Raw genomic sequence first — 55,793 nt, 5'->3', positions numbered from 1 at the left:
AGGCCGTAGCCCTGCTCCACCGTCTCGCCATGGACGAAGAGCCTACAGCGTCCCTGCTCTCGTCCGTTCTCACGATAACGATTACATCCGGCGAGAGGGATTGTGACTACCGGATCCTCGACCCCGCAAAACTCCGGCGCACCGCCGGGGAGTACGGGATCGAACCCGCCGGCAGGAACGACGGTGAGATTGCCCACGCGGTGACCCTGGCAATCATCGGCGAGTACGGGGCGAGCATACAGGAGGTGCGCCGATGAAGAACCCCTACGAATGGCTCGCCGCCGCCATCAACAACCACACCTGGACCGTCGCCGGGGTCGCCGCCGCCATCTTCATCCTGGCATGCTTCGGGCTCTCGATGGTCTCGATGCAGACCGGCGACGACACCTACGTCGACAAAGCCACCCCCCGCGGCGCACTCCTGAGCCACTACACCGAGACCTACGGCTCCGACGCGATCATGCTCATCTATGAGGCGGACAGCGTCCGGAGCCCCGAGATCCTCAGGTATATCGACCATCTCCAGGAGGATCTCAGGAACGAACGCTACGTCGATACCGTCTCCGGCGTCGTCGACCTCTTGAAACAGGCGAACGGCGGCACCCTGCCGTCATCTAAAGCAGAGATCGACGGGATCATCGGGCAGGCCCCGCCTGAGATGGTCGAGAGGATGCTGCCTTCGGATCTCATGACGATCAGCGTCATCGCGCTTGAGCCGGGCGTCACCCTGGAGGCCCAGATGCAGGTCCTCGGGAACATAGAGTCCGCCATCGCCATATCGGAGCCCCCGCCGGGCCTCGCGGTCACGGTCTCAGGAAACCCGGCATTCTCAAAGGAGATGGAAGAGGAGATGGGGGGGCAGATGGGCGTGCTGATCCTTGCGGCCATGCTTCTCATGGTCCTCGCGGTGATGCTCCTCTTCTCCCACGTCCGCTACAGCCTCCTCCCCGTCGGGATCGTGGCCGTCGGGCTCATCATGACCTTCGGGTTCATGGGCCTCTTCGGTATTCCCGTCAGCATGGTGGTGATCGGGGCGTTCCCGGTGCTCATCGGGATCGGGATCGATTACGCGATCCAGTTTCACGCACGATTCGACGAGGAGATCCGGCGCGGCACGATCCCGGAGGCCATATGGGCCACCGTCACGCAGATGGGCCCCTCGGTCCTGGTCGCGATGTCGGCGACGGCGCTCGGGTTCGTCGCGATGCTCTTTGGGCCGGTGCCGATGGTCGGCGACTTCGGCATCGTCTGCACCATAGGGGTCGTCTCCTGCTACGTCGCGGCGCTCGTCATCGTCCCGGTCTTTGCAATCGCCACCCGCTACCGGCCGAAGAAGGAGGGCGAAACCACCAACCCCACCCCGAAGTCCGGGAACTCCTTCATCGAGCGGTATGACCGCTTCCTCGGCCGGCTGGCCTATACCGTCGCAAAGTACCCGCTCCCGGTTATCCTGCTCTTTGCAGTGGTCGCGGCGGGAGGCTTCCACCTCGACCAGAGCGTTCCTATCAGCGCGGACGAAAAGACGTTTGTTCCCGACGATATGCCGGCCCTCCAGGATCTGGAGAAGATCACCCGGACGATGGGGTCGACGAGCACCATCCCCGTCGTCGTGATCGCGGACGACGTCCTCTCCCCGGATACGCTTGCCTGGATAGATCGATTCGGGGTCTACGAGCAGGAGCATAACGACAAGATCACCGGTGTGACGAGTATCGCAACTCTGGTCCGGCAGTACAACAACGGAGTGCTGCCCTCGACCGAGAGAGAGGTCGACAGCGTCATTGCCCGGATCCCGGAGTCGACCCTGAAACGCCACCTCAACGGGAATATGGAGACGGTGCTCGAGTTCTCGACGGTTAATATGGAGATGAGCGTCGCCCGGGATCTCATCGGGAGGATGCAGAGCGATGCTGTGTGGAACAACCCGCCGGCCGGGGTGACGGTGAAGATAACCGGCCAGCTGGAGATGTTCGCCGCCCTCATGGATGATATCAGCGAGTCGAAAACCTTCATGACCCTGCTCGGGTTCGCCTTCATCCTCGGGTTCATGATCCTCGTCTACCGGAAATTCAGGGCCATCTCACCGGTCATCCCGATCGTCTTCATCGTGGGCTGGAACGGCGCGATCATGTATCTTCTCGGCCTCGAGTACACGCCGCTGACGGCCGTCCTCGGGTCGATGACAATCGGCGTCGCGTCCGAGTATACCATCCTCATCATGGAACGGTGCGAGGAGGAACTCGCCCGGGGCATGGAGTTCCTCGACGCCATCCAGACCGCGGTGCAGAAGATCGGGACGGCCATCACGGTATCCGGGCTGACGACGGTCTTCGGGTTCTCGGCGCTCACCCTCTCGACATTCAACATCATCAGCAACTTCGGGATCGTGACGGTCATCACCGTCGGGTTCTCGCTCGTGGGCGCAATCGTCGTCATGCCGGCGGTCCTCGCGCTGATGTACCGCTACACCGGGCGCTCCCGGGTTCCGGCGGGGGCCGGGGTCCCGGAGTAACCTCTCCGTCGCCCCCCCTTCTGATAAGTCGTCTCTTCCCCTGCGGGGCTCAAGCTCCGGCCCCGAAAACGCTTCGTGTTTTCTCATGCTCCTGCCGTTCCGGCAGTCGCACCCTACGGCCCGTCGCACCCTGCGGGGAAGTCGTTTCTAACGAACCGTCGCAACTCGCACCTGACGGGTGCTCACGTTCGCTCGTGCTCGCACTCCCCCTGCAACGGTCTCCCCGCGCTCCCCGGATGGCGGGTACATCAAGATTTATATAGTACCTCCCATATCCTTCCCCCGGTGATATACCATGACAAATGGAGACCTCTCGGCTCAGGTGTTTGAGCCGGTTGAAGAACTGGCCCGTAATGTCATTCTGTTTCTGCCAAACCTCATTGCAGCGATCGTCATCCTGATCATCGGCTGGATCCTCGGGCGTATCCTCGGAAGGGTCGTTGCCGAAGTTCTCGACCGGATCGGCGTCGACGACGCGCTCCGGAAGACATCGATCGGCCAGCAGATCGAACGTTCCACGATGAGTATAAGCCGCCTCTTCGACCTCATCGTCCGCTGGTTCATCTACCTCATCGCAATCCTCACGGCAGTCAGCGTCCTGCAGATCCCGGCCCTGACGGCGGCGGTCGCGGCCATCGTAGCGTACATCCCGAACATCGTTGCGTTTATCCTGATCCTCGTTATCGGGTTCATCCTGATCGACTGGCTGATGGATCTCCTCCAGAATGTGGGGGAGGTGCAGAGCATCCAGGGCTTCGGATTTATCGCGATGCTACTGCGGGCGTTCCTCTACTTCGTCGTCGCCATCCTCGCGCTCCAGCAGCTCATGCTCGACCTCTCGATCATCTACGTCTTCGTCGTCCCGATCGCCTGGGGAGTCGGGATCGGCGTCGGTGCGGCGATCGCCATCATCGTCGGGTTCGGCATGCGTGACCGGGCGCCGGAGTTAATGGACCGGTTGATGGGCAGAGTGGGAAGAGAATAACCCTTTTTTGGCGGGCTTACAGCCCGCCGTACTTCTGCACGTGCTCCCTGGCACGCCGGTGGCGCGGATCACCGTCGGCTGCAAGGGTGCTTCGGCCGTAGTGCCGCCGGTCCTCCCCGACCGGGCAGACTTTTATGCAGATGCCGCAGGGCGAGATGTGGCGCCGGGCGAGTTCGGCGCTGTTCTCCGCGCAGGCAGCCTTGTCGGTGAGGCCCTCGGGGTAATCCCGCTCATCGAGCGCGCCCACCGGGCAGGCCTCGACGCAGAGCATGCACCGGGTGCAGAGGTTCTCCGCGAGCAGCGGATCGGGCGGCAGGTCCGCCGCGGTGATGACCGAGCCGAACCTGACCCGGGGGCCGTACTCCGGCGTGAGGAGGGTGTTGTTCACGCCGAAGGTCCCGAGCCCCGCGAGGAGGGCGGCGTGGCGGTGCGAGAAGAAGGCGACGGGATTTTTCCGGAGCACCTCGATGCTCCCGTAGCCGTCCCGGGGGACGAAGACCGAGGGGTAGCCGCAGTCATTGAGGAAGGAGGCGAGCCGGTAGGTGTACTGGTCGAGCAGGGTGTTGACGGTCTTATAGAGTTCGTGGTAGTAGATCGACGGGGAGGTCTCGAGCACCGGGAGATGGATGGGAAGGCCGATGACGATCACCGACCGGGCCCCGGGAAAGATCGACTGCGGGTAGAACTCCTCCGGCATCCAGGGCCGGAACGGGGGGTTCTCCCACCGGTCCGTCCCCGCGATCCCGACGAGCGGGATCTCCATCTTCCGGCACCGCTCGAGGACGGCTGCCTTCAGGTCGCTGTTCATGGGTATCGATCTCTTGTGTCCGGCGGGAAAAAACCTTCCTGCCGGCCCGGGGATCAGAACGCCAGGCGGACGAGCCCCATCGTCGCCGCCATGACCACGACGATCGCGATCGCCCACCCGGCAAGCATGCAGAGGAGAGAGACCGCCCGCGGGTACTGGAAGACCCACGCGACAACGGGGGTTCCGTAGAGGGCGATCCCGGGGATCCAGATGACCGGGATCAGCATCAGGGCGCCGTAGCGTTTCAGGTAATCGATACTCCCCGTCTTTGCATCGATCTTCGATAAAAGACCCTGAATCATCCGGGAACGCCCGGCGAAGAGGTCGCAGACCTCGAGGATGCCGATCAGGACGGCAGCGGCCACCGACGTCAGGAAGAGAAGAACGACCGCCGGGTGCAGCCCGAGCGAGAGGCCGACGACGGCCGCGGCCGCCTGGAGGAGGAGGGTCGATCCGATGAGGGCCAGGACCGCCGCGGGGGAGACACCGAAGGCGGAGCCGAGGAGGAACGGAACGGCCAGGAGGAAGAGAAGCACGAACGCAACGGCTCGTGCAACCCGAAACCGGCAGGTGTCCGGGGAGAGAGCCCGCCCGCATGCCTCGATGGCGGCAGCCCTGATCATATCGTATCCTCTGTAGTCTTCCGGGTAGATGAACCTGCGCATCCACCCGCCGGGAGGGGTGGCGGTGTAAAAAGCCAGGTTTTTATTCCGGAGAGTTCTACACCCACGCATATGAGCGAGACTGAAGGTCGCTTTGTACAGGGGCGGTGGGTCGTCGACCCCGCCCCCGCACCGGAGGAGGAACCGGCAACGGAGGCCGAGCCGGCACCGGACGCTCCTACCGTCGAGAAGCGGGTGCAGGAGGCATCGGAGTCGGTCAGGAAGGCAGTCAACGACGTGGTGAACGCAGGCCAGCACCTCTTCGGGACGTCCGAGGGGCACGAGCATATCCAGCAGAGGGCACGGAAGGCAGGCGAGGAGCTGGAACGGGCGATCAGCGCCTGGGCGGAGTCCGCACGGCGGGCCCTGCAGAGAGAGAAAGGTAGTCCCTGACGCGGGCGACGACCTCGGGGTTTCTCGGCAGCATGGTGTGGCAGTAGAGCTCCGGGTGCCGGGCCAGGTTACCGGGGTCCGCGGGGAGGACGTCCATCCGCGCACCCGGGAGGTACGAGTCGGAGTGGGGAACGATCCCGTCGCCGGCATACGTCGTCCGCCACCCGCGGTCCGGGCCGAACTCCCAGGTTTTGCCGGCGAAGGCCGGGAAGAACGCCGGGGTCGCGGTGAGGTTCGCGCCGAGGACAATCCGGTAAGTGATCTCGTCGCGGGTTCCGGCGTCGCGGAGCGCCGCAACAGTCCTGCTCCGGGGGCGGAACTCCTGGACGATGGTATCCTCCCGGGGATCGTAGTCTTCCGGCACAAATACCCCGACAAGCCGCCGGATCACTTCGGGACCCCGCTCGGGGTCGTTGAAGAGTTCGGCCATGGCCGAACCGTTGTTCGGGGGGCCGATCCCGACGAGCTGCCGGACATCCTCCTCCCGTGCAACTCCGTCGAGGACTTCGAGGAGGTACCGGGCGATGCACGTCCCCATCGAGTGGCAGACGATGTCGACCGGGCCGCCGTACCCGGTCTCCTCCCGCTTTGTGTGGATGTAGTCCTGGAGAGCGAGAGCGATCGTCTCCGTCCCGGCGCCCTGCAGCCCCGTATGGTCGAACCTCCAGAAGGGCACCGCGGCCTCCGTGAGCGCCGGGGCAAGGCGGTTCCAGATACCGGGATGGCTCCGCCACCCGTGGACGAGAACGGCCGGACACCGGTGGTTCATCGGGATGGCACCACGTCTCCTCCGGGCAGGCAGGGGTTCATTCATTCATGATCTGACGCCGGCCGCGATGTATGTTTCGGCGGGCTGTTATCCAACCACCATCTTGTTCGCTCTCAGGAAGAAGCCCGGCGGCATCGGGTGATCGAGTTCCCAGGTGATGCTCATCGGCCGGCTCCCCTCGTGGGAGATGTACCGGGCGGTGCCGAGGAAGAGATACGGTTGCGTGACGCCGTCGACCCTGTTGTACTCGCGGACGAAGAGGAGGACCTTGCTCCCCCGGCGTTCATGCTCGATGTAGCGCCGGCCGGTCGGCGAAGATGCCGAAGTGGTGCTCTGGGACTGCCAGTGGAAGAGGGTCTCGTTGACCGCGTAGTCTTTGTACATCGTTGTGGGCGAGTAGTGTTCTTCGGTCTTATTCAGGGTGACTAGGAACACATCGGCCTTTTTATCCTCCAGGTACACAACTCCCTCCCGACTGCCCCCTGCCGGTTTTCGGGTAAGGGTATAATGACCGAGTGCTGCAAAAGCCTGAGCCCGGGTGTACGTAGAGTGGAGTTCGAGGGCGTTCTCGAAACCAAGGTCGACAGATTTTGGTAGGAACTCGATATGTGCTCCGTTGTACTCCAAAAGGTCGCAGATCTCGCGCCGGATTTCATCATATGCGAAGATATCGGAGAAAATCTCTTCAACACCCATATTCTCGTCACGAAGAGACACATCATTGAGCGAGTAGTAGAAGAGTGCCAGCATGCTCTTCTCGCGGTCCGAGAGGGCCGCCGGTGAGTAATGGCAGGGGTCGGAGAGCGCGGCCCTGATGAGGCGGATAACTTCCGGGGAATTCAGTGTCGCCAGCCTGATTGCGGCGCTCCTGGGGAAGAGGTGTTCATCCGTGTAGGTCTCCGGGTATATGCCCGCCTCTGCGGCCAACGAACAGAACGTGCCCTTCCGGTAAATATCGAGAGGCTGCAGGCTGTAACGCTGGAGGAATCTCTTGAATGTAAGGTGTTCGCCGGTCTCATCTTCAAACGAACGGATCTTGCGGATGAGCGTGGCCCTATTCGTGATGTTTGCCCTGATATTTGCAAGAACCCTCTCCTTGGCCTTCTCCTCGAAGTGGATATAACAGCCCTTCGGAAGCGAATAGGAGTCACGAGAGACCTGTTCTACCAGGGTTTTCCCGCCAGGAGAGAGAAGTGCTGAAATCCTCTCACCGAACGGGAAGTTTTTGTTATGATGGCCAACAAAGTCAAGGACCGTCAGGCACTCCTTCCCGTCCGAGAGACGGAGCCCCCGCCCAAACTGCTGGATAAAGACCGTGAGGCTCTCGGTGGGACGCAGGAAGAGGATGGTGTTCACCTCGGGAATATCAACGCCTTCGTTGTAGAGATCGACGACGAAGATGAAGTGGATCTCCTTATCGATCAGCCGCTTCTGGATGGTGGAACGCTCTTCCCGTGAACTCCCACTATGAAGGCAGGCCGCAGGGATACCCGCCTCTTGGAACGCTGCAGCCATATATTCAGCGTGCTCAACGGAGACGCAGAACCCGAGCCCGGTGATGTCGTGGGGATCGGTCGTGTAGTCCTGTACAGCCCTGATGATCAGGTCCGCCCGCTGCTGGTTCCCTGTGTAGACCCTGGAGAGCTCGGCAGGGTCGTAAGTTCCCCGTTTCCAGGGCACGGTATCGAGGTCGACAACATCGGTGACGCCGAAGTAATGGAATGGGGCGAGCAGTTTCCGGTTGATTGCCTCAGGAAGCCGGATCTCAGCAGAGATCTTTTCATTGAAATACTCGAGGATGTCAAGATTATCCATGCGTTCCGGTGTCGCGGTGAGTCCGAGAAGGACCTTCGGGGTGTAGTATGTGAGCAGCTTCTGGTATGAGGGCGCAGCGGCATGATGGAACTCGTCGACGATGATCATGTCGTAATAGTTCGGAGGTGTGATCTTCGGGAGATTTCTACTGTTCAGACTCTGGATTGAGGTGAACAGATGCGCGATCTGCGCAGGCTCGTTCCCTCCGACCAGGAGATCCCCGAAGTTCTGGTCTTTGAGAATCCCTCGGAAAACCTGGAGGCTCTGTTTCAGAATTTCCTCACGGTGAGCAACGAAGAGCAGACGGGGATATTCCCCCGGCCTCTGGACGAGACTCTTGTAATCAAACGCAGATATGACCGTCTTCCCCGTCCCGGTGGCGGCGACTATGAGATTCCTGTAGTTGTTATGCAGTTCCCGTTCCGCCTTCAGCCGCTCGAGGATCTCTTTCTGGTAATAGTAGGGCCTGATATCGAAGACCGGGCGGAAGTCTATCTCGCTCCGTCTCTCCTTCGAGAGAGCACGCTGCAACCGCTCCCGACTCTCCGAAGTATATTCGATGAACTCCGGGTCTTTCCAGTAGGTCTCAAACGTCTTCTCGATCCTCTGTATGATATCATATGAGTCCTGCTCGGTAACCTTGACATTCCACTCAAGACCGCTCGTTATCGCGGGGTTCGAGAGGTTAGATGACCCGATATAGGACGTGGAAAAGCCGTTGTTCCTGTGGAACGTGTAGGTCTTCGCGTGAAGCCGGGTTCTGTCGGTATCGTAAGATATCCGGACGGTGGTGTTCCGGAGGTCTGCAAGGGTCTCGACCGCCTTGATATCGGTTGCCCCGGTGTACGAGGTCGTGATCACTCGAAGCTGACCATGCCTGACGAATTCTTTTAAATCGTCGAGAATCAGGCGGAGCCCGCTCCACTTGATGAACGATACCAGGAGGTCGACACGATCGGCGGTCCGGATCTCCTTCCGGAGTTCATCCACGAGCCCGGGCTCCCCGGGAGACCCGGTGAATAGACTGCTCTGCGCGATAGAGGTCTCGGGACGGGTGGGGGCAGCAACCTTAAGTGCAGAGAGGTGATTGCACTCTACAAGGGCGAGCAAGACCTTTGCTTCGGGCGTGATCTTACACTGTTCAAGCGTCTTATCCCGTAGTTCAGCACCGAGGCGTTCGATGAGGCGGTTGCAGATCAGGACCTGCTCTTCAAGCGAGGCTCCTGCCTCATCGGCAGTCAAAAGAGCAGTTCTGATAATCTTTCCGAGGTATCGGGAGAGAACGGTCTGGGGATCGAAGCGCGCAAGAGGGTCTTTAAAGACTCTCCCTTCCTTTTCCGGACCGGAGAGTTTCGATGCAAGGTATTCACTAATGACCTGCTCGTAGATCCCTGGGGACAGTTCCATACATCCCATTTGGGGGAGGGGTTAAAAAAATGACACTGGTATGTGTCGACCATGTCGTATCGGGTCGAAGAAGGGGTCTAAACCCCCTTAATCAGGGCTGGAAACCCGATCCAGAAGAAACGCCCTCCGCCTAACTCACCTCAACACTGTGCCGGTACGTCCTGCCGACGTCTCCGTCCAGCGTGAGGCTGACCTTCTTTGTCTCCCCCGAGGGGATGGAGATCACCGTCGAGACCTCGTCCCGGACGAAACCCTTCTCCTCATCGATCAGTTTCATCGTCACGGTGACGTCGCCGTCGGCCCCGTCGTTCTGTATCACCGCGTTCACGTTGTACACGAGGCCTTTGGAGAGGCTGACGTCCTTGGTCAGGGAGTCCTCCACGACTTTGGGGCTGGGACCGCCAAGCCCCATGCAACCGGCTGTCAGGACGAGCACCGCAGCCAGACCGAGAATAAGGATCTGCTTGCTCATCAATATGCATTGACCGGAAGGGCCATATAAATATATACAATTCCTCGGGTTACATCAATCGGCCTGACGTGGAATCTCCGGCCGGATCTGGAAGATACCGGAAGTCGCCCCTTTCATAGGCCGTGCGGGGGTTCACCACCCCCGGTACCTCGACCGGATTCTCTCGGGAAGGATGCTCCGCTGGAAGACCCATTCGAAGTAGCGATCGGTCATCCCGGCGATGAAATCCCTCGCGAGTTCCTCCGGCGCCGCGGCACCAAGATATGCACGGGATGCCCAGGCCGCGTCGATCAGGTCTTCGTAGACCGGCGAGTCTCTCCGGCCGTTCTCGATATCTTCAAGGATGCGGTCGAAGAGATACCGGAACATGAACCGGATCTTCTTCTGGTTCTCTATGAGTCTCTCGTTTCCGTAGATGTGCTGCATGTTGAACTCTTTGAAGGCCGCGACGCACGCCGACGCCTCGGCGGAGAAGGCGATGCAGTCGGCATCGTAGCTCCCGGCGATGATGTCGCGGATCAGGACGTCGAGCACTCTCCGATTAACTTCCGAGAAATCTTCCTTCTTTCGCCCGGCAATACCGAAGAGGGCCATGCAGTTCTCGGGGAAGTCATCGAGATCCCGTTCATCGATGACCTCGACCTCGAGAGCGTCCGCCAGGTCGCGGCCGAGGTAGGAGACGCTGTCGGCGCACCGGACGACGCATCCCTCGGGGGTGAGCGGGAGGGCGTCGGCTCCGTCCTCGATCCGCTCCAGTTTCTCCGCAAACGAGTCCCAGTCGGCCTCGCCCTCCACCGTGAGGGTCTGGTCGTGGACCTCGCCGTTGTGGCAGAGAATCCCGTCCAGCACCTGCAGCGTGAGGTCGCAGTCCTCGACGACGTCGAGGAACCGGACGCTCTGGACGTTGTGCCGGAAACCCCCGATACCGTGTTCGGTGCAGAGTTCGTCGAGGAACTTCTCCCCGAGATGGCCGTAGGGCACGTGCCCGATATCGTGGCCGAGGGCGATCGCCTCGATCAGATCCTCATTCAAGCCGAGGGCTCGTCCGATCGTCCGTGCGATCTTCGAGACGAGCTGGACGTGGAGGACGCGGTGGGTGATATGGTCGTTCTCGACCAGGTAGAAGACCTGGGTCTTGTCGATGTAGCGCGAGTAGGCCTTCGAGTGGACGATCCGGTCGGCGTCCCGGAAGAACGGCGGCCGGATGACCGGGTCCTCGGGTTTGCGGCCGGACCGCCTGAGGTAATCGGCGTTCCGGGTCGCCCGGGGCGAGAGGAGCGACTCGCGGTCGGTCATGCTGCCTGCCATACGGTCAAAGATATCCTGCGGGATCTCCATCGGGCATCCTCCGGCAGGAAGTTCTCGGCAGGGAGAGGGATAGGGTTTTCTCTTCCGGTTAGGCCGGGGCCGACGGAGAACCGGTCAGGCCGGGGCCGTCCGGGGAGGGATTCGCGCATGTTATATCCCGAACAGACGTATCTCCCCGCATGGATCCGGAAGTCATCATCCACAACAGCGTGAGTCTCGACCACGCGGTGACGGGCTTCGAGGTCGATCTCGGGCTGCACTACGGCGCGCTCCTGGCCTTCGAGCCGGGGGCGGTGCTCGCGGGTTCGGCCACGGCGAAGACCGGGATCGAGATGTTCATGGACATCGGCGAGCCCGAAGCGGAGGCTGACCGGCACCGGCCCGGGGTCCGGCCGGACGACCCCCGCCCTGTCTGCGTCATCGTCGACAGCAGGGGCGTGCTCAAAAACCTGCTCCACTTCTACCGGAATATGGAGCACACGAAAGACGTCGTCGTCCTCGTCTCGGAGACAACGCCGGAGGATTACCTCGACTACCTCCGCGAGCGGGAGTACCCGTTCATCCGGCGCGGCGGGAGCCGGGTGGACCTCAAGGGCGCCATACGGGAACTCGGGGAGCGGTTCGGGATCTCGCGGGTGGTCTCCGATACCGGCCCGGACTTGAACGACGTCCTGATCCGGGAGGGGATCGCGGATACGATCAGCCTGATCGTCCATCCGGTCATCGTCGGCGAGGGGGAGAAGAAACTCTTCGGCCGGGCCGGGGGGCGGACGGCGCTCGAACTCCGGAAGGCCGTGCCGATGGAGCAGGGGACGGTGCACCTGGTATACTCGGTGAAGAGGTGAGAGGGGCGCTCATACAGCAGGCCGGCTCAAAGGGGTCCGCCGTCATCGACCCCGGCATCCGGCGGGTTCGAGCCCTCCGGCACGCGCCATACGGATCGTTTTCTCACGAAAGAAGAACCCGGCCCGCGGGCCGATCCGTGCCACGCAATACCTGAAGAGGGTCTGCGCGGGCACGGGAAAAGAGTACCGTGGCCTCCACTGATGCACCACCGGGACAGTGGGTTAATCGTAGGACAACCGGGTTTTTTCATCGGCGAGGGTGGGGGCAATCAGGTCTTTCCAGAGTGCCGAGTCCCAGGAGCCGAGATTCGTGTGCGTGGTGAAGTACTTCTCCGGGATAGGGTGGGTCCCCACGACCACGTCCATGTCGTATTTTTCCCTGATGAACCGGGAAAAGTACGCGATCCGTGGACAGGGGGGATACCCGACAACCATGCCGGTGGCGAGGTGCACGACCTCGGCACCGTTGTTCTTCATCTCCTGCGGGACGTACTCGATGTTCCCGCCGGGACAGCCGTTGCAGGTTGCAAACCCGACAAGCTCGACGTCTTTCCCTTTGTAGCGCTCAAAAGCGCCTTCGCGGTCGCGCAGTGCCCGCAGGCACTTGCCCCCGGCACAGGTCCGGTAGCGGTCGCAGATGATGATTCCCAGTCTGATCGGATCTCCCATGGGTATCTCTCCGAGATTCAGGATATTCAGCAACTCTGTCGTTCATGAGGGAAATATGCTGTGAAGAGCATCTGCATGGTGCCGGCAGTGCAATTGCCGTATCAATGGGCAAACGTATACCGGTAACGTTCGGGATACAGCAACGGACGTGCCTATCTGCACCGCGTACATGCATCTTCATACGGTGCACTGTCCGTCAATCACCGCAAGGACGATGGCGTTCAGGATTTGAAGTTCCGTTTTCGGCTCCGTGCTTCGTTCTGCCTGCTTTTGGTTTGAACTTCATGCAGGTATCGGGCCGTCCGGAGGAGGGAGCGGCGTTTTTGTTCACGCTCCGGGAGGCCGCAGGCGGGTGAGAGGCAGGCCGGGGTCTCCCGGCATGAAGCGTATACGCTTATATACTGCCCGGGGATACGGCGTATGGTGCTCTTATGACCAACGGTATTGAATCCGGCGCCGGCTTCCCGGAGACGGGCGGCGCGGCGGGCTCGGCACGCTGGTTCGTGCTGCTCCTCGGGATCGTCGCGATCCTCTTCGGCGTTCTCTTCTTCGTCTACCCCATCCCGACACTGACGTTCCTCGCCACCGTCCTCGGCATCTACTGGCTGGCGAACGGCGTCGTCGTGCTCCTCAGCCTCTCCAGGGATAAAACCGGATGGGGCTGGAAGATGCTGGTCGGCATCCTCGGCATCCTCGCGGGAGTGATCGTGCTCATCTATCCGCTCTACAGCGCCGTCCTCATCCCGACGATCTACGCCATCGTCATCGGGGTGGAAGGGCTCGTCATCGGGGCAATCTACCTGGTGCAGGGATTCTCCGGCGAGGGCTGGGGGACGGCGATCCTCGGCATCATAAGCATCATCTTCGGGCTGATCCTGGTCGTACACCCGTTCATCGCGGCGCTGGCCTTTGTGCTGCTCATTGCAGTGCTTGCCATCATCGGCGGAATCGCGGCGATCGTCTTTGCTCTCCGGATGCCGGGATGACCGGGGGGCAGGTATGGAGGCAGTGCCTCCCCTTCTCTTATCTCAAGCAGAAGCGCATTTTGCACGCTCATTTCGCGGGTAAAGGGCGCTTGTGCTCAACATCCCGGAACGCCGGCCCTGCTGCCCTGTGTTAAGCATCACGATAGTTTAATATGACCTTCCTCAGCACCCGGTCCCGAGCAGTCGTTCTGCCCGGAGGTAGGTATGAGTACGGGGTGGCTTGATGCGCAGGCCTGATGGCGAGGCAGCCCTCGCCTTCCACGTCATGGCGAAACCGACCGGCGCACGGTGCAATCTCGACTGTGCCTACTGCTTCTTCAGAAAGAAGGAAGCGCTATACCAGGAGAGCAACTTCCGGATGACCGACGAGGTGATGGAGGAGTACATCCGCCAGACCATCGCAGGGCATCGCGTGCCCCATGTGACGATCGCCTGGCAGGGGGGAGAGCCGACCCTGATGGGGCTGGACTTCTTCAGGCGAGCAGTGGAAGTGCAGAAGAAGTATGCAAAGCCTAAAACCCGTATCGAGAACACCTTCCAGACAAACGGCATCCTCCTCGACGACGACTGGTGCCGGTTCTTCCGCGACAGCAATTTTCTGGTCGGTCTCTCCATGGACGGCCCCGGGAGACTCCACGACGTCTACCGGAGAGACCGGCGGGGCCGCGGCACGTTCGACCGGGTCCTCAAAGCCGCCCGCCTGCTCCAGAAGCACCGGGTTGACTTCAACATCCTCTGTGCGGTCAACGGCACAAACGCCGATCATCCCCTGCAGGTCTACCGGTTCTTCCGCGACGAGCTCGGTGCGCCGTATATCCAGTTCATTCCCATCGTCGAGCGGGAGAGCGAGACCGGATTTCAGGAGGGGAATAGGGTCACCGATCGATCCGTCCGGCCGGAGCAGTGGGGACGGTTCCTGATCGAGGTCTTCGATGAGTGGATCGGAGGAGACGTCGGCCGGATGTTTGTCCTGAACTTCGACTGGGCGCTTGCGGGATGGCTGGGTAGAGCGGGGACGGCCTGCGTCTTCGGGCCCACATGCGGCCTCGGCGTGGCGCTCGAGCATAACGGGGACCTCTACTCCTGCGACCACTTCGTCGAACCGGACCACCTCCTCGGCAACATCCTCACGACGCCGCTGGTCGAACTCGTCGGCTCGGAGAAGCAGCGGAGGTTCGGGACGGCCAAGCGCGATACGCTCCCCAGGTACTGCCGGGAATGCGGGTTCCTCGCCGTCTGCAACGGGGAGTGCCCGAAGAACCGGTTCATCGAGGCGCCGGACGGCGAAGCTGGACTGAACTACCTCTGCGAGGGGTATAAAGCGTTCTTCTCCCATGCCGACCGCCCGATGCGGATGATGGCCGACCTGCTTCGGCAGGGGCGACCCGCGGACGAGGTGATGCCGATACTCGCGGCAGAGAGGAAGGAGACCGGCAGGACGGCGGCAAAGGTGGGGCGAAACGAACCCTGCCCCTGCGGGAGCGGGCTGAAGTACAAGAAGTGCTGCGGAAGGCGAACAGCGCCCTGAAATGGTGATGGGTTCTGGATCAGAGGCTAATCTCTCATGATCCAGGCAGCCACTTCCTTCTCGTGGTCGACGTAATGCTCGCCGCTGACATCGATCACCACCCGGTCGATGGTCCCGCCCGTAAAGGCGAAGGGTGCGGAGTAGTCCGGCGATACCGGCGACCCGCTGTCCCGGCCGACGCAGAGACCGTCGCCGGTGAGGGCGAAAAATCCGGGCTGGGTCCGGATTCGTCCCTCGCCCACCTTCTTCATGTCTATGTAGAGGGCGAGGGTGCCGACGGCGCTCCCGGTATCGGGATCGGCGCCATCCATTGCGAACTCCGCTGTGAAGACGTGCCGGCCGGCGGGCACGGTGCTGCTTGAGGAGATCTTCTGGATCGCGTCCCCGAGCCAGTTGTAGACGTAGTGAAGCCGCCCATCGGCGATGTAGAGGCTATGCCCGCCGCCGACGCCCCCGTGGGCGAAGAGCACCCCCTGCGCCTCCGGCCCGTCGATGACGGCGCCGGCCGCGATTGCATACGACCGCCCCCTGACACTGACCGCCACCGACTCGGGGACCTCGGCGGTACCCGGATAGTAGACGTAACGGTTCCTGGGCCTGGATGGCTGGGGGCGCGGCGTCGAAATGAGTTCCAGTGCGCTGCGGTCATCAAGCGGCATACCGTTGTAGACCCCTGCATAGTAGAACCAGAGCCCCTTGAGGAGCTCAAGCATGTCTTTCTTCTCGTCTGCAAGGTTCCGCACCTGGGCCCGATCCTCCTCCAGGTTGTAGAGCTCCCAGACGTCGTGTGCGTAGTTGCCCCAGCCGGAGAGGGGCGGATGGACGGTGTTTGCCAGCCACCCCTGGTGGTAGATCGCCCTCTGGCCGAGCATGGCGTAGAACTGGGTCTCCCGGCCGGGCGCATCGGGATTATCAAGACTGGCCCTGAAGCTCTCCCCCTCGATCGGGTTCTGGGTATAGCCCTTCAATACCTTCGGCGGTTCGATCCCCAGCAGGTCGTAGAGCGTCGGGACAATGTCCACGGCGTGGACGTACTGGTGGCGTATCCCTCCGCGGGCGCTGATGCCGCGGGGCCACGCAACCAGGCACATGTCCGCAATGCCGCCCTCGTATCCGGCAAACCGCTTCCAGTACGGGAACGGGGTGTCGAACGCCCACGCCCAGCCGGTGCAGTAATGGTTGTATGCCCCGGGGCCGCCGAGCTCGTCGATATGCGGCAGGTTCGCCTCGACCGTGTCGGGGACGTTGTTGAAGAACTTGTTCTCGTTGAAGGAGCCGCTGGGCCCGCCTTCGGCGCTCGCGCCGTTGTCGGATACAACGACGATGATGGTGTTCTCGAGCTGCCCCGACTCCTCGAGATAGTCGAGGATCCGCCCTACCTGGGCATCGGTGTAGGTGACGAAACCGGCAAACACCTCTGCCATGCGGATAAAGAGCCTCTTTTCGTCCTCGGAGAGCGAGTCCCAGGGAGGGACGAAGTCGAGAGCCGGCCACGGCTGACCGTCCGGCCCGGCCGTTGCCGGCTCACCGTGAGGGTTGATGGGCGATAGAACGGTATTCGCCGGCAGCAGCCCCATCTTCTTCTGGTTCTCGAGGATCTGCTCCCGTATCTTCTCGTAGCCCTCATCGAACCGGCCCCGGTACCTATCGGCCCACTCCTTGAAGACGTGGTGCGGGGCATGGGCGCACCCGGGACAGAAGTACATGAACCAGGGCTTTTCGGGGGCGATCATCTTCGAGTCGCGGACGAACTCGATCGCCCGATCGGCGATATCCCTGGAGAAATGGTAGCCCTCGTCCGGGCGGTAGGGCTGGTCCATGGGGTGGTTGTCGTAGACGATATCGGGGTACCACTGGTTGGTCTCTCCGCCCAGAAATCCGTAGTAGCGCTCGAACCCCCGCCCGAGCGGCCAGCGGCCCTTCCACGAGGACATGTCGGTCTCCTCTCCCGGGGTCAGGTGCCACTTGCCGATGGCGTAGGTGTTCCAGCCCCGCTCGTTGAGCACCTCCGAGATGAACCCGTTCTCAAACGGAATGCGGGCGGACAGCCCCGGAAAACCGGCGGACGCCTCGGTGATGCAGGCCATGTTGTTGCTGGTTGCGTTGCGCCCGGTGAGCAGACTCGACCGGGTGGGCGAACAGAGCGCCGTGGTATGGAAGTTGCTGTAGCGTATGCCCATGTCGGCGATACGCTGCATTGTGGGTGTCTCGATAGGGCCGCCGAATACGTCCATGGCCCCGTAGCCGACGTCGTCCCAGACGATCATCAGGATGTTGGGGGCATCCGCCGGTGCCTGCGGCTGCAGGTAGGGATCCCAATCAGGCACCGAATCCCGGATATCGAGATTGACCGTGCCCTTCCATCTCTCGGACATCTTGCACTCTCCATGTTGTGAGCGCCGTGTCAGGTGCCGTCATGGATTAATCACTTTCGATGTCCGGGTCCTGCCGGAGGATCGCACCCGGGCGGCGGGGCGCCGATGCCGTTTGCTGTTTCGAAAGAGGGGATGTCATCCGCTTTTCCGGATTGCCTGTTATTTGAGGATGAATCCTTTCTGCCTTAATACAACAGATAATCGTTTTCTGGACGATCTGGAAAAAAAGAAGTTTCGAAACGAATATATCCAATCAATTAATTTCTTTAGATGGTTCAACAATGTCAACACGGTGCCTGCTTCTCTTCAGCGGAGGTATTGATTCCGCCGCTTGTTTTTACCATTTTTTGTCGGCAGGCTTTACCGTTACGCCCCTTTACGTTGATCCGGGACAGAGTGCACTCAAAAACAAGCTGGAACACATTTCATGAATTACTAATTGTGAGGGACTCCAATGGGTGAGAAAACAGTAGAGGACTGCGTTAACGAGATTAACAAGTTAGCGGACAAGGCCGGGTTGATCAGGGAAATCTGTGCATATCAGCACAGAAAATATAAATGGATCTCCAGCGGACTATCACTTTCCATTCTCTTCTTCTCGGCGTCTATTGCCTTTTTAAGTATTGCGGATCCTACAATTCTGATTTCGTTATCGCTGCCCTTCCACGCTCAGCAGGACACGAGAAACGTGATTGCATTTCTGGGTTTCCTGATATTTGTCATCTCATTCTCCGACAGGATACTGAACCTGACCGAGACGATGAACAAGAATGAGCAGGGAGTGAAGATCCTTACGGACTTCATAAGGGATTGCCATACGTTCACGGATTCGGGAGCAAAAGATTGCGACGAGACTATGGCCGCCTTGAAACTGGAATCGATAAAGGAGCAGTACGGTTACCTCAACCAGGTAATGTCTCCCAACACGTTATTCAGCAAGACATTCCTGAAGATCAAAAAAGGCTACAAGATGAAGGTGAGGGTGAGCAAGATGCTCGACGGGGATCCCAATATCAGCATAAATAGGCACTATAAGATGAGAATCTGGAACTGGCTGTTCTAAAAAAGCCCGGTATGATGTGTAGGAAGGCGAAGTTCTCATTTTTGGCAGATTTCAGGTGTCACTCTCTTTCGCCCTGTCCGGCCGGATGCGGCAGAGCACTGGAACACCTCAACATTTATCGTTAAGTTCTCCCAGGATACCCGTACAGGCGAGAGAGCGGCAGGAGGTGGTGAGCGGTGATCAATATCAAGCGGCAATACATCGTAACCGACAACGACAGAAAGATCAGGGTCGTTCTTGATATCGAGACCTTCGAGAAGATCGAGGAACTCCTCGAAGACTGCGGGCTCGCGCTCTCGATGGAAGAGGTCGAGGAGGAAGAAACCCTCTCGCAGAGCGAGGCGCTCTCCGCGAGGTGAGGGTGAAATACACTCCCCCAATTGTTCTCGCACCTTTTCGAGGAATAAATCCGCCTTATTGAGCGCACCTTTTCACAACACCGATAAGAAATCCTCACAGACCCGTCGAATGGATCTCTCATCCATCCGCTCGTATTTCTCCCGGGCATCGCTCGAATCCGGCAGCCTCTCGATGCATTCCCTCAGGAATGGATGGCTGTTCAGCATCTCGCCGAGGAGTTCGAGATCGAGATCATGCCCGCCGTGCTCAGGGTCAAGCAGAGCCAGAACGTCTGCATTGTCTTTGACGAGTTTCGAATACTCCCACTCGGGATCGGGCGATCGTCCCAGTTCGTAGCGGAATGAGCGGTCCCATACGGCTTTCAACTTCATGATCAGGAGTGCCCCGCGTGTCGGCACGGCCACCCGGATGTTGCCTCTGACGGGCATGACGGTCGTATGATCATCGAGAAAGTCAAATGCAAGTTCTCCCCGCCCGCCCTCGAATGGGTTCGCCCGCTCTCTTGAGTAAAAGTCGAGTGTGACGGTTTCCGCACCGGATCCCTTCTCAACGGTCGTATGGTGAGTGTATCGCCTGTAACGAAACCCTCCGTGATGAACCAGATGATGCATCAGGCTTCGGCGGGTTCTGCTGTTGGTGACAAGGTCGATGTCGACGGAACCGACGTACGGGTTGTATGCATCGACAGCCCATCCTCCGATAAGGATCGTCGTTGGAGTGGGTGAATCCTCTTCGCGTTCGTTGACCCAGGCGACGATCTCCCGGAGCTCGGCGAGGGAGAGCTCGATGACTTCCTGGCCCGGGTTATAGAGCGTCATATATGTTCACCAGCGCTTTCGTGAGATCCATTGCGCTGTACCCGAATCCTGCAAGGTCGAGCAGAGTCTGTGCAGGAGATACGACAGTGATGCCCTCTTTCTGCTGCGTGTCGGTAAAGATGTCCCTGTCCGGCGCGTAGATCCACGCCCGTATGCAGTTCCGGTTTGACTTGTTAAAGGGTGCTTTGAAGAGCTCGCTGAAGAGATTGAGGTTTTTCCTGTCGAGGTAGAGGTAGATCGCATCCTGGCGAACTGCGTATCCCGTATAGAGCCCGCCGGCCGTGTAGCCCGTAAAGGCGAACGGCACATTCTGGTCGGAGAGCATGGAGGTGATGTCCCTCGCCGCCGGTATCGAATCGCTGAAGGAGGTCGGGATCTCCGCGATGCTCATGTTCTTCATCGGCCGCTCCCAGGCGATGCCGTTCAGGAGTTTCTTCACATCGCTAATCTGGACGTAGCTGTCGTTCTTCTTCGCGATGTTCTGGCTTATGAGCATCTCGACGGTTTTGTGCGCCCAGCCGTAGGAGACACCTTCCTTCAGTGCCAGTTGCCGGATGGATGTGCTCTTCTCTTTGAGCAGGCGGGAGACGATCTTCCAGGATTTTTCGGAAGTGATCCTGCTCTTCGACGGCTTGAACTCGGATTGAAGGGGCGGACCGAGTGTCCGGGGGAGTTTTATCACCCTGATGCCGAGTTCCCGTGCGAGTTGCTCTTCCCGTGGGCGGATGGTTCTGGCGGCGAGAACCAGCTCGACTGGTGGTCGGCCGGGTTCCCTCCGGTGCCAGAGCTCCCGTAAGAGTTGCATTCTGGCAATCGTGTCGATCGACGTGACGTTCAATTTTACCTCGACGAAGTAGAGCCGCTCATCTTCTTTGAATACGATATCCGGCTGCAACGGCAGCTCCGTCTCCATTGATTGATATAGAGCTGCAACATCGTCGGCTCTTGCGTCGGGCGAGAGGCCGAGCGCTTCCCGGATGAACGCGACGACTTCCGGGGATTGATCAATCGGAGTCACGGTTATCACTATATTATGACACCCATTTATAATTATCAGTGATACGTATCGTTGAATTATGATAGGCATATAAATGTATCAGTGATATATGTCTGATTTCCATTCTAGTTCTAGGCAACACGATGCTTTTCACGGCAATAGGAATAGCGTCGCTTTTCGGGCAATCTAATTTATGGACACCAAAAACCCTAACTTCATCATCCTATGGATCCACGAAAACTCTTCATGGACGACCGCCTTACTGTCATATGCGCCTACTGTGGAGAGGCACCTGACACCCGCGATCATGTCCCCTCGAAAGTATTGCTGGACGAGCCTTTTCCGCCAGGATTGCCGGTCGTAGGTGCATGCTCGAAGTGCAACCACGACTTCTCGTTGGATGAGCAATATCTTGCTTGCTTCGTTGAGTGCGTCACATGCGGCACCTGCGAAATAGAAGATCTTCGACGACCGAAAATCAAGCGCATTCTCAGCAAAAACCCCTCTCTGCGAGCCAGGATTGTTGCTTCCCAGAGTAGGGACGAAGAAGGTTATTCGACGTGGAAACCGGAGATGGATCGCGTCCTGAACGTGTTGATCAAACTTGCACATGGTCACATAGCCTACGAGTTCGTTCCCATGTTCGACGAACCCGATCATGTAATCGCCGCTCCGCTGACATGCATGCCGGATGATGAGCGGAAAGAATTCGAAAATGGAGTGCCGCGGGGGAGGATGGTCTTTTCGGAGATCGGCACGAGAGGGTTTCTCCGCGAAGTCGGATCGAAGCTCGGCCATTTCGAACAAGAAGGGGATTGGATTGTCGTTCAATCCGATCGCTACCGTTATACAGCGAAACAATGTGAGGGCGGATTTTTGGTTCGGATGGTATTGAGCGAATATCTTGCGGGTATTGTTGCCTGGGAATCCTGATTCGATCGCAAATAAATATTGAAAGACTCAAATTTGCAACCAGTTTTCAATTTTTCATTGAGATAATGAGCCGTTCCTCTCGGGGGATAGGATAACTCAGCCGTGAGAGGACTCGTGTAGGCATTTGCCAAAGCAAAATCAACGTTTTTCCCAAATAGCATGTTCCATAAACACGGAGGTGTGTCCACGCCTTGCCATTCGCCTATCCCCCCGCCATCACCGTTACGACCTTGCTTGGGATCCAGAATAGACTTACGGATACAGAAACGTTTTCGAAAAGAGACTTGAACCTTCAACAAAAAGCAAAGCCGCTGGGGGGACTTGAACCCCCGACCTGCTGATTACGAATCAGCCGCTATACCGCTAAGCCACAGCGGCAACTGCCCTAGAATATTACACGTCCGGAATTAAAAAGGTATCACCTGCCGGGAGCCTGCCGGTCCGGTCCCGTTCAGGAGTACCCCCGGATGGTGACGTTGCTCTCCTGCTGTGCGGCGGCCTCCGGGGCGGTTATCTTGCCGAACTTCTGCTCGTAGTCGGCGACGCTCTTCGCGAGCACCTCCACCAGGTTCTTCGCGTGCCGGGGGCTGATCGAGACGATTGCCTTCCCCCGCGCCTGGTTCATGCCGGGGATCTCGTGCAGGAAGAGGAACGTGAACTCGTCCTCCTTGTAGGCGATCTGGATGCGGTTGGAGTAGACCGGGTCGAGGTTGCCGGGGATGTTAACCGATATCTCGCGGTTTGCCATACCCTTCTTCTGTGACCCCCTCCGGCATAAGAGTTGGTCTTGGTCGGCCGGGGGGCCGGTGCGGAGCATACCCCGCTAAATAGCGGGAGGGCGTAGTTCCTCTCAAACGGAACCCTGCCAATGACCGACTACATCCCGGTATCCGGCGTCGTCGCCTGCCACATCTGCCCCCGTCGCTACTACTTCGAGCGCTCGGAGGAGCACCCGGAGTTGCCGCGCTACACCGTCTGCAAACAGGTCTCGACGCACCTCGGCGAACTCCTCGAGGCGGAGCAGATCTGGCGGGAGGTCCTCTGCGTCCTCCCCGAAGCGACGGAGGACGTCCGGGAACTCCTCGACGAATGCGTCGCCGCCTGCAGTGAGACCGCGTGGCAGCGGCCCGTCCAGGTCGACCTCGCCGTCGAGTCCGACACCCTCGGCATCCGGGGAAGAGTCGATAAAATCTTCGAGGACGGCACCTTCGCCGTCGCCCGGTCGAGCACCGCCCCGAAGGCCGGGGTCTACGGCACCGACCGGCTCCGGGTCGCCTGCTACGTCGCATGCCTCAAAGAGACGCTCGGCCGCCCCGTCGCCGGCGGCTACGTCGAGTACGTCGCAAGCGGCGTCTGCCGCTACGTCGAGCCCCAGCCCCGGGACCGGCGGGAGATGATCAAGGCGATCCGGGCGGCAAAGAGGGTGGTCGCGGGCGAACTCCCGCCCCGGCCCCTCCGGGCGCCCTGCGAGGGCTGCCCGCACCTCGAGCGGTGCACCGCCGGGCCGCGGCGGCTCTCCGACCTCTTCTGACGAGTCCAGACATAGAATTACGGAAATGACGGCACGGCCTCACGCGAAGAGCGCGAAGCCGCGAAGTGCGACTGCCAGAATGGCAGGAGCATGAGCACCGTTAGGTGTGAAGGAGCGTTACCCTACCTGTCAACCGGTCTTCGCGTGAGTGGATTGTGGAGATAACGATACGGCCTCGCGCGAAAGACGCGAAGGGGACTGGAACACTCATCAACTATTCTTCGCGTCTCCGCGTGAGCCGATAATAGGATGCGCAAAAAACGTCAGCGTCCCGAACTCTCGAGCAGCGTCTTCGAGACGATGTACTCGCCCTTCGCCTCGCGGGTCGTCCCGACGATCAGCCACCGCTCGTCGCCGTGCTCCTCCACGACGCCCTTCGCCTCGACGACCTCCCCCGCGAGCGCCTGGCCCGAGTAGGTGTGGGTGAAGGAGAGGACCCGCGAGATCTCGTCGTGGTCCGTCGCGTAGACCGCCGGGCTGTCGAAGGAGAGCGACGCGTCCGTGACCGTCGCCTCGATCGTCGCCCGGCCGAGAACCTTCCCCGCGCCGGCCGGAACCGCGTCAAGGTTTTCGTAGGCGCGGGTGTAGAGGAGGTCGAAGTAGGTTCCCTCGAACTCGCCCCGGTTCCACTTCCGCTGCTCGTGCAGGACGAAGGCGTCGAACGATATCTCGGGCACCCGCTTGTCGTAGACCTTCCGCCACATCGCGGTGCTCATCGCGGGGATCACCCCCCTCTCCACGAGGTCGCGGAGCCGGCGCTGGGCGACGAACCAGGCGTCGCCGTAGACTACCAGGTCGATGTCGGAAGCGTCGTTCTCGAGGCCGCAGAGGAGCGAACCCGTGCACCCGAACGAGCCCGCCGGGAGGGTCAGGTGAGCGAGGAGCCGCGCCACCCGTTTGTTCCGCGCCGCCACGCCGTCGATCTCCTCCTCGGGCTTGTAGACCCGGGCCACGTCGCAGTAGGGCACCCGGTGAACGCCGTCCAGGTACTCCGGCCTGTGCGCCCGAACCCAGTCGAAAGACTCGGCAAAATCGTATTTATGGTATCGGCGGCCGGCGAGGTTCGTCCGCTCCCCGGCCGCGTCGGGGACGTAGCGGAGGATGCACCCGATCCGGTCGGCGTTGTCGTAGTTCGAGACCGCATAGAGGCAACCCTCGCGGTCCTCGATGAAGTCACGGAGTCGTACCGGTTGCATGAATCACCCCAGGGTCTCCAGGAACGCTTCCACCGTTTCCCACTCCGCGCCCTTGCGCAGGATGCGCCGGGCGGGGAGGTCCACCACCGTGCTCGGCGTCCCGCGGAGTTCCCCGCCGTCGACCAGGTAGTCGTGGGGGACGGAGACCTCTTCGGGACGGGTCGGCGCTATATCGTCGGAGATGTTCGCGCTGGTGGACGTGATCGGCGCATCGAGCCGCGAGATGATGGCAAGGGCGATCTCGTGGTCGGGCCACCGGACCCCGATGAGGCCGGTCCCGCCCGTCAGCACCGCCGGCAGGCAGGACTTCACCGGGAGGAGCACCGTCACCGGGCCGGGCAGGAACCGCTCGATGAACGCCCTCGCTGCATCGTCCACCACCGCGACGGCGTCGAGCATCTCCATATCCGAGACCGCGACCGATATCGGTTTGCCCACCGGCCGGTTCTTGGCCTCGTACACCCGCATCACCGCGTCCTCCGAGAGAGCGTCCGCCCCGAGGCCGTAGACCGTCTCGGTGGGGTAGACGACGAGCCCGTCGCGCGAGAGCACCCGGACGGCCATATCGATCGGGTCCATCAGAACTCACGCCCCCGCACGCGGTTGATATCGAAGACGGCCTTGCCGCTGACGTGCATCACGGCAAAGACCCCGGCCTGGATCGGGTCGGTCACGACCAGATCGGCGTGCGAAGGAACGCTCCCGGCCATCTTGAGCGCGATCACCGGGATGCCCGCCGCCCTGACCCGTTCCACCGCCCGCGAAACCTCGCCGCCCATCAGCGACCCGGCGAGCACCAGGATCGACGCCCGGGGGAGCCGCGCCACCGCATCGACGGCGAGCGCCAGGTTCTGCTCACCGACGAGCGGGATCGTGTCCACCGATATCCGCTCGCCGCGGATGTTGTGGCGGTCCGCCTCGTTCACGGCACCCATCGCCACCTGCGCCACCTGCGCGCCGCCGCCGATGATGATCACCCGTGATCCGAATATCCGGGAGAACGGCGGGTAGATGGTGACGTCGACGACGGACGGAACCCGCGCGAGATCGGCGATGAGTTTGCCATGATTGCCGCACTCCTCGAACTCAAAGTAGAGGTAGGCCTTCCCGGTGTTCGGGCCGGAGGTCAGGATCGACTGCTGGATCATCTGGATGTTCGCCCGGTAATCCGCCATCACCGTGGCCACGTCGCGCAACACGCCGGCCCGATTCTCGGTGATGATCGAGAGGGCATACATTTCGGTATCGGTGGTCATGACCCTCCCGGGCAGAAGATCGAAACGTCCTCCGATCGTTTCACGAACAGGGTATTTCTCGTCATATCCGCGTTAAAAGATAGATTTTGGTCTTATAAGGGTTATAGGTTTTCGGTGCCCCGGCGATCCGCCTCCCCACCGCCGCTCCTCTCCCTCGCCGCAAGAGCCGCCGCGAGGAGGCCGAGCGGGATGTTGAGGAAGTAGAGTATCAGCCGCCAGAGAACGACGAAGAGGCCGAGGAGGTAGGTGGGCACGATCCGGCTGTACAGCGTTGCGGCGCCGAGTTCCGCGATCCCCGCCGCGCCGGGGATGAGCGGGACGGCCGCAATCATCTGGAGGACGCCCTGGAAGAGAAACGACTCGGGAACGGACGGCGGCAGGCCGAGAGCGACGAGCAGCGCCGACGCCGTGGAGAAGAGGAAGACCCAGTCGAGGATGCTGATCAGGATCGCGCCGCCGAGCGCCCGGGGGTCGGCCCTCACAAACCGGGAAGAACTCGCGGCAAAGATCTCGGTCTCGTGGGCAATCCGCTCCACGAGCCTCTCCGCACCATCCGAGCCCGGACAGAACCGAAGCCAGCGTCGGCTCCGGCCGCACCGGTCGAGCACCCGGACGGCAGCGCCGCCGATAACCCGGTTCGCGAGAGAAGGGCGGCGGACCAGGAGGGCGAGCGCGAGGAGAAGGGCGAGGACGAGAAGGAGGAAGGCCGCCACCGGGTAGAGGACGGTTGCGGCGAGGTAATCCCAGAGATGCCGGACGGCGAGAAGGGCCGCAAAGGTGAGCGAGGCAAAGACCGCGAGGTCGAGCACCCGCTCCGCGACGACGACGGTGACGGCGTCCCCGACGGCGAGCCCGGCCCGGGAGAGCCGGTGGATCCGTACGGGTTCGCCGCCCACCTGGCCGGGGGTGACCGAGCCGGCGAAGAGCGAGAGGCTCTGGGTGATCGCGAGGCTGGATAACGGCACGGTGTAGTCGAGGCCGCGGCAGATGACCGCGATCCGCACCACCCGGCAGAGGATCGATCCGGCCCGGAGCGCGAAGGCGAGGAGGAGGGCGGCGACGCCGACCTCCCCGAGGTAGGCCCGTGTTGCCGGCGTGAAGGTCGCCGCGAGCAGCCCCGCGAGGGCCGCGCCGCTGACGAGGAGCGAGAGCGCGATCCAGCGGCGGCGCCTCATGCCCCTACCTCTCCCCGGGGAATACTCGTTTCGTGCCGCACCACGTGGTGTAGGCAACGGCAACCGTGATTATGGTTCCCACGGAGCGGGCTTCAGGGGGTCCGATCGGAACGTCCGGGCGGGCGTCACCGGACGCGGATCTCCCTCGCCACCTTCCGCCCGAGGTCGTAAGCCCGCGTAAGTTCGTCGCCGTCCGGCCGGTAGTTCACCTGGAACCCGCCGTCGATCACCTCGATCCCGGCCGCCTTCAGGGCCGCCTCCGCCTGAGCAACCGCGCCCCCCATACCGCCGTGGGACCCGAACGCGCACCCGATCTTCTTCGTCCCTAACCGGCCGGGCCGTAACCCGCGGAGGTAACTGAGGAAACCGGCCACCGTGGGGAGAACCTCGTCCTGGAGCGTCGGCGACCCGACGAGAACCGCCTTCGAGTCGAGGATCTCCGTGACGACGTCGCTCCGGTGCGTTCCTTCATAACGGCCGTCGGCGAGAAGGCAGAACCGGACGTCGGCGCCCTCGGCCATGACGCCTTCGGCGATCGCCTTCGCCATCATCGTGGTCGAGCCGTGCATGGTGTCGTAGACGATCGTGACCTTGTCTTTCGCGACGCCCCGGCTCCAGTCTGTGTAGGCCTTGAGGATATCGCCGGCATGCGATCGCCAGATGACGCCGTGGCTCGGCGCGATCATCCTGATATCGATCCCGAGGCCCCCGACCTCGTCGAGTTTCTTCAGGACCTTCGGCGCGAGCGGTATGATCAGGTTCGCGAAGAACTTCTGCGCGTGGGCCATCGCCGCGTCGCGCCCGAGCTCGTCGTCGAACCGGGCGGCGCTCGCGACGTGCTGCCCGAAGGCGTCGTTCGGGAAGAGGATGGCGTCCTCGGCGAGATAGGTGAACATCGAGTCGGGCCAGTGGAGCATCGGCGCCTCGAGGAACGTAAGGGTTTTCCCGCCGAGATCGAGGGTATCGCCGGACTTGACGACCCGGATATTCCAGCCTGTGGTGTCGTAATGGCGGGCAAGCCCGGCGCGGGCCCGCTCCGTGCAGTAGATCGGGACGTCGGGCATCCGCCGCACGAACGCCGGCAGGGTGCCGGAATGGTCCATCTCGATGTGGTTCACGACGAGGTAATCGATCTCTCCCGGGTCGCAGACGGATTCGACGCGGCCGAGGATTTCGCCCTCGAACCCGGGGTAGGCGCCGTCGATCAGCACCGTCTTCTCGCCGCGGACGAGGTAGGCGTTGTAGGTCGTTCCCGGGAGGGTGTAGCCGTGGTATTCCCGGAGATTCCAGTCGATCGCCCCGACCCAGTGGACGCCGGGGGCAAGTTCGGTAGCCATCATTGTCATCACCATTTTGTTCGATATAATACGAACATTCCAGTATATCCGAACAATTGATATATCACCCTTTCGATTTTACTCTATGGAGCAGGGGACGAACAGCCGGGGGAGACCCGGACGGCCGAAGGCAAACCTGGAGATAGACCTTTACTCGACTCCTGCGGGTGCGCGGGCGGTCGAGAACCCGGTGCGGCGCACGATCCTCGCAGCCCTCCGGGAACGCGAGCGCACGTTCGAGGAGATCGTCTCTCTCGCGGGCCGGGCGAAGTCGACGGTCTCGGTACACCTCCAGGAGATGGCGGCGGCGGGCGTGATCGGATCCCGGGCAGACCCTGATGACTCCCGGAAGAAGATATTCTTCGTCGCCGGCGACCTCGTCGCGAGCGTCTCGCCGGACGAGCGGGTGGCCGATGCGCTCGCCGCCTATGCGGGGGCGTACCAGGCGGGATCGGGCGACCCGAACGCGTTCTACCGGCTCGCGTTCCGGACGATCCGGGTCTCGCTCATGCAGGAGGGTGTCCTCCTCGACCCCCTCCTCTCCCGGGCCGGGGAGCGGATCGGCGACGAACTCTACCCGGCGGTGGCCGCCCCGGAGACCGGGGCGTTCTGCGCGAATATCGCCCGGCTCTGGGAGGAGCACCGTCTCGGTCGGATCGAGGTCGCGGAGACGGAACCGCTCGTCCTCCTCGTCTACGACTGCTTCGAGTGCGCCGATCTCCCGGTCACCGGGCGGCCCGCGTGCGCGTTCGACTCGGGCATCCTCCGGGCACTCTTCTCCCGCCACTACGGCCGGCCGACGGCGGCGGTCGAGACCCGGTGCTACTCGATGGGATTCAATCACTGCCGGTTCGAGGTGGTGCCGGAGGACGGCCGTAACGGCACCGGGTGATCCTCGCCAAAACGAGGGCCGGCGCAAGCCGGGCCGCGGTGGCGACCGGATAACCGGAGAGCGAAGAGAACCGGTTACCCGACCCTCTTCTTCATGATATTCTCAAACCGGGTGTTGCTGATGGGATGGTGGCTGATGACCTTGCCGTCGTGCACGATGCAGAAGGTTCCAAAAGCACAGGGGGAATTCTGAACGGCATCCGAATCTTCCAGGTCGATCAACGTGGCCTTGAGGTTGAACCTGCTCCTCGCGGACTCGAGGATTGCGTTCGTGTTCTTCTCGGTGTACGGGCATTGCACCGAGCGGATGACGAACAAGCCGTCACGGTACTCCTCAAGATGCTTCTTCATATCCCGGAACCGGGGATCGTTCGTATCCGGACTGAATTTGAGGGCCAGCAGTTCGAAGTCCGGATCCGCCGCATCGGCCGGAACGAATCCCTTCCTGACGAAGATATCTCTGCCGGCCATGAACGGCCCGTCCCGCACGACGACCGCAACGCCATGCATCCCTGCCTCCCTGGCTTCCCGGATGCACTCGTCGATCATGAGGGAGGCATAGCCCTTCCCCTTGAACTCCTTCCTGAACCCGACAAAGATGCAGTGGATAAACAGATACCCATCCGCATCCACGGGGCGGTGCGCATACCTGCCGGGTATATACTCGATCATGCCCTGGTAGCCGTGTTCTTTCGAAACGAGGGCCTTCATCCTCAGGCCTTTCGCGTAGTATTCCCCGAACCAGTCGATCTTCCTTCGCAGCTCTCGATGCTTTTTCAGGTCTTTATAGCCGCAAACGCCGTAATCGACGATGCTCTCCGGCGTAATATCGACAAGCGTCACATCGGCCATGATTTCCGGACCGGCAGTCCCCATCATGATACATCGCTGAGGAACGATAGGTTAAAAGATCGTCTAAAGCCTTCCATCGCCGGGCCTGCCATGGATGTCATGCCCGGCGGATTGGGCGCGACGATCGGAACGGATTTGCCTGGGTCGGCCGATCAGAACCGTTTAACCCCTGGTGCCGGGTCGCACCCGGAGGGAGACCAAAACCGCAGTCCTCGACCCGCGCGGCGCCATGAACCGTATCGAACGATCGACCCCGAAAAACCCGGAAGAAAAGTTCGGAAAACCCATGCGATAGCCGGGGATCGAACCCGGACTAGAGGCTTGGGAAGCCCCTGTCCTACCATTAGACTACTATCGCACCGATACCAATACATGTTGACCCGGGAGCAGATTAAACATTCGGCCCACCCGCCCCCCTGTCGCCGGAAGGGGGCGCGGGCCGCGCAACCCATACGATACCCTTAAGATTCCTCCCGGAGAATATGATGCAGCACGAATACGTGCTGGCTATGGTAAGTCCGACGTGCTCCCGGAAGCACTGCCCGCAAGGGCTCGGGATTACAGAGATTAGTCAGTTAAAGGACTCTTTTCTGGACTTAACATAGTATATCTATCGGAGGTGCATGAATGGCAAGAATGTACGCTCGGCGTCGCGGAACCAGCAGTTCCGTCCGACCCTACCGGAAGGAGGCACCCGAGTGGTCCAACACGGACATAGCAGAGATCGAGAAGATCATCGTCGATCTTCGCAAAGACGGCATGTCGACCAGCCAGATCGGCCTTGCGCTGCGTGACAGGTACGCCGTCCCCGACGTCAAGCTCGCCACCGGCAAGCGCATAAGCGAGATCCTCCGCGAGAAGGGACTTGAATCCGAGATCCCCGAAGATCTCCGGAACCTGATGCAGAAAGCGCTCGGGATCAGGAAACACCTTGCGGAGAACAACAAAGACGTCCATAACAAGCGGCAGCTGCAGATCGCCGAGTCCAAGGTGCGCAGGCTGGTCAAGTACTACGTCAAGTCCGGACGGATGCCGAAGGGCTGGACCTATAAACCGGAGACCGCGGAGATCCTGCTCACCCGCTGATGACCCATGTCGCTTGACGCCGCTGTTGCAAGCCTGGCCGACCACCTGCTCGAGCAGGAGTTCGTGGAGGTGCTGGCGCACCACGATGCCGACGGTATAGCCGCCGCATCCATACTCTGCCACGCCATGTTCCGCGAGGGCGGACGGTTCCGGCTGAGGATCCGCCCCGGCATCACCACGGACGACCTCCCCGGCGACGGCAGCGTGCTTCTCTGCGACTTCGGATCGGCACTCACGGACCTCCCCGGCGACGTCATGGTGGTGGATCACCACCTGCCCCGTTTCGAGGGGGATTACCACGTCAACCCGCACCTCGCCGGAATCGACGGCGACCGGGATATCTCGGCGGCCGGCGCGGCCTACCTCGTCGCCCAGCGCATGGGCGACAACCGGGATCTCGCGGGGCTCGCGCTCCTCGGGATCATCGGGGACGGCCAGACACTCGACGGCCCGAACAAAGAGATTGTGAACGAAGGCATCGCGAACGGGTTCATAACGCCCCGCCGCGGCCTCCGCCTCCCGGGAAGAGGGCTCGTCGAGCAGCTCGCGCTCGCCGTCGACCCCTACCTCCCCGGGTTCTCGGGCGTTCCCGACAGAGCGAGGACGCTCGTTGCAGAGGTCACCGACGAGGACGACATGGACATCGAGTCGCTCCTCACCCGGATCGTCCTCGCGGCCGCCCCGGACGCCTCGGTCTCCGCACTCTGCGGGATCTGGGGAACCACCTACAGCCTCGGCCGGGAGGTGATCGACGAGGCCCTGAATCTTGCCGCCGTCGTCGACGCCTGCGGCAAGGCAGGGAACGGGGATATCGGCGCATCGCTCTGTCTTCGCTCGAGCCACGCGATCCAGGAAGCCTGGGAGATCACCGCCCGCTACCGGCAGGCGGTCATCGCCGGCATCCGCGGGGCGCGCCGGCTCGACGAGCGCGTCGCCCTCTTTGCGGTGGACGACGGAGAAGTCGCGAGCGACGTCGCGGACGCGCTCGCAAACGATTTCGTCCAGAGCGGCCCCGTCTTCGTCATCGGCAGGATCGGCGACCACTGCTCCGTCTCGGCACGCTGCCCCCCGGGCATCGACCTCGACCTCGAGGCGGTGATGCGAACGATCGCGGAGGCATGCGGCGGCCAGGGCGGCGGACACCGTCTGAGAGCCGGCGCCCGGGTCGCCGCCGATCAGGCCGACCGGTTCAGGCAGGAACTCCTGGAGGCGATCCCCGCATGATCCGGATCGAGGGCGTCATCGAGACCCCGCACAGCCTCCCCGGCTGCGTGGCCGCGGCACTCGAACCCGACAACCTCACCCTGATCAGGACTACCGCGATCGAGGGCGGGGTGCGGGCCGAGATCGACGGAACCAGGATCAGGTCGATCATCGCCTCGGTGGACGACTACCTCATGAACCTGGCGATAGCGGAGGACGTATGCGCCGCCGCATCGAAGCGGCGGGTAAGCGGCCTGGAGAGTTCCGGAGTGGAATCAGGATCAAATGGGCTGAAAATTCGATAATAGAGAGAAGTGATACCATGGCAAAGAAGAAACAGGTTGGAAGAAGGTTGGAAGGCTGGAAGGCCAAGAAGTGGTACCGTGTCTACGTACCCGACGCCTTCGGCAAAGCCGAGATCGGCGACGCCATCTCCGCCGACCCCGAGAACATGGTCGGCCGCGTCATGACCGCGACGCTCGGCGAAGTCGTGCAGGACTACTCCAAGTCCCACATCAAGATGAGGTTCAAGATCAACAACGTCGCAGGCGACGCCGCGTACACCGAGTTCGTCGGGCACGAAGTGACCCGGGACTACCTCCGGTCGATGGTCAAGCGGCGGGCATCCCGCATCGACACCATCCACCCGATCGTCAGCAAGGATAAGAAACTCCTGCGGGTGACGGTCGTCTGTCTCACCCTCTCGAGGGCCGACCAGAGCCAGGTCCACGCCGTACGGCAGGCAATCTCGCAGGCCCTCGCCGCCAGAGCGGCCGAGAGCGACTTCGAGACCCTGGTCAAGGAGATCGTCTCCGGCGACATGGCCCGGGACATCTTCAAGGTCGTCAAGACGATCTACCCGATCCGCCGGGTCGAGCTCACCAAGTCCAAACTGGAGCAGGTTGCGGCCGTATAAGGCCCGCCGCTCACTTTTTTAAACAATCCCCGTGCCTTCGCATCCCCTCGCTTACCCGACGGAAACGGCACGAAGGGTATATGCTCTATGACGGGGTATACCCCGCCGGAATACGAGAGGGAGGTGATGGCGGTGATGGTCGAAGGGCGGCATGCGAAGGGCCGGCGGACAAACCGGGTAGTGCTAAACCATCGGGGCCCCGACGAGCGGGAGACGATGGCCCGGGGGATCATCAGAAGGATACTCGTCCAGTTCCACCGGGAGTGGGACGAGCTCCGGGAGAGGGAGAGCGGCAGCGCCCGGGTTCTCGCCTCGAACGCGATGCTCGATCGGTACTCGCACCAGCTCTACAACACCGCGTGCGACATGCGAGGAGTCCTCGGCGAGGAACTCGCCGGAGAACTCCGGTGTCTCTCGGCCGACGTAATCATGGCGGCCAACATCCTCATCATGCTCGGGTGCGGGGAGGAGTGCCGCGAGGAGAGCGAAACCCTCGCGGAAGAGGCCCTCCTCCGGATCGAGCGGTGCCTGGCACTCGTCCAGAAGGGAAAGGGCTGCCCGGCAACCTGGATCTCCGCCGCCCACCGGGAAGAGTAATGACGTTCTGGATCTCACCTGTTCTCGATGATTGCTGAGAAGGTTCTCTTCCTGGTACTGGACGGGATCTCCGACCGCCCCTGCGATGCGCTGGACGGATTGACCCCGCTCGGCGCCGCCCGGACCCCGGTTCTCGACCGGATCGCCGCCGAAGGCGTATGCGGGATCATGGACTCCGTCGCGCCCGGGATACGGCCCGGGTCCGACACCTCCCACCTCGCCCTGCTCGGCTACCCGCCGCAGGAGTACTACACCGGTCGGGGCCCGCTCGAGGCCGAAGGAACCGGCATCCACATGACCGCCGGGATGATCGGGTTTCGGTGCAACTTCGCCACCGTGGACGCGGACGGCCTCGTCACCGACCGCCGGGCCGGCCGGATCTCCGGGACGGAACCGCTTGCAGAGGCCATCCGGGAGAACGTCGACCTCTCGGGTCTCGGTCTCGAGTTCCGGTTCGAGGCGGGCGCCGGCCACCGGGCGGCCCTCGCCCTCGTCGGAGAAGGACTCGGCGACAAGGTCTCCTCGAACGACCCGAAGAAAGAAGGAGTACTGCCGCTCACGATCCGGCCCTGCACCGACGACCCGGCGGACAGAAAGACCGCCGATGCCTGCAACGAGTTCATCCGCCAGTCGGGAGAGATCCTCTACGATCACCCGGTAAACGTCCGGCGGATAGAGGAAGGACTCCCGCCGGGAAACCTCCTCCTGATCCGGGGCGCCGGGAAGATGGGTGCGCTCCCGCAGTTCCCCGAGCGCTACGGGCTCTCCGGGAGCGTCATCTCGGCGGCCACCCTCATCTCCGGGATCGGGAAGGTCGTGGGGCTCGAGCACATCCCGGTGCCGGGGACGACCGGGTCGATCGACTCCGATCTCGACGCCAAGGTGAGGGCGGCGATAGGGGAACTCGGCCGGAAGGACTTCGTGCTGATGAACATCAAGGGCGCGGACGAGGCCGGCCACGACGGCAAAGCCATCCAGAAACGCGACTTCATCGAAGTGATCGATAAGGCGCTCGCGCCGCTGCTCGATCTCAAGGAGACCCTGATCGTCATCTGCGCCGACCACAGCACGCCCTGCTCGGTCAAAGATCACAGCGCCGACCCGGTTCCGGTCGTCATCAGGGGCCCGGGCGTCCGGACCGACCGGACGAACCGATTCGACGAGGTCTCGTGCGCTGAGGGCGGGCTCCACCGTATCCGCGGCCGCGATCTCATGCCGATCGTCCTGGATCTAATTAATAAGAGTCATAAGTATGGCGCATGAAGATTATACCAGGTAAATGGAAACGACAGGAGACCACGACTGGATCAAGAGCTGCGCTCTCCCGGACCATACCGAGCTCCAGGAGAGGACGCTCAAGACCGATCAGGACATCGTCATCGGCGAGCGGTGCCGGATCGATTACGGCCTCTTCGGCAACGACGTCGTGGTCTGTGAATTCAGCAAGATCAACGGCAACATCGTTGCGAGCGGCGACGCCAGAATAGACAACTGGTGCGAGATCAACGGGGACGTCGTCGTCGAGGAGGATGCCTACCTCGGCGAAGGGGTAAAGATCCAGGGCAAGCTGGTCGTCAAGGGCGACCTCGATATCGGGGACAATGTCCAGATCGAGCGCGGGTTCGAAGCGAAGGGCTGGATCTCCATAAGGAACCCGATGCCGGTCATCATCTACATCGTGATGTACCTCGTGGCCGTCCTCGGGATCGAGAAGGAAGAAGAACTGAGTTCCGTCCTCGAAAAACTCTTCGGCGACGACGAGGCCCCCAGTGCCACGCCGCTGATGATCCCGGGCGGCGCCGTCCTCAACATGCAGACGTTCTCCGTCCCGGAGAAGATGGCCGTCGGGGCCGGATGCCGGCTGCACGGGAACATCCGCGCCGGCTCGATCGCCGTCCGGGAGGAGACGACGATCTTCGGGAGTCTTCATGCGCGCGACGGTGCGAGCGTCGCCAGAGGTACGGCCGTTCACGGCGACATCCAGAGCGACGGCGACGTGACGATCGAGCAGGAGGTGCATATCCTCGGGAACGTCTCCTGCAAGCGTCTCACCCTGCACGAGGACGCACGCGTGGACGGGGTCATCCGCGCGCCGGGCGGCATGAAGATCGAGAGGCGGACGGCGTGAAGGTTGCGGAGATCCTCGAGATCGGTGGGTGCCGGCTGGTCGAACCGTCGTTCGCGGACCTGACGGTAGATTCATACACGAACCTGCTGCTCCGGATCGTGCCGGACGAGGCCCGTCTTCTGGTCGACGAGAAGGAGGAGCCGATGGCGCTCGCCCTTCACGACGACGAGGGATGGCACGCCGCCTCGTTCCTCTTCCGGGAGCCGACGCTCGCCGCCATCGAGTGCTTCGAGACGGTCGGCGGCGACATCTACCAGGAGAGCCGGGAGGCATGGCTCTCGGCGGTCCGCGAGTACTACAGTGCGGAACTGCTGGAGACCACGTTCCCCGCCCTCGAAGACCTGCGCCCCGACCGGGAGGGGAAGATCCGCGACCTCCTCGATGAGGTCTGGGGCGACCGTACGGGAACCCCGTGCCTCGACTGCTGCTGCGGGTCGGGGGTCGGCACCGCGGCTCTCCGGGCGGGAGGGGTGCGGGCGCTCGCATACGACAACGACCCAGGCCTTCTCGCGCTCGGCCTCTCGAAAGGGCGTCTCGTGCCCTCCGACACCATGTGCATCGACGCGCAGAAGGCGTCCCGCTACATCGCGCCGGTGCCTCTCGGGGCGGCCTTCATGGTCGGGGAGATCTACTCCTACAACACGGCCCTCTGGAGATCGATCGTCACCAATCTCCTCGCCCTCACCGATGAAGCGCTGATCACCGTCGGCACGGAAGAAGAGGCGGCAAGAGTGCAGGAATGGTGCATCGGACAGCGCCGGGAGACCGAGGTCTTCGAGAACCGGCGTGATCCGCTCTACGACCGGTGGTGCTGCGTCGCGCGGCGGGCATGATTCCGGCCGGCGACCCAATATATATGCCGCAGTACCGCCAACTCTTTTCCCTGCAACTGTAGAACAACCTCCGCAGACCCGATTCGCGGGCCTGATCTTTATTCGAGTGTAACCTGCATGAATACCGCCAAACGCATCTATAACGTCTTATTCATCTCCGTCTTCGCCACCATGCTCGGGCTCGGCATCGTCAGCCCGCTGCTGCCCATCTATGCGGAGAACCTGGGCGCGACCGGCATCTGGCTCGGCATCATCTTCTCAGCCTTCGCGCTCTCCCGGTCGGTCTTCATGCCCGTCATCGGCCGGATATCGGACCGCCGGGGGAGGAAATGGATCATCCTCATCGGCATGTTCGCTTACGCGGTCCTGTCGCTTGCTTACATCATCGTCGACAGCGTCTACTCGCTCACGGCAGTCCGCTTCGCCCACGGCCTCGCGTCGGCCATGGTCGTCCCGATAGCCATGGCCTACGTCGCCGACCTCTCGGAGAAGGGAAAAGAGGGGAGCCACATGGGGAACTTCTCCATCTCGATGTTCCTCGGGATGGGGATGGGGCCGCTGCTCGGAGGATTCCTGAATGATGCATTCGGGTTGGACTCGGTCTTCTACGTCATGGCCGCCCTCTCGGCGTTCGCCACGCTCCTCGTCGGAATCTCCCTCCCGGAGGCAAAACGCGGTACGTTCACGGTTCAGGAAGGAAACACCGTCCCGATGCGGGAGATCCTCATGCTCCCGATCATGCGGGGGGTCATGGTCTTCTCCTTCATCAGCGCCCTCGGGCGCGGAGGCATGATGGTCTTCATCCCGGTCTTCGGCCCGCTCATCGCGATCAGCCCCACCGAGGTGGGCGTCGTCCTCTCCGCGAACACCTTCCTGATGGCGCTCCTCCAGGTGCCGATGGGGAGAGTAACCGATACCGGCAACAAGGTCGCCCTGATCGTCACGGGGTCGGCGATAACAGCGTTGGCGATCGCTGCGATTCCGTTCTCGGGATCGTTTCTCCCCCTGCTCGTGATCACCTCCCTCGTCGGTATCGGGGGCGCCATCCAGCAGCCGGCCATCATGGCCCTGACGGTCGATGCGGGCCGGACGATAGGAATGGGAACCTCGATGGGTGCCTACAACACGGTCTTCGGGATCGGCATGATCATCGCGCCGCTGATGGGAGGCGTCTTCATGGACTACATCGGGATCGACGCCGTTTTCTACGTGGGCGGCGCGATAAGTCTTCTCGGAACCGGGATCTTTGCGGTGATGATGCGGAGGAGCGCCCGTGCAGCCGGCAGGGAAGATATTCCCGGGTCCGGGTAGGCTCCCGGTGACGTCAGACCAAAGACCGACATATGTCTCCAGATGTCGCGCGACACTCCCTCATCCAAGATAAAAAATGGAATTTGCGCTGTAAACATCTCTCCTGTATCAGAAATGTTTATATGTTAGATTCACCCTCATGGGATACGACGACGCGCGGATAAAAAACGCGCCGGAACCGCCACAGTAGATACCTGCAGGGCGACCGGGCGACCTCCCGGGTCCGCCCCGCAGGCCACGGGCAGGGATCTGCCCGACGTATGCGACTCGGTACAACGTCATGGCCTCCCGCAACGATCGACCCTCGTTCCCCGCTTTTCCATCTGCGGCCCACCGTATCACCAGGGCCCGCGATCAGGCATTCCTCGCACTCGTTCTCCCGGTTGGTCTTTCCAGGGAGGTCCTGACCTCTCCCGGCGTCCTGCTCATCGAACTCCTCCTCGTATGCATCGCCTTCGGGCTGCTCGGCGTCTGGCTCAAGGAGCGGGAAGTGGCCGCCCGCATCGCCGGCATGGATGCAAGCATCGAGGGAATCAGGACAACGGGCAGTATCCCGCCCCGCCTCCCTGCAGTCGGGGGCGATCCCGTCTCACGGTTCGTCGAAGAGGTCAACCTGATGCTCGGCGAACTGGAACGTTCCCGGCGCGACCTCCAGGAGAGCAGGGACCGCTACCGCCTCCTCTTCGAGAGCGGGAACGATTTTCTGCTGGTATGCGCCGTCGGGAGGGAAGGGACGCCCTACCGGATACTGGATGCGAACGCGCTTGCCTGCCGGTGCCTCGGGTATACCCGCGACGAACTCTTCGCCCGTGCTCCCGGATCGGTCATCCTCATCCGGAGCGACTTCAAGAAGGGCGACCAACGCCTCCATTCCGCCGACCTGATCCCCCGGGAAGGCGAACGGATCCCGGTCGAGGCGAGCATCCACCGCATCACCCTCGGGGGCACGCCGGCCATCCTCATCATCGCACGGGACGTGACGGAGAGACGGCAGGCCGAGAAGGAACTGATGGACTACCGCTACCGGCTCGAGGAACTGGTGACGCAACGGACAGAAGAACTCCGGGCCGCAAACGAGAGCCTCAAACGCGAGATGGGAGAGCGGGAGAGGATCGAGCGGGAAAGAATGGAGGCATACCGGCAGATCGAGAGGAACATCGAGCAGTTCGCCGTCCTGACCGACCACATCCGAAACCCTCTCCAGGTCGTCCAGGGGATGGCCGACCTCATCGACGACGAGCGAGCGGAGAAGATCCGGGAGCAGGTCAGGCAGATCAAGGCAATCCTCAGACAGCTCGACGAAGGCTGGGTGGAGTCGGAGAAGGTGCGGGAGTACCTGGAGCGGTATCGGTAGGGAGAGGGTTTTGGGCTGTACCCGGCCGGGGTTTGAGGAGCCAGTGAACCTACAGTGATGGTTGAGAATACTGCAGTGCTGTTGATCGCCAATAGACCTGTTGAGACAAGAGAGTCCCAATACAGTGGACCGTGGTGGCTATCGCCACGTGGGGGTGGGGCTGACGGGGAGGGGGGAGCATCCCCCCTCCCCTGTCTCCACGTCGGAATGAATGTCTGTAACCCCCACCCCACCCGCGCTTCGCGCTCCTCCTCCGCACCTTCGGTGCTCATGCTCCGGTCCTACAGCCCGTCGCACCCCGCCCCGGGGGCGGGGGCAGTGCGTGGCGATAAGCGACGTTCCGGCAGGAACGGAGCTGGAGCACCGAAGGTGCGATGTCCGGTGGAAATCCCGTACATGGGCTTTATAATTTCCCGAAACGTGAAACAGGGGGCAAGAGAACTTGAAAAACACAACTGACCGCGGGTTTTGGGGAGGGGGACCTTCTCCGGGCAAGTTCCCGAAAAAACCCTACGGCGTCGTCTCTTCGGCGCACTCGAGTTCCGCGACGATCTCGGCCGCATCGTCCATACGCCGCACGAGGTCCTTGATCTCGATCAACCGCTCGGCGCCGATGAAATGTTCGGCCATCACCCGGGCCATATCGGTGAGTTCGATACGCCCGCCGCGCCGCCGGACCAGCCCGTAGTCGAGGAGCGTGGGGAGGGCGGGCTCCAGCGTCCCGACCATCGTGTGGGTCATCTTGATGATCTGCTGCTCGTCGCCGTTCGAGACCACGGCGTTCGCGACGAACTCCTCCGTGCTCTGCTCCATGTCGTACTCGGGCGCGACCTCCTCCATCTCGCCTCGCAGAAGGCCGACGGCGACCTCCTCCTCGGTCTTCCCGGACGTCCGTGAGTACGACCCCCCGGGTTCCGCCATGATGACCACCCGGCCGAGATCGTGGAAGTCCGGCCGGCCCGCCCGGCCCATCATCTGGTGGAATTCCTGGACGGTGAGCCACTGGATACCCATCGCAAGGGCGTCGAAGATCACCTGGGACGCAGGGAAATCGACGCCGGCAGCAAGCGCCGCTGTCGTGACCACGGCGGCGATCTCCCCGTTCGCGAACCGCCGCTCCACGTCCCGGCGTTCCTGGGAGGTCAGCCCCGCATGGTAGGGGGCGGCCTTCTTTCCGAGGGCGTCGGCGATGACGTGGCAGCGGGCACGGGAGTTGGTGAAGACGATCGTCTGGCCCCGGTAGCCTTTCGACGACCGCACCTTGTACTCCTCGGCGACCATCTGCTTGATGAAGTTGATCTTCTTGCTTCGCTCGACGAAGATGAGATGGCGTTCGAGCGGAACCGGCCGGTCCGCGTAGCGGACAAGATTTGCCCGGAGTTTATCCGCGAGCAGCCCCGGAGCCCCGATCGTGGCCGAGAGGTAGAGGAACTGCGCCTCGGGAGCGACATGTTTGAGCCGGGCGATCAGCCCGTCGAGACGGTGGCCGCGTTCCGGGTCCTCGAGCATCTGCACCTCGTCGATGACGACGGTTCCGATATCCTTTAAGGATCGCCCGGTCCGGAGAGCGTGGTCGATCCCCTCGTAGGTTCCAACCACCACGGGAGCGTTGACGTCCCGGTCACCCGCAGGCCGGGTCTCGGGGAGGTTGAGACGGCTCACCCCGGTCTGCAGGGTGACCCGGACCAGGTGGCCGTAGCGGTCGCGGAACCGCTGGTACTTCTGGTTCGCGAGCGCGACCAGCGGGACCAGGAAGAGCGTCCTCCCCCGGCCTTCGAGGAAGTTCTTCATCCCGGCCATCTCCCCGATGAAGGTCTTGCCGCTCGCGGTCGCCGAGACGACCAGGAGGTGCTGCCCCTCTAAAAGCCCGTCCTGGACGGCGAGCTGCTGGACGGGCATCAGGTATTCGACCCCGGCGGCCTTCGCGAACGCGGGAGGGAGCGGGAGTTCGGTGATATGAGCGGTTTTCTGAACCTCGTGCGCCTCGAGCCGGTCAAAGAGCGTCCGCTTCAGGTCGGGGTGCTCGGGGCCCACCGACGCCAGCACCCGGTCGAGATCGCGGATCTGAGCGAGGAGTTTCTCCAGGTGAACGAGCACCGAGCCGCCGAACTTCCCCAGGTAACCGAGCTCCCGGCGCATCTCGCGCTTTGCGCACTCCATGCAGATCCATTCCCCGCCGTACCGGACGCCGGTCGCCCTGTCGACCGGCGCGAACCGGTCCTCGAGCTGACAGAACCGGCAGATATCTATCCTCGACGACGGGATCTGGAGATCGGCAAGGAACGACTCGAATTCAGGGCTCTTCGCCGCAAGGAGTACCGTGGAACGGCGCAGCAGGGCGATCAGGTCACGGGTAGGGGTTGGCTTGAGCTGTTTGCCGCGACGGCGCATCTTGAAATTCTTCGGCCGCCGGCCCTTCGGGGTCGCAGCCAGGTCGACGAAACCCGAACCTTCGACGCGGCCGCCTTCGACGAACAGCAGTTTATACGTGCCTTTCTGGGGCTGGACGATGACTTTCATGACGGGATCAGGTCGTGGATCGTGTAGGTGAGCCCCACCGTCTCCAGGCGCTTGAGGAAATCGGTAAACTCCTCATCGACGATAAGAATTGCGCACTCCCGGCCGTGGAACGCCGCTTCGACGACCCCTTCCCTTGAGCCGAAGAACATATCCGGCTCGATGCCCGCCTTTCTGAGGGCCACGTAGGATTCGAGGCCGACGGCGCCCACCATCTCGGCGTCCCGGACGGCCTCCCGGAGAAGATCCGTGCTGACCTGCCGGGACCCGCCCCGCTCCACCCTCGGCACCTTGCAGACGTGAACGAGCCCCTCTTCGTGCTGGATGATGCCGTTCAGCTGGGCGACGCCGAGATCTTCTCCCGGTGCCGCGTCCATGGTCGCGAGGCCGGTGGCGCTCTGCTCTTCTCTCGTCGCGTAGAGCCACCCGTCCTGCATGAAGACGCCGACCGTATCCCCTTTCCGGATATCGTCCCGGGCGATGGCCGTCCAGACCGCCACCTGCTGGATGACATCCCGGTTGATGTGGCGGGCATACGCCTCGAGCGCCTCGGCGTGACGCAGGACCCACTCGATCCCGCTCTTCGTCACCTCGTAGCGGCCCCGGCCGTGAGCGGCGACCAGCCCTTCGTCCACCAGCTCCCGGATGTACTCGGAGACGGCTTGAGGCGTCACACCGAGTTTCGCGGCAACCTCCTGCTGGCGGACGGCCGGCTGGTGTTCGGCGATCTCTACGAGAATCTGGAACCGGGTGGCCTCGCGTTTGCTGCGCAGGATGACGTAAAGAGGGTCGTCAGTGAAGTCGGTCAAGCAGCACCATTCCCTGCCCTTTCACATCGAGACCGGGGATCCTCTTCGCCAGCCCCTTGATGAAGGTAGGGCTGACCCCGTATTTTCGGGAGATATCGCCGATGGAGGTGGTCCCGGCCACGATCTCCTGCTCGACCGAGTCCACGATCGTGCGCAGACCCTCGTCGTTCGAGACGGCGATGTGCAGCAGATCCCCGATATCGCCCATGGAACACTGGAAACTGGCCCGGAACTTGCTGTATGTCGCCCGGTACTCCTTTGTCGGTTTCTCTCCGGGCTTGGGCATCCGCCACTGCTCTTCGATCAGGTTTCCTTTCTTGAGAATAGAGAGGCACTCGGTCACCGTCGAGGGGCCGGCATATGTCGCAAGGTCTTCCTCGGTCAGCCAGGCTTTGTTCAGGAGTTCGTAGATCTTTTTATAATCGGCATTATTGAACGTTATGAGAAGAGGAACCAGTTCCACCGGATCGTTAAGAATTTTAATATGTCCCGTCACTGCGATACCCTATTGTTATATGGTGGTATAACTCCATAAATTTTTGCTGAAATCTCAATGCGTACCAGTGGCACAATCATCATCCGGGGCATCGTCCAGGGAGTCGGGTTTCGTCCCTTTGTCTATGCAAAAGCGCGGGAATTTGGGATCACGGGGACGGTCAAAAACCTCGGGAGCGAGGTCGAGATCCATGCATCCGGCGACCGCTTCGAGGAATTTCTGGAAGCCGTTTCCAGAGGAACGCCATTATCTCAAATAGATTCCGTAGATGTCCAGAATCTGCGCGGCGGGAAGACCGAAGGGTTTACCATTCTCGAGAGTAATTCGGGGAGCCTCTCGGGGTTCATACCGACCGACGTCGCCATCTGCGACGACTGCATCGCCGATATTTTCACGCGAGGCGGCCGGTACGAGGGTTACTGGGCCACGTCCTGCGTCAACTGCGGGCCCCGGTACAGCATCATCAATACCATCCCCTACGACCGGGAGCGGACGTCGATGGCGGAATTCCCCGTCTGCCCCGCCTGCGAGAGCGAGTACACCGATCCGGCGTGCCGCCGCCACCACGCCCAGACAATCGCCTGTGCGGCCTGCGGGCCGGGTCTCGCCCTTCTCCGGGCCGACGGAACGCCGGTAGCAGGGGATCCCATCCGGGAAGCGGCGGCCCTCCTCGACGCAGGCTCGATCGTCGCCATCCGGGGGATCGGGGGATTCCATATCGCCTGCACCGAGGAGGCGGCGGGGGTTCTGAAATGCCGCCTCGGCCGGACGGAGCAGCCGCTCGCGGTGATGGCGACCCCGGAGGAAGTCGAACGGATCGCGGTCGTCTCGGACGAGGAGCGGCGGATCCTCCACTCCCGGGAACGGCCGATCATGGTGCTCGAGAAACGGGATCCCGTGTCCCACCCGACGATCTCGGACCTCCACACCATCGGGTGTATGCTCCCCTACACCGGGCTGCACCACCTCCTCTTCGCGAACCTCGCCCACCCGCTCCTCATCATGACGAGCGCGAACCTGCCGGGCTACCCGATGATCACCGATCTCGGAGTCGCTCTTGAGCGGCTCCCGGGGCAGGTGGACTATATCCTCACCCACGACCGCCGGATCGTCAACCGGTGCGACGACTCCGTCGTCAGGGACGGCTACATCATCCGGCTCTCCCGGGGCCTCGCCCCGAAGCGGGAGGCGATCGACCTCGGCAAAGGATGCATCCTCGGCGTCGGCCCGGAACTGAACGCGAACATCTCCATCTACAAAGGCGGCTTCTGCATCACCTCCCCCCACGTCGGAAACGTCAGGAACCCCCAGACCCTCGCCTACCTGCAGGAGACGGCTGAACGGCTCGGCGGGCTCACCGGCGCCCGGTACGACCGGATCGTCCACGACCTCCACCCGCAGTTCCTCTCGACCCGCTACGCGAGGGAGGTTGCCGAAGCGACAGGGGCAGAACTCCTCGCCGTCCAGCACCACCGGGCGCACATCGCCGCCACGACCCGGGAAGAGTGCGTCGGGATCGCGATCGACGGCGTGGGCTACGGCGACGACGCCACGATCTGGGGCGGGGAGGTGTTTGCCGGACGGATCCCCTACCTCGACCGGGTCGCCCACCTCGAGGTCGTCCCGATGCCGGGCGGCGACCTCGCCACCCGGTTCCCGGAGCGGATGCTCTACGGCATCCTCCCCACCCCCGAAGTCCGGGACATCCTGGCGTCACGGGGCTGGAGCGATATCGAGCTCGCCGTCCTCGTCAGGCAGGTGGAGCGGGGGTTGAACGTCGCCGCGACCTCGAGCACCGGCCGGGTTCTCGACGCCGCCGCAGCCCTCCTCGGGATCTGCCGGGAGCGAACCTACGACGGGGAGCCGGCGATGAAACTCGAGTCGGCGGCATACGCCGGGAAACCCTCGGCCTGGGACCTCGAGTACCGGCAGGACGGCGGGTGTGAGGTCCTCTCGACCCGCTCGCTCCTCGCGGAGGCCTGCCGGCGGTCGGCTGCCGGGGGGCGGGCGGACGACATCGCCGCATCGTTCCAGTACAACCTCGCCCGGGGCGTCGCCGCGATGGCCGTCCGGGCGGCCGAAGAGCGCGGGATCCCCCGGGTGGCGCTCTCGGGTGGGGTGGCCTACAACCGGGCGATCCGCGAGACGATCCGGACCGAGATCCGCAACGCCGGGCTCGAGTTCATCATGAATAAGGACTACCCGCTCGGCGACGGATGCATCAGCTTCGGGCAGGTCGTGTACGGCGGGAGCGTGGAGGAGTGAACTCTCCCGTATCCACCGGGTTGTAATCGGACAGACACCCTCTTTTTCTCGTTCGACCCGGCGACGCAGTACCGGGACAAAGGCGGCACGGCTGCCCTGAGAAGCATTCTAAAAGATCCGACACAGAGAGAGCGGAGCGTCACTCGATCCGAGAAGATAACCGGTTCGTTAAAGGCGAAAGAAAAAAGGGTTTAGCCGAAGAGGGCACCGAGACCGGCCATGCCGCTCTCTTCTTCCTCTTCCTTCTTGCCCTCTTCCTCGGCCTCTTCCTCGGCTGCGGGCGCGGCGGCGGCTGCGGGGGCAGCGGCTGCGGCGGGTGCAGCGGCGACGGGCGCGACGGCGGCCTTGCTGATGGCCTCCTCGATGTTCACGTCCTCGAGTGCGGCGACGAGCGCCTTCACGCGGGCGTCCTGGACCTCGACACCGGCCGCGTTCAGGACAGCAGTCACATTCTCTTCAGTTACATCTTTGCCTGCGTTGTGCAGGAGCAGTGCAGCGTAGATATACTCCATAGTTCATTCACCTCTTTTTGAAATGATATTAGCCGAAGAGGGCGCCGAGACCGGCCATGCCGCTCTCTTCCTCCTCTTCCTTCTTCTCCTCTTCAGACTCTTCTTCCTCGGCCTTCTCCTCGGCTGCCGCCGGGGCTGCTGCCGCGGGTGCCGCAGCGGTCGCAGCCGATGCGGCTTTCAGGGTCGCCTCATCGAGCTCGAACCCACGGCCCTGCGCCGCGAGCGCGACGGCCAGCATCTCGCGCTGAGCCCGCCCGATGATCAGGTCGACGATATCCTTCTCGTAGATGCTCGCCTCGACACCCACGTTCCGGGCCTCGCTCACCGCCTTGCCGATGATGGCCGCGACGGTAAGTCTGGTCGGGATGACGGCGTTGACCGAGAGGTTGAACGCCTGCTGGGCAGCGAGTACGATGTTGTTCGCGTAGACTTCCTCATCGATGGCGAGGAGGTCCGGCGTGAAGATGGTCTCACGGTAGTATGCGGCCTGCAGAATGAGGCCGACATCCATCGGCTTGACGCCGAGTTTCACGAGAGCTTCGGCAACCTTCTTGTTGATGACCTCGCCCTTCTTCACGACCGTCTTCGTCTCGCGGATCTTGACCTTTCCGCCCTCAATGGCTGCAGGAATGCCCACCTGCTGGAGCTCGCCCACGATCGGGCCGGGCTTGAAGCTGGTCGGACCCTTCGGGATGACGATATCCTCGGGAGCAGTCTCGCCGGGCTTCGCCGCCATCTTCGTCTTGGTCCGTTCAAGCAGCTTGAAGAGCTTGAAAGGATTCTCGTTCGTGAAGATCAGGGCGCTCTGGCCGTCGGCGTGGTCGTTTAAGGCCGCGACGCTGCCGCCGAGCTCGTTTAAGGCGTGCTCGATCAGCGTGTTGCGGGCCATCTTCACCCTCGCCGTGCCGCGGAGGTTCCGCCGGATCTGCTGGACCTGCGAGGCGGGAATGCCGTACATGTCCACGACGCCGACGAGCGAGTGCTCCTCGATACCGCGCTTGATCTCCTCTACTTCTTCCTTCTTCCACCGGGGCAGGTGGTGCGTATAGAGTGCCATCAGATCACCCTCACTGCCGGCCCCATGGTCGTCTTCACGTAAACCGAGTGGATATTCATCGTTCCGCTCTCCAGGACGGACTCGACCCTCCGGAGAACCGTGTCGATGTTCTCGGCGATCTGTTCGGGCTCCATGCCGGAGGTTCCGACCTTCGCGTGGAAGACCTTCTTGTCCTTCGTCCGGATCTTCACGGAGTTCCTCAGACGCTGAACGATGGGCCGGATGTCCATTCCCTGCGGAACCGGCATAGGCATCCGTCCGCGGGGACCGAGCCTGACACCGAGATAACGCCCGACGAGAGGCATCATTGCCGTCTCGGCAAGGAAGAACCGGTACTCATCCGCCACCTTGCGCGCTTCCCGGGGTTCTCCCCCGAGCCGCTCGATCTCCTCAGGTCCGATGATGAGGTCCACATTCACCTCTTTTGCCTGCGTGGTGATGTCGCCCTTCCCGAGAACTGCGATCTTGACGTTGTCAAAACCGTGCGGGAGGAGAATCGTCTCATCGATACGATTCTTGGGCTGGGACATATCGATATTCCTGAGGTTGACGGTGATATCCACGCTCTCCTTGAACTTCCGTTCCGGAGCCTTCTCCAGTGCCGCCTTCACGGCATCCTGTATACTGGTTTTGTCAACCATCCTTTGCCTCCATAGTACACGACCTCACGATCTTCTATGGTTGTCTGACATCTATGCGACGAGTACGCCGTCGTACTCCCCGTCATTGATGGCCTGGATCATCTCGCGGGGCTTCTTCCCCTCGACGGTGACACCGACGCTCACGCACGTTCCAACGACCTCTTTGACCGCGGACTTCAGATCGTACGAGAGCATGCCATCAAATTTCATACGGGCAATACGGACGGCGGCCTCCAGCGGCAGATCTCCCGCCACCAAAGCACCCGGCTCTGCCGAACCCTTCGAAATACCGGCCTCTTTCATGACGAGCGCCGTCGTGGGCGGAATGCCCACCTCAATCGTGAAGTTCTTCTTATCGTCGACCGTGACCGTCACCGGCACCTGCATGCCGTTGAATTCGGCTGTTTTCTTGTTGATATCGTCGACGACAGCCTTCACGTTGATTCCGAGAGGTCCGAGCGCGGGCCCCAGAGGCGGGCCTGCTGTTGCCTTGCCGCCGGGTACCAATACCTCGACCGTTTCTGCCATACAAGTTCACCAGCTGATTATTCCTCAGGGGAATAGTTGCCTGGGTTCTCTAAGGTCAACGTGGGAGGATTTAAAGTACAGCACCCGGGCGGCACACGGGCCGTTCAGGAACAGGCGTGCCCGGCAGTCGGGAATCGTATCGCCCGCAGTATGGTGGGACCGGCAGGACAAAAAAGAAATTAGCGTTGTATTCTTCAGGAAGCATCTTCCGAGCGTTCCACGACGCGAACGGAGTCGCCGCGGACCGTGATCGGAATGGGAACCATACTCTCGTAGAGTTCGACCGTAATCTCTTCCTTTCCTGAATCGATACGCTTGACAACCGCTTTCTCGCCCTTGAACGGGCCGGCGATGATCTCGACGATGGTGCCCTCGGTGATTCCGCTGACCACCGGTTTCGGCACCAGGAAGTGCTCCACCTCGGAGAGAGCGGTCGAACCCTGCACCACCGCGCGCGCATGAGGGATCAGCTCCACCAGCTGCTCTATCCGGGCGATGGAGTCCGGGCTCTCCACGAGGACATAGCCTTTCAGTTCCTCGGGAACCATGACGGCCATCACGTGGATATCTTTCTGTTCCCGGATCACCTTCTCGATATTGTCGGCTACCGTCCGCTCCTGCTTTGCGGTCGTCTTTATCGCGTATATCCTGTTTGCGCTCTCAACCATATCCATCATTTGGGCAGTACCAGCATGATCTCATAGATGATAAAGCCGACAAGGCCGATGAGCATGATTCCGGCCGCAGCCACGATGGCGATCTTGGAGAACTCGTCGCGGGTCGGCGTCCGTGCCAGTTTCAGCACGCGCCAGTACTTCTTGAAGAGTTCCTCCTCGATCTTGAACGACTTTACTTCCTCCAACGTCTCTTTATAATCCATCATACCGGCTCACTTCAGGAAGTCGATCTCAAACTGTTTCATCATGCGTGGCATACTCTTTTCGTTTCTCCCATATATTTGTGGTGACCGGACGCCGGTGACCACGAGCAGCGTACGCATCTTGCCCTGCATATCGGGGTCGACCTGCGCACCCCAGATGATGCGGGCATCGGGATCGATGCGGTCGTAGACCTCCTGGATGACGCCTTCCGCCTCGGACATCGTCATATCGGGTCCGCCGACCACGTTGACGAGCGCCGCGCTCGCGCCGGAGATATCGACATCGAGCAGCGGGGAGCGCAGCGCCTTCTTGACCGAGTCGGCGGCTTTGTCCTCGCTGTCGCTCTCGCCCATCCCGATCATCGCGACGCCTCCCCGCTCCATGACGGTCCGGACATCGGCGAAGTCGAGGTTGACGAGACCGGGCATCGTGATGAGCTCGGTGATGCCCTTGACCGCCCGCATCAGCACCTCGTCCGAGACCTTGAACGCGGCGTGGAGCGGGAGCCGGGGCACGACCTCCAGCAGCCGGTCGTTGGGGACGACGATGACGGTATCCGCCACCTCACGGAGCCGCTCGAGGCCGGCCTCCGCGTTCTGTCCCCGGATAGCGCCTTCCACCGTGAACGGCAGGGTAACCACCGCAATGGTCAGTGCGCCCTCCTCCCTCGCGGCCTTCGCGACCACGGGTGCGGAACCGGTACCGGTGCCGCCACCGAGCCCGGTGGTGATGAAGACCATGTCGCACCCCTGGACGGCCCGCTTGATGTCGTCCTCGTTCTCGAGGGCCGCTTCCTCGCCGACCTGGGGGATCGAACCCGCGCCGAGACCGCGGGTTCTCTGCCTTCCGATGAGAATCCGGGTATCCGAACGGGTTCTGACAAGGTGTTGCGCATCGGTGTTGAGAGCGATCAGCCGCGCCCCATTGATGCCTTCATCCGCCATCCGGGTCACCGTGTTCGAACCGCCGCCCCCGCACCCGACGACGGCGATCTCAGTCCGGAGTTCCATAAGGAGATCTTCAAGATCCTTGTCGACCTCCGTGGGCTCAGCAAAGCGCTGCTCCTCTCGCGCCCGTGAAAGTGCCTCTTCTACGATGGATTTCATATGTATCTCTCCAATCCCGGGATATGTATCCGCTTCACGCTGGTTGTCTGCACTGCATCGGGTGTGACCATCCTCCCCTCGATCTCGACCGCCTTTCCGGCGGCAAGCATGGCAAAGAGCGGCCCTTTGGGGATCCCGTGTCCGCGCGCCTTCTCGGGGTCGAACCGCACCTTCCGGAGGACGAGGTGATCACCGTCGATAACAGCATTTTCACAGATAAGTAAGAGTTTTACACACAGGGTAGTTATATCACTTGCGAGTCGGGACGACTCGTTTTCAAAGCAGATGAACGTCGATAAAACCTCTGCCGAGCCTTTCGAGAGATGAGCGGCGGGAAATTCATCGAGACCGTTGAGAAAAGCCGATTTGTCTGATTTAATCGTTTCTTCAATCAACTCGGGGGCTATCCGCACCACGGCGGGAGTGCCTTCTCCCCTGAGATCGTGGATGCGGACGCGTGACCCGGGAGCAATCTCTTCGGCGAGATCCCTGACTAGGAGATAGGTCGCCCACGCAAGGCCGGACGCCTCCAGGACCTCCGACTCGGAGAGGAGAGGGAGCCCGGCGTCGGCGAGCATTCGCTCGATCCGCCCGGCGTCGTCTTTAGGGAGGGACTTCCTATCGATGTAGGCCGCCACGGCGCCGCTCGCCTCCTGCATCGTCCGGAGCAGATCGGGATCTACGGCACCGATCTGCCGGGTCGGGACGATGTGCCCGAAGGCTCCGCGGGAGGAGAGAGCGATATCGGTCTGCCGCACGGCGTAATGGGTTCCGCCGAAGCCGAGAAGATTGATCGTCTCCTCTGGCTCCGCGGCGAGGATGCTCTCCGCAACCGCCCTTCCGGCGGCCGGATCGGCCCATTCGGTCGCGGTCGACCCGATCTCGACGAAGAGTGAGGGCGTCGAGAGTTCCGTCGGACCGTGATGCGTCACCTCGTAGGAGACCCGGTAGCCCTCCGGGGCGCGGGCGGCGAGGTTGCCGAGGATTGCGTGCATCCACGCGGGAGCTGCCGGAGCGAGTCTTCCCGGCTCCCCGCCGAGGTCGGCGGTCTCGTAGTTGCCGGTGACGTGTACGGTCAGGGCGGGCATCTGGTGCACGCTCGCGTGCCGGGATATGAACACGATGAGATCGGCATCGACCTTCCCGTCGATCCGGTCCTGGTGGATCAGCCGCCCGTCGACCTCGTAAAACGCCAGCGTATGGCGATCGGCAAGCGGCCAGGGTTTACCTTCCGCGAGCAGCGCACGGAGGTGGTTCCGGATGTTTACCCCTGCTGTGTCCTGTTCCGAATTGATCAGCGCGATCTGCATCGGGTACAATGTGGGTCGCGGGGCTGCTAAATGGTAGTGCTTGACCGGCGCGATAGTAAATCCTATCTCCCTGCAGGCAAACCATGTGGGTACTATGGACGAGGATAAGATACGGAAAGCCTTCGAGGCATACGGTATAGAAGACGAGATTACCTGCCCACAGGCCTTCGAGATCTCGGAGAAGTACAGTATCCCGAAGATGGATATCGCCCGGTACTGCAACCAGCGCGAACCGAGAATAAAGATCCGCGGCTGTCAGCTGGGCTGCTTCAGATGAGCCTTTTCCTCGAGGTCGTATCGGTCGCCGAGGCCGTGGAGGCGGTGCGGAGAATCGCGCCGCCGCCCGGCTGCGAGGACGTCCCGCTCGAAGACGCCCTGTACCGGGTTCTCGCGAGGGACGTCCTCGCCGATATCGACATCCCGGGGTTCGACCGTTCGACGGTCGATGGATACGCGGTCGCCGCGGCCGAGACCACCGGGGCGTCCGAGGCCATCCCGGCGATGCTCCAGTGCCGGGGCAGGATCGGGATGGGGAGCGCGGATGCCGGAAGCATCTTCCCCGGATCGTGCCGGTACGTCCCCACCGGCGGCGCTCTCCCCGCAGGCGCGGACGCAGTGGTGATGATCGAGCATGCCGAGCAGATCGGGGACGACATCCTGGTGCACCGCCCGGTGGCCCCGGGTGAGAACGTGATCTTTTGCGGCGAGGATTTCGGGGCAGGGAAGGTGGCCCTGGAACGGGGGCGCGTGCTGACTCCCCGCGAGATCGGCGTTGCCGCGGCGGTCGGCGCCGACCGGGTCAGCGTGGTGAAGATGCCCCGGATCGGGATCATCTCAACGGGAAACGAACTCGTCCCCGTCGTCGAGACGCCCGGGCCGGGCGAGGTGCGGGACGCGAATTCTTACCTCGCCGGCGCCTTCGTGACGGAACGGGGCTGCCACCCGGTCTACTTCGGGATCGTCAGGGACGATCGGGCGGTGCTGAAGCGGGCGGTCTCTTCGGCGCTTGACCGGTGCGACGCGGTTCTGGTCTCGGGAGGCTCGTCGAAGGACGAGCGGGACAACACCGCGGCGGTCGTCGCGGAACTCGGCGAGGTGCTGGTGCACGGGATCGCGCTGGCGCCCGGGAAACCCACCATCATCGGGACGGCACGGGGTAAACCGGTCATCGGGCTCCCCGGCCACCCGGCCTCGGCCTTCGTCGTGCTCGTCGCCGTCGTCGACCACCTGCTCGCGGCGATGCGGCAGACCGCCGTCTCCCGGCGAACCGTCCGCGCCCGGCTGACCCAGAACGTCCCCTCCACCCGCGGGCGGGAGGACTACGTCCGGGTCAGTCTCGGCAACGGGGAGGCGACACCGGTCTTCGGAAAGTCGGGGCTCCTCAACACCCTGGTGCAGAGCGAAGGGGTGGTGCGGATCCCGGCATCGAGCGAGGGGTTCGAGGTCGGCGAAGAGGTCGAGGTGATCCTGTGGTGAAACGTTACCTCTCGGTGATATCGCTCGCGGAGGCGCGGGAGTTAGTCAGAACCTCTTTTTCGGCGGTTCCTGGCACCGTCCGCGTCCCGGTGAACGCCGGGGCGGTGGGGAGGATCACCGCGGAGCCCATATTTGCCCGGTTCTCGGTCCCCGCCATTCACCTCTCGGCGATGGACGGGATTGCGGTCAGGAGTGCCGATACCGTCGGCGCGAGCGAGCAGCGCCCGGTGACGCTCCCGGACGCGGCGCGGGTCAATACCGGAAACATCGTCCCGCCCGGCTACGACGCGGTGGTGATGATCGAGGACGTCTGGGTCGGTTCGAAGTCCGACGGCGAGACCTACACCGTCCGAAAGCCGGTCAGCCCCTGGCAGCACATCCGCCCGGTCGGCGAAGACATCGGCGAGTCGGAGATGATCCTCCCGAGAGGGCACCGGATCCGGCCGCACGACCTTGGGGCGCTTGCAAACTACGGCGTCACGGAGGTTGCGGTCACGAGGCTCCGGGCCGGCCTGATCCCCACCGGGAGCGAACTCGTGCCGGCGGGGGAGATGCCTCCGCCCGGGAAGGTGGTGGAGAGCAACACCCTGATGGCCGCGTCCGTCCTCGCGGAGGCGGGCGTGGAGACGCACCGCTACGGTATCGTCCCGGACGACTGCGACATGATCCGGGAGGCGGTCCGGCGCGGCGTCGCCGAGAACGACATCCTGTTCGTCTCGGCTGGGTCGTCCGCCGGAACGCGGGACTACACCGCCGACATCATCGCGGATCTCGGCGAGGTGCTTGCGCACGGGGTCTCCATCAAACCCGGAAAGCCGGTGATCGTCGGCAGGATCGAGGGAAAACCGGTGATCGGGCTTCCCGGCTATCCCCTTGCCGCTGCGACGGTGCTCCGCGAGCTCGTGATGCCGCTCGTCGCCCGCTACGGCCTCTTCGTCCGCGAGCCCGAACACGTCGCCGCCCGGCTGACCACAAGCCTCCACTCCGATATCGGGACCGACGAGTTCGTTCTCCTCTCGGCGGGAAGAATCGGCGACCGCTGGGTTGCGGCCCCCCAGTCACGGGGCGCGGGCGTCCAGATGAGCGCGGTGCGGGCGAACGGTTACATGCAGATCCCCGCGCAGAAAGAGGGCGCCGAGGCCGGGGAGACCGTGGACGTCCGGCTCACCGTCCCCCGTGCGGAGGCGGAGGAGGCGGTGCTCGTCACCGGCAGCCACGACCCGGCCCTCGACTACCTGGCCGACCTGGTGCGGCCGCGCGGCGTCGACGTCCACTCCACTCACGTCGGGAGCATGGGCGGGGTGATCGCGCTAAAAAAGCAGGAGTGCCACGCGGCCCCGATGCACCTCCTCGCCCCCGACGGCACCTACAACGTCCATTACCTGGAGCGCTACCTGCCGGACGCCGACCTCGTCCTCCTCTGCGTGGCGGAGCGCCAGCAGGGGGTCATCTCCCGCGAGGGCCTCGGGTTCGAGGAACTGCCCGGCCGGACGTTCGTCAACCGGCAGAAGGGTTCGGGGACCAGGGTGCTCCTCGACCACCATCTTGCACAGCGGGGCATCGACCCGGGCCTCATCCCCGGCTACGAGCGGGAGGCGACGACGCACCTTGCGGTGGCCCTTGCGATCCGGACCGGGGAGGCGGACGCCGGGATGGGGGTCTACAGCGCCGCGAAGGCGCTCGATCTCGCGTTCGTCCCGGTGGCGACGGAGCGCTACGAGCTCGCGATGCACCGCGAGATGCTCGACGACCCGCGGATCGCGGCCCTCGTCGAGACCGTCTCCTCGGATGCGTTCAAGAAGATTCTCCGGGATCTCGGGGGCTACGAGACGGCCGGGACAGGCGTGCTGCGCGAACTGCGAGGATGACCGCCTCCTCGGGCGTGGCGCAGACAAACACCCCCTCTATCTTCCAGGTCAGAAGGCCGAATACGGGTTTCTCCGTCTTGAGTGCAATGGCGATCTCCGAGAGCGTGCCGTAGCCTCCCCCGACGGCGATCACCGCGTCGGCCGAGTTGATCAGGACGACGTTCCTCGCGTGGCCCATGCCGGTGCGGATCACCACATCGAGGTAGGCGTTCCCCTCCCCGGTGTCCGGGAGGATGCCCACGGTCGTCCCGCCGGCCTCTTTTGCGCCCCTGCAGGCAGCCTCCATCACCCCGCCGAGGCCGCCGCAGCAGACGGTCTCATGGTTGCCTGCGATGAGGTAGCCGATGGTCTCCGCCGCTTCGTACTCCTCAACGGAGCAGTCCCCCCTCCCGATGACTGCGATCTGCATGGGGGAGAAGTCGGGGGGTGAGGGGATAAAGGGTGGAGTGCGGATCTTCGGGACACCCGGCATGCCTCTGCCATCCTCACCGCATTACCTCACGCGAAGAACGCGAAGCCGCGAAGGGGACTACCGCCAGCAATCGGCCGAACTTCGCGTTCTCCGCACCTGCGGTGCTCGAACTCCTTTCCCGCACCTGGCGGTGCTCATGCTCCGTTCCTCGAAGACCTCCGGTCTTCTCAAACTCCTGTCCTACAGACAGTCGTTCTCTGGAACGTCGCACCCTTCGGGAAAGTCGTCTTTCGCACCTTCGGTGCTCACGCTCCTGCCCTTCGGCCAGTCGCGCTTCGCGGCTTCGCGTGAGGCTGTATCCTCTCCCCCCATCGTCAATTCACGACACCACCTGCACCTGCTCCTCCCACCCTTCGGGTGCTCGAACGCCATTCGATCTTATGAGTCGAACATCGCGAGTCGCACCTGCGGTGCTCGAACTCCTGTCGTCCCGACAGTCGCGAGTCGCACCTGCGGTGCTCGAACTCCTGTCGTCCCGACAGTC

General features: G+C 62.5%; 55 protein-coding genes and 2 tRNA genes (1 of these 57 running past the window's edge). 26 read left to right on the top strand and 31 right to left on the bottom strand.

The features are described from left to right. The 3 genes from SZ63_RS13150 to SZ63_RS01280 all read left to right on the top strand — a co-directional run. Window positions 1-257, top strand: the 3' portion of a protein-coding gene (locus SZ63_RS13150) for a hypothetical protein (RefSeq protein WP_241481216.1). 70 nt of this gene lie to the left of the window's left edge; the window shows 257 of its 327 coding nt (coding positions 71-327); the start codon falls outside the window, past its left edge; it ends in the stop codon at window positions 255-257. Next, a complete protein-coding gene (locus SZ63_RS01285; protein WP_048179867.1) occupies window positions 254-2,512 on the top strand; it encodes an efflux RND transporter permease subunit in 2,259 nt (752 codons plus the stop codon). The genes SZ63_RS13150 and SZ63_RS01285 overlap by 4 nt, the downstream gene beginning before the upstream one ends. A 295-nt stretch (window positions 2,513-2,807) precedes the next feature. Then, window positions 2,808-3,497 (top strand): mechanosensitive ion channel family protein, encoded by a 690-nt coding sequence (locus tag SZ63_RS01280; protein ID WP_048179865.1) that lies wholly within the window; start codon window positions 2,808-2,810, stop codon window positions 3,495-3,497. Between the two features lie 16 nt (window positions 3,498-3,513). Here SZ63_RS01280 and SZ63_RS01275 read toward each other — a convergent pair whose 3' ends face one another. After that, the gene (locus tag SZ63_RS01275; RefSeq protein ID WP_048179862.1) at window positions 3,514-4,305 is read right to left on the bottom strand and encodes a 4Fe-4S binding protein; all 792 of its coding nucleotides are present in this window, start codon (window positions 4,303-4,305) and stop codon (window positions 3,514-3,516) included. Window positions 4,306-4,358: 53 nt separating this feature from the next. Then, complete coding sequence (locus SZ63_RS01270; protein ID WP_048179860.1) at window positions 4,359-4,970, bottom strand: hypothetical protein; 612 nt, start codon at window positions 4,968-4,970, stop codon at window positions 4,359-4,361. A 69-nt stretch (window positions 4,971-5,039) separates the two neighbouring features. Here SZ63_RS01270 and SZ63_RS01265 point away from each other — a divergent pair, with 69 nt between their 5' ends. Beyond that, window positions 5,040-5,360 (top strand): hypothetical protein, encoded by a 321-nt coding sequence (locus SZ63_RS01265; RefSeq protein WP_048179856.1) that lies wholly within the window; start codon window positions 5,040-5,042, stop codon window positions 5,358-5,360. Here SZ63_RS01265 and SZ63_RS01260 read toward each other — a convergent pair. The 4 genes from SZ63_RS01260 to SZ63_RS01245 form a co-directional block, all read right to left on the bottom strand. Further along, window positions 5,302-6,174 (bottom strand): lipase family alpha/beta hydrolase, encoded by an 873-nt coding sequence (locus SZ63_RS01260; protein ID WP_241481215.1) that lies wholly within the window; start codon window positions 6,172-6,174, stop codon window positions 5,302-5,304. The genes SZ63_RS01265 and SZ63_RS01260 overlap by 59 nt on opposite strands. Before the next feature lie 42 nt (window positions 6,175-6,216). After that, the gene (locus SZ63_RS01255) at window positions 6,217-9,351 is read right to left on the bottom strand and encodes a DEAD/DEAH box helicase (protein WP_048179848.1); all 3,135 of its coding nucleotides are present in this window, start codon (window positions 9,349-9,351) and stop codon (window positions 6,217-6,219) included. Between the two features lie 130 nt (window positions 9,352-9,481). After that, a complete protein-coding gene (locus SZ63_RS01250; protein ID WP_048179845.1) occupies window positions 9,482-9,823 on the bottom strand; it encodes a hypothetical protein in 342 nt (113 codons plus the stop codon). Window positions 9,824-9,955: 132 nt separating this feature from the next. Further along, a complete protein-coding gene (locus SZ63_RS01245; protein ID WP_048179842.1) occupies window positions 9,956-11,161 on the bottom strand; it encodes a deoxyguanosinetriphosphate triphosphohydrolase family protein in 1,206 nt (401 codons plus the stop codon). Window positions 11,162-11,310: 149 nt separating this feature from the next. Between SZ63_RS01245 and SZ63_RS01240 the strand changes: the two genes are divergently transcribed. After that, window positions 11,311-11,976 (top strand): dihydrofolate reductase family protein, encoded by a 666-nt coding sequence (locus SZ63_RS01240; protein WP_048179839.1) that lies wholly within the window; start codon window positions 11,311-11,313, stop codon window positions 11,974-11,976. A gap of 222 nt (window positions 11,977-12,198) precedes the next feature. On the opposite strand, the gene SZ63_RS01235 is transcribed toward SZ63_RS01240, so the two are convergent. After that, window positions 12,199-12,645: a CGGC domain-containing protein gene (locus tag SZ63_RS01235; RefSeq protein WP_048180760.1), complete on the bottom strand. Its 447-nt coding sequence runs from the start codon at window positions 12,643-12,645 to the stop codon at window positions 12,199-12,201. Window positions 12,646-13,076: 431 nt separating this feature from the next. On the opposite strand from SZ63_RS01235, the gene SZ63_RS01230 reads away from it, so the two are divergent. Together SZ63_RS01230 and SZ63_RS01225 are read left to right on the top strand one after the other, a co-directional pair. After that, window positions 13,077-13,631 carry an HdeD family acid-resistance protein gene (locus SZ63_RS01230; protein ID WP_048179836.1) on the top strand — a complete coding sequence of 185 codons (555 nt, stop codon included), beginning with the start codon at window positions 13,077-13,079 and terminating at the stop codon, window positions 13,629-13,631. A 223-nt stretch (window positions 13,632-13,854) separates the two neighbouring features. Next, window positions 13,855-15,159, top strand: coding sequence for an anaerobic sulfatase maturase (locus SZ63_RS01225; protein ID WP_048179834.1), 1,305 nt, complete (start codon window positions 13,855-13,857; stop codon window positions 15,157-15,159). Window positions 15,160-15,185: 26 nt separating this feature from the next. Here SZ63_RS01225 and SZ63_RS01220 read toward each other — a convergent pair whose 3' ends face one another. Then, on the bottom strand, window positions 15,186-17,534 hold the full coding sequence (locus SZ63_RS01220) for an arylsulfatase (RefSeq protein ID WP_048179829.1): 2,349 nt from the start codon (window positions 17,532-17,534) through the stop codon (window positions 15,186-15,188). A 454-nt stretch (window positions 17,535-17,988) separates the two neighbouring features. Here SZ63_RS01220 and SZ63_RS01215 point away from each other — a divergent pair, with 454 nt between their 5' ends. Further along, window positions 17,989-18,597: a hypothetical protein gene (locus tag SZ63_RS01215; RefSeq protein WP_048179826.1), complete on the top strand. Its 609-nt coding sequence runs from the start codon at window positions 17,989-17,991 to the stop codon at window positions 18,595-18,597. 176 nt (window positions 18,598-18,773) lie between these two features. After that, a complete protein-coding gene (locus tag SZ63_RS01210; protein ID WP_048179825.1) occupies window positions 18,774-18,956 on the top strand; it encodes a hypothetical protein in 183 nt (60 codons plus the stop codon). Between the two features lie 72 nt (window positions 18,957-19,028). On the opposite strand, the gene SZ63_RS01205 is transcribed toward SZ63_RS01210, so the two are convergent. Beyond that, window positions 19,029-19,775: a hypothetical protein gene (locus tag SZ63_RS01205; RefSeq protein WP_048179822.1), complete on the bottom strand. Its 747-nt coding sequence runs from the start codon at window positions 19,773-19,775 to the stop codon at window positions 19,029-19,031. Then, window positions 19,762-20,793, bottom strand: coding sequence for a hypothetical protein (locus tag SZ63_RS01200; protein ID WP_241481214.1), 1,032 nt, complete (start codon window positions 20,791-20,793; stop codon window positions 19,762-19,764). The genes SZ63_RS01205 and SZ63_RS01200 overlap by 14 nt, the downstream gene beginning before the upstream one ends. A 225-nt stretch (window positions 20,794-21,018) precedes the next feature. Between SZ63_RS01200 and SZ63_RS12865 the strand changes: the two genes are divergently transcribed. Next, complete coding sequence (locus SZ63_RS12865) at window positions 21,019-21,705, top strand: hypothetical protein (protein ID WP_162199189.1); 687 nt, start codon at window positions 21,019-21,021, stop codon at window positions 21,703-21,705. Between the two features lie 306 nt (window positions 21,706-22,011). Here SZ63_RS12865 and SZ63_RS01190 read toward each other — a convergent pair. Then, window positions 22,012-22,083: transfer RNA gene (locus SZ63_RS01190), tRNA-Thr, on the bottom strand. A gap of 73 nt (window positions 22,084-22,156) precedes the next feature. Next, window positions 22,157-22,453 (bottom strand): DUF3467 domain-containing protein, encoded by a 297-nt coding sequence (locus tag SZ63_RS01185; protein ID WP_048063718.1) that lies wholly within the window; start codon window positions 22,451-22,453, stop codon window positions 22,157-22,159. Window positions 22,454-22,573: 120 nt separating this feature from the next. On the opposite strand from SZ63_RS01185, the gene SZ63_RS01180 reads away from it, so the two are divergent. Then, the gene (locus SZ63_RS01180) at window positions 22,574-23,236 is read left to right on the top strand and encodes a CRISPR-associated protein Cas4 (protein WP_048179815.1); all 663 of its coding nucleotides are present in this window, start codon (window positions 22,574-22,576) and stop codon (window positions 23,234-23,236) included. A 263-nt stretch (window positions 23,237-23,499) separates the two neighbouring features. Here the strand turns inward: SZ63_RS01180 and SZ63_RS01175 are convergent, their stop codons facing one another. From SZ63_RS01175 to SZ63_RS01155, 5 genes are all read right to left on the bottom strand, one after another. After that, window positions 23,500-24,432 carry a DNA polymerase subunit beta gene (locus SZ63_RS01175; RefSeq protein ID WP_048179812.1) on the bottom strand — a complete coding sequence of 311 codons (933 nt, stop codon included), beginning with the start codon at window positions 24,430-24,432 and terminating at the stop codon, window positions 23,500-23,502. Between the two features lie 3 nt (window positions 24,433-24,435). Continuing rightward, entirely contained in the window at window positions 24,436-25,011 is a 576-nt protein-coding gene (locus SZ63_RS01170) for an L-threonylcarbamoyladenylate synthase (protein WP_048179809.1), read from the bottom strand. After that, the gene (locus tag SZ63_RS01165; protein WP_048179805.1) at window positions 25,011-25,688 is read right to left on the bottom strand and encodes a DUF5612 domain-containing protein; all 678 of its coding nucleotides are present in this window, start codon (window positions 25,686-25,688) and stop codon (window positions 25,011-25,013) included. Before SZ63_RS01165 ends, SZ63_RS01170 begins: the two co-directional genes overlap by 1 nt. 101 nt (window positions 25,689-25,789) lie before the next feature. After that, window positions 25,790-26,863: a lysylphosphatidylglycerol synthase transmembrane domain-containing protein gene (locus SZ63_RS01160; protein ID WP_048179804.1), complete on the bottom strand. Its 1,074-nt coding sequence runs from the start codon at window positions 26,861-26,863 to the stop codon at window positions 25,790-25,792. A gap of 125 nt (window positions 26,864-26,988) precedes the next feature. Then, window positions 26,989-28,203 (bottom strand): FprA family A-type flavoprotein, encoded by a 1,215-nt coding sequence (locus tag SZ63_RS01155; protein ID WP_048180755.1) that lies wholly within the window; start codon window positions 28,201-28,203, stop codon window positions 26,989-26,991. 82 nt (window positions 28,204-28,285) lie between these two features. Between SZ63_RS01155 and SZ63_RS01150 the strand changes: the two genes are divergently transcribed. After that, window positions 28,286-29,092: a V4R domain-containing protein gene (locus tag SZ63_RS01150; RefSeq protein ID WP_048179801.1), complete on the top strand. Its 807-nt coding sequence runs from the start codon at window positions 28,286-28,288 to the stop codon at window positions 29,090-29,092. Window positions 29,093-29,166: 74 nt separating this feature from the next. Here the strand turns inward: SZ63_RS01150 and SZ63_RS01145 are convergent, their stop codons facing one another. Further along, window positions 29,167-29,970, bottom strand: coding sequence for a GNAT family N-acetyltransferase (locus tag SZ63_RS01145; RefSeq protein WP_241481213.1), 804 nt, complete (start codon window positions 29,968-29,970; stop codon window positions 29,167-29,169). Window positions 29,971-30,230: 260 nt separating this feature from the next. Further along, a tRNA-Gly gene (locus tag SZ63_RS01140) sits at window positions 30,231-30,301 on the bottom strand. 269 nt (window positions 30,302-30,570) lie between these two features. On the opposite strand from SZ63_RS01140, the gene SZ63_RS01135 reads away from it, so the two are divergent. The 10 genes from SZ63_RS01135 (at window position 30,571) to SZ63_RS01090 (ending at window position 39,371) form a co-directional block, all read left to right on the top strand. Beyond that, window positions 30,571-31,029: a 30S ribosomal protein S15 gene (locus SZ63_RS01135; RefSeq protein ID WP_048179795.1), complete on the top strand. Its 459-nt coding sequence runs from the start codon at window positions 30,571-30,573 to the stop codon at window positions 31,027-31,029. A 6-nt stretch (window positions 31,030-31,035) separates the two neighbouring features. Next, window positions 31,036-32,253, top strand: coding sequence for a single-stranded-DNA-specific exonuclease RecJ (locus SZ63_RS01130; RefSeq protein WP_048179791.1), 1,218 nt, complete (start codon window positions 31,036-31,038; stop codon window positions 32,251-32,253). Continuing rightward, window positions 32,250-32,537 carry a KEOPS complex subunit Pcc1 gene (locus SZ63_RS01125; protein ID WP_048179788.1) on the top strand — a complete coding sequence of 96 codons (288 nt, stop codon included), beginning with the start codon at window positions 32,250-32,252 and terminating at the stop codon, window positions 32,535-32,537. Before SZ63_RS01130 ends, SZ63_RS01125 begins: the two co-directional genes overlap by 4 nt. Window positions 32,538-32,554: 17 nt before the next feature. Continuing rightward, window positions 32,555-33,148 (top strand): 30S ribosomal protein S3ae, encoded by a 594-nt coding sequence (locus tag SZ63_RS01120; RefSeq protein ID WP_048179784.1) that lies wholly within the window; start codon window positions 32,555-32,557, stop codon window positions 33,146-33,148. Window positions 33,149-33,235: 87 nt separating this feature from the next. After that, window positions 33,236-33,745 (top strand): hypothetical protein, encoded by a 510-nt coding sequence (locus SZ63_RS01115; protein WP_048179781.1) that lies wholly within the window; start codon window positions 33,236-33,238, stop codon window positions 33,743-33,745. Between the two features lie 27 nt (window positions 33,746-33,772). Then, on the top strand, window positions 33,773-35,008 hold the full coding sequence (locus SZ63_RS01110) for a 2,3-bisphosphoglycerate-independent phosphoglycerate mutase (RefSeq protein ID WP_048179777.1): 1,236 nt from the start codon (window positions 33,773-33,775) through the stop codon (window positions 35,006-35,008). Between the two features lie 16 nt (window positions 35,009-35,024). Next, complete coding sequence (locus SZ63_RS01105) at window positions 35,025-35,873, top strand: polymer-forming cytoskeletal protein (RefSeq protein WP_048179775.1); 849 nt, start codon at window positions 35,025-35,027, stop codon at window positions 35,871-35,873. Then, window positions 35,870-36,706 carry a class I SAM-dependent methyltransferase gene (locus tag SZ63_RS01100; RefSeq protein ID WP_048179772.1) on the top strand — a complete coding sequence of 279 codons (837 nt, stop codon included), beginning with the start codon at window positions 35,870-35,872 and terminating at the stop codon, window positions 36,704-36,706. Before SZ63_RS01105 ends, SZ63_RS01100 begins: the two co-directional genes overlap by 4 nt. Window positions 36,707-36,823: 117 nt before the next feature. Then, entirely contained in the window at window positions 36,824-38,017 is a 1,194-nt protein-coding gene (locus tag SZ63_RS01095) for an MFS transporter (RefSeq protein WP_048179769.1), read from the top strand. A gap of 280 nt (window positions 38,018-38,297) precedes the next feature. After that, entirely contained in the window at window positions 38,298-39,371 is a 1,074-nt protein-coding gene (locus SZ63_RS01090; protein ID WP_048179766.1) for a PAS domain S-box protein, read from the top strand. Window positions 39,372-39,881: 510 nt separating this feature from the next. On the opposite strand, the gene SZ63_RS01085 is transcribed toward SZ63_RS01090, so the two are convergent. The 3 genes from SZ63_RS01085 to SZ63_RS01075 are packed head-to-tail and all read right to left on the bottom strand — an operon-like array spanning window position 39,882 to window position 43,193. Beyond that, window positions 39,882-41,891, bottom strand: coding sequence for a DEAD/DEAH box helicase (locus SZ63_RS01085; RefSeq protein WP_048179763.1), 2,010 nt, complete (start codon window positions 41,889-41,891; stop codon window positions 39,882-39,884). Then, complete coding sequence (locus SZ63_RS01080) at window positions 41,888-42,697, bottom strand: DUF7839 domain-containing protein (protein WP_048179760.1); 810 nt, start codon at window positions 42,695-42,697, stop codon at window positions 41,888-41,890. The genes SZ63_RS01085 and SZ63_RS01080 overlap by 4 nt, the downstream gene beginning before the upstream one ends. Further along, window positions 42,681-43,193, bottom strand: coding sequence for an ArsR family transcriptional regulator (locus SZ63_RS01075; RefSeq protein WP_048179758.1), 513 nt, complete (start codon window positions 43,191-43,193; stop codon window positions 42,681-42,683). Before SZ63_RS01075 ends, SZ63_RS01080 begins: the two co-directional genes overlap by 17 nt. A gap of 57 nt (window positions 43,194-43,250) precedes the next feature. Between SZ63_RS01075 and hypF the strand changes: the two genes are divergently transcribed. Then, window positions 43,251-45,458 carry a carbamoyltransferase HypF gene (hypF, locus tag SZ63_RS01070; RefSeq protein ID WP_048179755.1) on the top strand — a complete coding sequence of 736 codons (2,208 nt, stop codon included), beginning with the start codon at window positions 43,251-43,253 and terminating at the stop codon, window positions 45,456-45,458. A 191-nt stretch (window positions 45,459-45,649) separates the two neighbouring features. Here hypF and rpl12p read toward each other — a convergent pair whose 3' ends face one another. The 8 genes from rpl12p to SZ63_RS01030 all read right to left on the bottom strand — a co-directional run bounded on the left by rpl12p (window position 45,650) and on the right by SZ63_RS01030 (window position 51,493). After that, complete coding sequence (gene rpl12p, locus SZ63_RS01065) at window positions 45,650-45,970, bottom strand: 50S ribosomal protein P1 (RefSeq protein WP_048179752.1); 321 nt, start codon at window positions 45,968-45,970, stop codon at window positions 45,650-45,652. A gap of 28 nt (window positions 45,971-45,998) precedes the next feature. After that, window positions 45,999-47,027 carry a 50S ribosomal protein L10 gene (locus SZ63_RS01060; RefSeq protein WP_048179750.1) on the bottom strand — a complete coding sequence of 343 codons (1,029 nt, stop codon included), beginning with the start codon at window positions 47,025-47,027 and terminating at the stop codon, window positions 45,999-46,001. Then, window positions 47,027-47,668 carry a 50S ribosomal protein L1 gene (locus SZ63_RS01055; protein ID WP_048179747.1) on the bottom strand — a complete coding sequence of 214 codons (642 nt, stop codon included), beginning with the start codon at window positions 47,666-47,668 and terminating at the stop codon, window positions 47,027-47,029. Before SZ63_RS01055 ends, SZ63_RS01060 begins: the two co-directional genes overlap by 1 nt. Window positions 47,669-47,719: 51 nt before the next feature. Then, window positions 47,720-48,196, bottom strand: a complete 477-nt coding sequence (locus SZ63_RS01050; protein ID WP_048179744.1) for a 50S ribosomal protein L11 — start codon at window positions 48,194-48,196, stop codon at window positions 47,720-47,722. 194 nt (window positions 48,197-48,390) lie between these two features. Beyond that, entirely contained in the window at window positions 48,391-48,864 is a 474-nt protein-coding gene (locus tag SZ63_RS01045) for a transcription elongation factor Spt5 (RefSeq protein WP_048180753.1), read from the bottom strand. Between the two features lie 5 nt (window positions 48,865-48,869). After that, on the bottom strand, window positions 48,870-49,079 hold the full coding sequence (locus SZ63_RS01040) for a protein translocase SEC61 complex subunit gamma (protein WP_011843253.1): 210 nt from the start codon (window positions 49,077-49,079) through the stop codon (window positions 48,870-48,872). A gap of 6 nt (window positions 49,080-49,085) precedes the next feature. Then, complete coding sequence (gene ftsZ, locus SZ63_RS01035; RefSeq protein ID WP_048179741.1) at window positions 49,086-50,183, bottom strand: cell division protein FtsZ; 1,098 nt, start codon at window positions 50,181-50,183, stop codon at window positions 49,086-49,088. Beyond that, on the bottom strand, window positions 50,180-51,493 hold the full coding sequence (locus SZ63_RS01030; RefSeq protein ID WP_048179738.1) for a D-aminoacyl-tRNA deacylase: 1,314 nt from the start codon (window positions 51,491-51,493) through the stop codon (window positions 50,180-50,182). The genes ftsZ and SZ63_RS01030 overlap by 4 nt, the downstream gene beginning before the upstream one ends. A 94-nt stretch (window positions 51,494-51,587) precedes the next feature. On the opposite strand from SZ63_RS01030, the gene SZ63_RS01025 reads away from it, so the two are divergent. From SZ63_RS01025 to SZ63_RS01015, 3 genes are read left to right on the top strand one after another with little or no spacing between them, the layout of a single operon-like run. Continuing rightward, window positions 51,588-51,770 carry a hypothetical protein gene (locus SZ63_RS01025; RefSeq protein ID WP_048114178.1) on the top strand — a complete coding sequence of 61 codons (183 nt, stop codon included), beginning with the start codon at window positions 51,588-51,590 and terminating at the stop codon, window positions 51,768-51,770. Then, window positions 51,767-52,969 (top strand): molybdopterin molybdotransferase MoeA, encoded by a 1,203-nt coding sequence (locus SZ63_RS01020; protein ID WP_048179734.1) that lies wholly within the window; start codon window positions 51,767-51,769, stop codon window positions 52,967-52,969. The genes SZ63_RS01025 and SZ63_RS01020 overlap by 4 nt, the downstream gene beginning before the upstream one ends. Next, a complete protein-coding gene (locus tag SZ63_RS01015; RefSeq protein WP_048179730.1) occupies window positions 52,963-54,837 on the top strand; it encodes a molybdopterin biosynthesis protein in 1,875 nt (624 codons plus the stop codon). The genes SZ63_RS01020 and SZ63_RS01015 overlap by 7 nt, the downstream gene beginning before the upstream one ends. On the opposite strand, the gene SZ63_RS01010 is transcribed toward SZ63_RS01015, so the two are convergent. Further along, complete coding sequence (locus SZ63_RS01010; RefSeq protein ID WP_048179728.1) at window positions 54,764-55,246, bottom strand: TIGR00725 family protein; 483 nt, start codon at window positions 55,244-55,246, stop codon at window positions 54,764-54,766. The genes SZ63_RS01015 and SZ63_RS01010 overlap by 74 nt on opposite strands. Window positions 55,247-55,793 lie beyond the last annotated feature (547 nt).

Source organism: Methanoculleus sediminis, assembly GCF_001017125.1.
In the GTDB taxonomy this organism is placed as follows: Archaea; Halobacteriota; Methanomicrobia; order Methanomicrobiales; family Methanoculleaceae; genus Methanoculleus; species Methanoculleus sediminis.
This window is presented reverse-complemented; position numbering and strand designations above follow the sequence as displayed.

Bases quoted from the DNA above. Each gene is read 5' to 3' on its own strand.
- hypF (WP_048179755.1), top strand. From the start codon at position 43,251: ATGCGTACCAGTGGCACAATCATCATCCGGGGCATCGTCCAGGGAGTC.
- SZ63_RS01175 (WP_048179812.1), bottom strand. From the start codon at position 24,432: ATGCAACCGGTACGACTCCGTGACTTCATCGAGGACCGCGAGGGTTGC.
- SZ63_RS01215 (WP_048179826.1), top strand. From the start codon at position 17,989: ATGGGTGAGAAAACAGTAGAGGACTGCGTTAACGAGATTAACAAGTTA.
- SZ63_RS01095 (WP_048179769.1), top strand. From the start codon at position 36,824: ATGAATACCGCCAAACGCATCTATAACGTCTTATTCATCTCCGTCTTC.
- SZ63_RS01055 (WP_048179747.1), bottom strand. From the start codon at position 47,668: ATGGTTGACAAAACCAGTATACAGGATGCCGTGAAGGCGGCACTGGAG.
- SZ63_RS01255 (WP_048179848.1), bottom strand. From the start codon at position 9,351: ATGGAACTGTCCCCAGGGATCTACGAGCAGGTCATTAGTGAATACCTT.
- SZ63_RS01085 (WP_048179763.1), bottom strand. From the start codon at position 41,891: ATGAAAGTCATCGTCCAGCCCCAGAAAGGCACGTATAAACTGCTGTTC.
- SZ63_RS01150 (WP_048179801.1), top strand. From the start codon at position 28,286: ATGGAGCAGGGGACGAACAGCCGGGGGAGACCCGGACGGCCGAAGGCA.
- SZ63_RS01090 (WP_048179766.1), top strand. From the start codon at position 38,298: ATGGCCTCCCGCAACGATCGACCCTCGTTCCCCGCTTTTCCATCTGCG.
- SZ63_RS01135 (WP_048179795.1), top strand. From the start codon at position 30,571: ATGGCAAGAATGTACGCTCGGCGTCGCGGAACCAGCAGTTCCGTCCGA.
- SZ63_RS01040 (WP_011843253.1), bottom strand. From the start codon at position 49,079: ATGATGGATTATAAAGAGACGTTGGAGGAAGTAAAGTCGTTCAAGATC.
- SZ63_RS12865 (WP_162199189.1), top strand. From the start codon at position 21,019: ATGGACGACCGCCTTACTGTCATATGCGCCTACTGTGGAGAGGCACCT.
- SZ63_RS01265 (WP_048179856.1), top strand. From the start codon at position 5,040: ATGAGCGAGACTGAAGGTCGCTTTGTACAGGGGCGGTGGGTCGTCGAC.
- SZ63_RS01105 (WP_048179775.1), top strand. From the start codon at position 35,025: ATGGAAACGACAGGAGACCACGACTGGATCAAGAGCTGCGCTCTCCCG.
- SZ63_RS01220 (WP_048179829.1), bottom strand. From the start codon at position 17,534: ATGTCCGAGAGATGGAAGGGCACGGTCAATCTCGATATCCGGGATTCG.
- SZ63_RS01125 (WP_048179788.1), top strand. From the start codon at position 32,250: ATGATCCGGATCGAGGGCGTCATCGAGACCCCGCACAGCCTCCCCGGC.
- SZ63_RS01045 (WP_048180753.1), bottom strand. From the start codon at position 48,864: ATGGTTGAGAGCGCAAACAGGATATACGCGATAAAGACGACCGCAAAG.
- SZ63_RS01170 (WP_048179809.1), bottom strand. From the start codon at position 25,011: ATGGACCCGATCGATATGGCCGTCCGGGTGCTCTCGCGCGACGGGCTC.
- SZ63_RS01020 (WP_048179734.1), top strand. From the start codon at position 51,767: ATGAGCCTTTTCCTCGAGGTCGTATCGGTCGCCGAGGCCGTGGAGGCG.
- SZ63_RS01110 (WP_048179777.1), top strand. From the start codon at position 33,773: ATGATTGCTGAGAAGGTTCTCTTCCTGGTACTGGACGGGATCTCCGAC.
- SZ63_RS01145 (WP_241481213.1), bottom strand. From the start codon at position 29,970: ATGATGGGGACTGCCGGTCCGGAAATCATGGCCGATGTGACGCTTGTC.
- SZ63_RS01060 (WP_048179750.1), bottom strand. From the start codon at position 47,027: ATGGCACTCTATACGCACCACCTGCCCCGGTGGAAGAAGGAAGAAGTA.
- SZ63_RS01185 (WP_048063718.1), bottom strand. From the start codon at position 22,453: ATGGCAAACCGCGAGATATCGGTTAACATCCCCGGCAACCTCGACCCG.
- SZ63_RS01225 (WP_048179834.1), top strand. From the start codon at position 13,855: ATGCGCAGGCCTGATGGCGAGGCAGCCCTCGCCTTCCACGTCATGGCG.
- SZ63_RS01240 (WP_048179839.1), top strand. From the start codon at position 11,311: ATGGATCCGGAAGTCATCATCCACAACAGCGTGAGTCTCGACCACGCG.
- SZ63_RS01025 (WP_048114178.1), top strand. From the start codon at position 51,588: ATGGACGAGGATAAGATACGGAAAGCCTTCGAGGCATACGGTATAGAA.
- SZ63_RS01235 (WP_048180760.1), bottom strand. From the start codon at position 12,645: ATGGGAGATCCGATCAGACTGGGAATCATCATCTGCGACCGCTACCGG.
- SZ63_RS01285 (WP_048179867.1), top strand. From the start codon at position 254: ATGAAGAACCCCTACGAATGGCTCGCCGCCGCCATCAACAACCACACC.
- SZ63_RS01115 (WP_048179781.1), top strand. From the start codon at position 33,236: ATGACGGGGTATACCCCGCCGGAATACGAGAGGGAGGTGATGGCGGTG.
- SZ63_RS01030 (WP_048179738.1), bottom strand. From the start codon at position 51,493: ATGCAGATCGCGCTGATCAATTCGGAACAGGACACAGCAGGGGTAAAC.
- SZ63_RS01270 (WP_048179860.1), bottom strand. From the start codon at position 4,970: ATGCGCAGGTTCATCTACCCGGAAGACTACAGAGGATACGATATGATC.
- SZ63_RS01155 (WP_048180755.1), bottom strand. From the start codon at position 28,203: ATGATGGCTACCGAACTTGCCCCCGGCGTCCACTGGGTCGGGGCGATC.
- SZ63_RS01160 (WP_048179804.1), bottom strand. From the start codon at position 26,863: ATGAGGCGCCGCCGCTGGATCGCGCTCTCGCTCCTCGTCAGCGGCGCG.
- rpl12p (WP_048179752.1), bottom strand. From the start codon at position 45,970: ATGGAGTATATCTACGCTGCACTGCTCCTGCACAACGCAGGCAAAGAT.
- SZ63_RS01245 (WP_048179842.1), bottom strand. From the start codon at position 11,161: ATGGAGATCCCGCAGGATATCTTTGACCGTATGGCAGGCAGCATGACC.
- SZ63_RS01050 (WP_048179744.1), bottom strand. From the start codon at position 48,196: ATGGCAGAAACGGTCGAGGTATTGGTACCCGGCGGCAAGGCAACAGCA.
- SZ63_RS01120 (WP_048179784.1), top strand. From the start codon at position 32,555: ATGGCAAAGAAGAAACAGGTTGGAAGAAGGTTGGAAGGCTGGAAGGCC.
- SZ63_RS01250 (WP_048179845.1), bottom strand. From the start codon at position 9,823: ATGAGCAAGCAGATCCTTATTCTCGGTCTGGCTGCGGTGCTCGTCCTG.
- SZ63_RS01230 (WP_048179836.1), top strand. From the start codon at position 13,077: ATGACCAACGGTATTGAATCCGGCGCCGGCTTCCCGGAGACGGGCGGC.
- SZ63_RS01280 (WP_048179865.1), top strand. From the start codon at position 2,808: ATGACAAATGGAGACCTCTCGGCTCAGGTGTTTGAGCCGGTTGAAGAA.
- SZ63_RS01130 (WP_048179791.1), top strand. From the start codon at position 31,036: ATGTCGCTTGACGCCGCTGTTGCAAGCCTGGCCGACCACCTGCTCGAG.
- SZ63_RS01205 (WP_048179822.1), bottom strand. From the start codon at position 19,775: ATGACGCTCTATAACCCGGGCCAGGAAGTCATCGAGCTCTCCCTCGCC.
- SZ63_RS01260 (WP_241481215.1), bottom strand. From the start codon at position 6,174: ATGAATGAACCCCTGCCTGCCCGGAGGAGACGTGGTGCCATCCCGATG.
- SZ63_RS01010 (WP_048179728.1), bottom strand. From the start codon at position 55,246: ATGCAGATCGCAGTCATCGGGAGGGGGGACTGCTCCGTTGAGGAGTAC.
- SZ63_RS01165 (WP_048179805.1), bottom strand. From the start codon at position 25,688: ATGACCACCGATACCGAAATGTATGCCCTCTCGATCATCACCGAGAAT.
- SZ63_RS01275 (WP_048179862.1), bottom strand. From the start codon at position 4,305: ATGAACAGCGACCTGAAGGCAGCCGTCCTCGAGCGGTGCCGGAAGATG.
- SZ63_RS01180 (WP_048179815.1), top strand. From the start codon at position 22,574: ATGACCGACTACATCCCGGTATCCGGCGTCGTCGCCTGCCACATCTGC.
- ftsZ (WP_048179741.1), bottom strand. From the start codon at position 50,183: ATGAAATCCATCGTAGAAGAGGCACTTTCACGGGCGCGAGAGGAGCAG.